General features: G+C 72.4%; 54 protein-coding genes and 1 pseudogene. 45 read left to right on the top strand and 10 right to left on the bottom strand.

What is annotated here, in order from left to right; translation table 11 throughout:
* Positions 1 to 1601: 1601 nt before the first annotated feature.
* Positions 1602 to 2318 carry a hypothetical protein gene (locus ACFYYT_RS32075; RefSeq protein ID WP_351822586.1) on the top strand — a complete coding sequence of 239 codons (717 nt, stop codon included), beginning with the start codon at positions 1602 to 1604 and terminating at the stop codon, positions 2316 to 2318.
* The gene (locus tag ACFYYT_RS32080; RefSeq protein WP_267092197.1) at positions 2315 to 2788 is read left to right on the top strand and encodes a MarR family transcriptional regulator; all 474 of its coding nucleotides are present in this window, start codon (positions 2315 to 2317) and stop codon (positions 2786 to 2788) included. The genes ACFYYT_RS32075 and ACFYYT_RS32080 overlap by 4 nt, the downstream gene beginning before the upstream one ends.
* A gap of 131 nt (positions 2789 to 2919) precedes the next feature.
* Here ACFYYT_RS32080 and tpg read toward each other — a convergent pair whose 3' ends face one another.
* The 4 genes from tpg to ACFYYT_RS32100 form a co-directional block, all read right to left on the bottom strand.
* A complete protein-coding gene (gene tpg / locus ACFYYT_RS32085; protein ID WP_351822589.1) occupies positions 2920 to 3474 on the bottom strand; it encodes a telomere-protecting terminal protein Tpg in 555 nt (184 codons plus the stop codon).
* 9 nt (positions 3475 to 3483) lie between these two features.
* Positions 3484 to 5709 (bottom strand): telomere-associated protein Tap, encoded by a 2226-nt coding sequence (gene tap / locus ACFYYT_RS32090; protein WP_351822753.1) that lies wholly within the window; start codon positions 5707 to 5709, stop codon positions 3484 to 3486.
* Positions 5710 to 5872: 163 nt separating this feature from the next.
* On the bottom strand, positions 5873 to 6778 hold the full coding sequence (locus ACFYYT_RS32095) for a ParB/RepB/Spo0J family partition protein (protein ID WP_351822592.1): 906 nt from the start codon (positions 6776 to 6778) through the stop codon (positions 5873 to 5875).
* The gene (locus tag ACFYYT_RS32100) at positions 6775 to 8037 is read right to left on the bottom strand and encodes a ParA family protein (RefSeq protein WP_351822595.1); all 1263 of its coding nucleotides are present in this window, start codon (positions 8035 to 8037) and stop codon (positions 6775 to 6777) included. The genes ACFYYT_RS32095 and ACFYYT_RS32100 overlap by 4 nt, the downstream gene beginning before the upstream one ends.
* A 79-nt stretch (positions 8038 to 8116) precedes the next feature.
* On the opposite strand from ACFYYT_RS32100, the gene ACFYYT_RS32105 reads away from it, so the two are divergent.
* Positions 8117 to 8239 carry a hypothetical protein gene (locus tag ACFYYT_RS32105; RefSeq protein ID WP_351822598.1) on the top strand — a complete coding sequence of 41 codons (123 nt, stop codon included), beginning with the start codon at positions 8117 to 8119 and terminating at the stop codon, positions 8237 to 8239.
* A 7-nt stretch (positions 8240 to 8246) separates the two neighbouring features.
* Here the strand turns inward: ACFYYT_RS32105 and ACFYYT_RS32110 are convergent, their stop codons facing one another.
* Positions 8247 to 8921, bottom strand: coding sequence for a ScbR family autoregulator-binding transcription factor (locus ACFYYT_RS32110; protein ID WP_351822601.1), 675 nt, complete (start codon positions 8919 to 8921; stop codon positions 8247 to 8249).
* Between the two features lie 320 nt (positions 8922 to 9241).
* Between ACFYYT_RS32110 and ACFYYT_RS32115 the strand changes: the two genes are divergently transcribed.
* From ACFYYT_RS32115 to ACFYYT_RS32145, 7 genes are all read left to right on the top strand, one after another.
* A complete protein-coding gene (locus tag ACFYYT_RS32115) occupies positions 9242 to 10495 on the top strand; it encodes a cation:proton antiporter (protein WP_351822604.1) in 1254 nt (417 codons plus the stop codon).
* Positions 10496 to 10915: 420 nt separating this feature from the next.
* Positions 10916 to 11506 (top strand): ScbR family autoregulator-binding transcription factor, encoded by a 591-nt coding sequence (locus ACFYYT_RS32120; RefSeq protein WP_351822607.1) that lies wholly within the window; start codon positions 10916 to 10918, stop codon positions 11504 to 11506.
* Between the two features lie 230 nt (positions 11507 to 11736).
* The gene (locus ACFYYT_RS32125; RefSeq protein WP_351822610.1) at positions 11737 to 12585 is read left to right on the top strand and encodes an AfsR/SARP family transcriptional regulator; all 849 of its coding nucleotides are present in this window, start codon (positions 11737 to 11739) and stop codon (positions 12583 to 12585) included.
* A gap of 90 nt (positions 12586 to 12675) precedes the next feature.
* A complete protein-coding gene (locus ACFYYT_RS32130; RefSeq protein WP_351822613.1) occupies positions 12676 to 13383 on the top strand; it encodes a ScbR family autoregulator-binding transcription factor in 708 nt (235 codons plus the stop codon).
* A 128-nt stretch (positions 13384 to 13511) separates the two neighbouring features.
* Positions 13512 to 14333 carry an AfsR/SARP family transcriptional regulator gene (locus ACFYYT_RS32135; protein WP_351822616.1) on the top strand — a complete coding sequence of 274 codons (822 nt, stop codon included), beginning with the start codon at positions 13512 to 13514 and terminating at the stop codon, positions 14331 to 14333.
* 50 nt (positions 14334 to 14383) lie between these two features.
* Complete coding sequence (locus ACFYYT_RS32140; protein WP_351822619.1) at positions 14384 to 15571, top strand: epoxide hydrolase family protein; 1188 nt, start codon at positions 14384 to 14386, stop codon at positions 15569 to 15571.
* A gap of 42 nt (positions 15572 to 15613) precedes the next feature.
* Positions 15614 to 16120, top strand: a complete 507-nt coding sequence (locus ACFYYT_RS32145) for a DinB family protein (protein WP_351822622.1) — start codon at positions 15614 to 15616, stop codon at positions 16118 to 16120.
* Between the two features lie 4 nt (positions 16121 to 16124).
* Here the strand turns inward: ACFYYT_RS32145 and ACFYYT_RS32150 are convergent, their stop codons facing one another.
* A complete protein-coding gene (locus tag ACFYYT_RS32150; protein WP_351822625.1) occupies positions 16125 to 16670 on the bottom strand; it encodes a flavoprotein in 546 nt (181 codons plus the stop codon).
* Between the two features lie 190 nt (positions 16671 to 16860).
* Between ACFYYT_RS32150 and ACFYYT_RS32155 the strand changes: the two genes are divergently transcribed.
* The 3 genes and pseudogenes from ACFYYT_RS32155 (at position 16861) to ACFYYT_RS32165 (ending at position 18737) form a co-directional block, all read left to right on the top strand.
* Complete coding sequence (locus tag ACFYYT_RS32155; protein WP_351822756.1) at positions 16861 to 17715, top strand: NAD(P)H-binding protein; 855 nt, start codon at positions 16861 to 16863, stop codon at positions 17713 to 17715.
* A 45-nt stretch (positions 17716 to 17760) separates the two neighbouring features.
* Positions 17761 to 18278, top strand: a pseudogene (locus ACFYYT_RS32160) (cupin domain-containing protein); the annotation flags it as partial.
* Positions 18252 to 18737, top strand: coding sequence for an AraC family transcriptional regulator (locus ACFYYT_RS32165; protein ID WP_351822759.1), 486 nt, complete (start codon positions 18252 to 18254; stop codon positions 18735 to 18737). The pseudogene ACFYYT_RS32160 and the gene ACFYYT_RS32165, both read left to right, overlap by 27 nt.
* A 6-nt stretch (positions 18738 to 18743) precedes the next feature.
* Here ACFYYT_RS32165 and ACFYYT_RS32170 read toward each other — a convergent pair whose 3' ends face one another.
* Both ACFYYT_RS32170 and ACFYYT_RS32175 read right to left on the bottom strand, forming a co-directional pair.
* The gene (locus ACFYYT_RS32170; protein WP_351822628.1) at positions 18744 to 19250 is read right to left on the bottom strand and encodes a GNAT family N-acetyltransferase; all 507 of its coding nucleotides are present in this window, start codon (positions 19248 to 19250) and stop codon (positions 18744 to 18746) included.
* A gap of 108 nt (positions 19251 to 19358) precedes the next feature.
* Positions 19359 to 20039 carry a ScbR family autoregulator-binding transcription factor gene (locus ACFYYT_RS32175; RefSeq protein ID WP_351822631.1) on the bottom strand — a complete coding sequence of 227 codons (681 nt, stop codon included), beginning with the start codon at positions 20037 to 20039 and terminating at the stop codon, positions 19359 to 19361.
* A 142-nt stretch (positions 20040 to 20181) separates the two neighbouring features.
* Here ACFYYT_RS32175 and ACFYYT_RS32180 point away from each other — a divergent pair, with 142 nt between their 5' ends.
* Positions 20182 to 21030 (top strand): SDR family oxidoreductase, encoded by an 849-nt coding sequence (locus ACFYYT_RS32180; protein WP_351822634.1) that lies wholly within the window; start codon positions 20182 to 20184, stop codon positions 21028 to 21030.
* 11 nt (positions 21031 to 21041) lie between these two features.
* Here the strand turns inward: ACFYYT_RS32180 and ACFYYT_RS32185 are convergent, their stop codons facing one another.
* Positions 21042 to 22040 carry a ScbA/BarX family gamma-butyrolactone biosynthesis protein gene (locus ACFYYT_RS32185; RefSeq protein ID WP_351822637.1) on the bottom strand — a complete coding sequence of 333 codons (999 nt, stop codon included), beginning with the start codon at positions 22038 to 22040 and terminating at the stop codon, positions 21042 to 21044.
* A 1170-nt stretch (positions 22041 to 23210) separates the two neighbouring features.
* Here ACFYYT_RS32185 and ACFYYT_RS32190 point away from each other — a divergent pair.
* The 4 genes from ACFYYT_RS32190 to ACFYYT_RS32205 all read left to right on the top strand — a co-directional run bounded on the left by ACFYYT_RS32190 (position 23211) and on the right by ACFYYT_RS32205 (position 26683).
* The gene (locus ACFYYT_RS32190; RefSeq protein WP_351822762.1) at positions 23211 to 24032 is read left to right on the top strand and encodes an AfsR/SARP family transcriptional regulator; all 822 of its coding nucleotides are present in this window, start codon (positions 23211 to 23213) and stop codon (positions 24030 to 24032) included.
* Positions 24033 to 24348: 316 nt separating this feature from the next.
* A complete protein-coding gene (locus ACFYYT_RS32195) occupies positions 24349 to 25170 on the top strand; it encodes an AfsR/SARP family transcriptional regulator (RefSeq protein WP_351822640.1) in 822 nt (273 codons plus the stop codon).
* Positions 25171 to 25342: 172 nt separating this feature from the next.
* On the top strand, positions 25343 to 25609 hold the full coding sequence (locus tag ACFYYT_RS32200; RefSeq protein WP_351822643.1) for a phosphopantetheine-binding protein: 267 nt from the start codon (positions 25343 to 25345) through the stop codon (positions 25607 to 25609).
* Between the two features lie 108 nt (positions 25610 to 25717).
* Positions 25718 to 26683 carry an SRPBCC family protein gene (locus ACFYYT_RS32205; protein ID WP_351822646.1) on the top strand — a complete coding sequence of 322 codons (966 nt, stop codon included), beginning with the start codon at positions 25718 to 25720 and terminating at the stop codon, positions 26681 to 26683.
* Between the two features lie 177 nt (positions 26684 to 26860).
* Here the strand turns inward: ACFYYT_RS32205 and ACFYYT_RS32210 are convergent, their stop codons facing one another.
* Positions 26861 to 27478 carry a ScbR family autoregulator-binding transcription factor gene (locus ACFYYT_RS32210; protein WP_351822649.1) on the bottom strand — a complete coding sequence of 206 codons (618 nt, stop codon included), beginning with the start codon at positions 27476 to 27478 and terminating at the stop codon, positions 26861 to 26863.
* Positions 27479 to 27705: 227 nt separating this feature from the next.
* On the opposite strand from ACFYYT_RS32210, the gene ACFYYT_RS32215 reads away from it, so the two are divergent.
* From ACFYYT_RS32215 to ACFYYT_RS32345, 27 genes are all read left to right on the top strand, one after another.
* A complete protein-coding gene (locus ACFYYT_RS32215) occupies positions 27706 to 28476 on the top strand; it encodes a response regulator transcription factor (RefSeq protein WP_351822652.1) in 771 nt (256 codons plus the stop codon).
* Between the two features lie 55 nt (positions 28477 to 28531).
* Entirely contained in the window at positions 28532 to 29410 is an 879-nt protein-coding gene (locus ACFYYT_RS32220; RefSeq protein ID WP_351822655.1) for a hypothetical protein, read from the top strand.
* 234 nt (positions 29411 to 29644) lie between these two features.
* On the top strand, positions 29645 to 31126 hold the full coding sequence (locus ACFYYT_RS32225; RefSeq protein ID WP_351822658.1) for an FAD-dependent monooxygenase: 1482 nt from the start codon (positions 29645 to 29647) through the stop codon (positions 31124 to 31126).
* Between the two features lie 102 nt (positions 31127 to 31228).
* Positions 31229 to 31876 (top strand): TetR/AcrR family transcriptional regulator C-terminal domain-containing protein, encoded by a 648-nt coding sequence (locus tag ACFYYT_RS32230; RefSeq protein ID WP_351822661.1) that lies wholly within the window; start codon positions 31229 to 31231, stop codon positions 31874 to 31876.
* Positions 31877 to 31919: 43 nt separating this feature from the next.
* Entirely contained in the window at positions 31920 to 32252 is a 333-nt protein-coding gene (locus tag ACFYYT_RS32235) for a TcmI family type II polyketide cyclase (protein ID WP_351822664.1), read from the top strand.
* A 37-nt stretch (positions 32253 to 32289) separates the two neighbouring features.
* On the top strand, positions 32290 to 33558 hold the full coding sequence (locus tag ACFYYT_RS32240; protein ID WP_351822667.1) for a beta-ketoacyl-[acyl-carrier-protein] synthase family protein: 1269 nt from the start codon (positions 32290 to 32292) through the stop codon (positions 33556 to 33558).
* Entirely contained in the window at positions 33555 to 34772 is a 1218-nt protein-coding gene (locus tag ACFYYT_RS32245; protein WP_351822670.1) for a ketosynthase chain-length factor, read from the top strand. The genes ACFYYT_RS32240 and ACFYYT_RS32245 overlap by 4 nt, the downstream gene beginning before the upstream one ends.
* A gap of 40 nt (positions 34773 to 34812) precedes the next feature.
* A complete protein-coding gene (locus ACFYYT_RS32250; protein ID WP_351822673.1) occupies positions 34813 to 35082 on the top strand; it encodes an acyl carrier protein in 270 nt (89 codons plus the stop codon).
* Between the two features lie 88 nt (positions 35083 to 35170).
* Positions 35171 to 35956, top strand: a complete 786-nt coding sequence (locus ACFYYT_RS32255) for an SDR family NAD(P)-dependent oxidoreductase (RefSeq protein WP_351822675.1) — start codon at positions 35171 to 35173, stop codon at positions 35954 to 35956.
* 124 nt (positions 35957 to 36080) lie between these two features.
* The gene (locus tag ACFYYT_RS32260) at positions 36081 to 37043 is read left to right on the top strand and encodes an aromatase/cyclase (RefSeq protein WP_351822678.1); all 963 of its coding nucleotides are present in this window, start codon (positions 36081 to 36083) and stop codon (positions 37041 to 37043) included.
* A 2-nt stretch (positions 37044 to 37045) separates the two neighbouring features.
* On the top strand, positions 37046 to 39370 hold the full coding sequence (locus tag ACFYYT_RS32265) for an SDR family oxidoreductase (protein ID WP_351822681.1): 2325 nt from the start codon (positions 37046 to 37048) through the stop codon (positions 39368 to 39370).
* A 176-nt stretch (positions 39371 to 39546) separates the two neighbouring features.
* The gene (locus ACFYYT_RS32270; RefSeq protein WP_351822683.1) at positions 39547 to 41016 is read left to right on the top strand and encodes an MFS transporter; all 1470 of its coding nucleotides are present in this window, start codon (positions 39547 to 39549) and stop codon (positions 41014 to 41016) included.
* Positions 41017 to 41075: 59 nt separating this feature from the next.
* Positions 41076 to 41453 carry an acyl carrier protein gene (locus ACFYYT_RS32275; protein ID WP_351822686.1) on the top strand — a complete coding sequence of 126 codons (378 nt, stop codon included), beginning with the start codon at positions 41076 to 41078 and terminating at the stop codon, positions 41451 to 41453.
* Positions 41450 to 42271 carry a 4'-phosphopantetheinyl transferase superfamily protein gene (locus ACFYYT_RS32280; protein WP_351822689.1) on the top strand — a complete coding sequence of 274 codons (822 nt, stop codon included), beginning with the start codon at positions 41450 to 41452 and terminating at the stop codon, positions 42269 to 42271. The genes ACFYYT_RS32275 and ACFYYT_RS32280 overlap by 4 nt, the downstream gene beginning before the upstream one ends.
* A 49-nt stretch (positions 42272 to 42320) precedes the next feature.
* Positions 42321 to 43271 carry an ACP S-malonyltransferase gene (locus ACFYYT_RS32285; protein ID WP_351822692.1) on the top strand — a complete coding sequence of 317 codons (951 nt, stop codon included), beginning with the start codon at positions 42321 to 42323 and terminating at the stop codon, positions 43269 to 43271.
* A 114-nt stretch (positions 43272 to 43385) separates the two neighbouring features.
* Positions 43386 to 43622 carry an acyl-CoA carboxylase subunit epsilon gene (locus ACFYYT_RS32290; RefSeq protein ID WP_351822695.1) on the top strand — a complete coding sequence of 79 codons (237 nt, stop codon included), beginning with the start codon at positions 43386 to 43388 and terminating at the stop codon, positions 43620 to 43622.
* Positions 43623 to 44423: 801 nt separating this feature from the next.
* Positions 44424 to 44921 (top strand): nuclear transport factor 2 family protein, encoded by a 498-nt coding sequence (locus tag ACFYYT_RS32295; protein ID WP_351822698.1) that lies wholly within the window; start codon positions 44424 to 44426, stop codon positions 44919 to 44921.
* Between the two features lie 7 nt (positions 44922 to 44928).
* A complete protein-coding gene (locus ACFYYT_RS32300) occupies positions 44929 to 45150 on the top strand; it encodes a hypothetical protein (protein WP_351822701.1) in 222 nt (73 codons plus the stop codon).
* A gap of 53 nt (positions 45151 to 45203) precedes the next feature.
* A complete protein-coding gene (locus ACFYYT_RS32305; RefSeq protein WP_351822704.1) occupies positions 45204 to 46142 on the top strand; it encodes an alpha/beta fold hydrolase in 939 nt (312 codons plus the stop codon).
* 146 nt (positions 46143 to 46288) lie between these two features.
* Positions 46289 to 46978: a phosphoribosylanthranilate isomerase gene (locus ACFYYT_RS32310; RefSeq protein ID WP_351822707.1), complete on the top strand. Its 690-nt coding sequence runs from the start codon at positions 46289 to 46291 to the stop codon at positions 46976 to 46978.
* 98 nt (positions 46979 to 47076) lie between these two features.
* Positions 47077 to 47745, top strand: coding sequence for a uracil phosphoribosyltransferase (gene upp / locus ACFYYT_RS32315; protein ID WP_351822710.1), 669 nt, complete (start codon positions 47077 to 47079; stop codon positions 47743 to 47745).
* On the top strand, positions 47742 to 48686 hold the full coding sequence (locus ACFYYT_RS32320) for an EamA family transporter (RefSeq protein WP_351822713.1): 945 nt from the start codon (positions 47742 to 47744) through the stop codon (positions 48684 to 48686). The genes upp and ACFYYT_RS32320 overlap by 4 nt, the downstream gene beginning before the upstream one ends.
* 159 nt (positions 48687 to 48845) lie before the next feature.
* Entirely contained in the window at positions 48846 to 49079 is a 234-nt protein-coding gene (locus ACFYYT_RS32325; RefSeq protein WP_351822716.1) for a tautomerase family protein, read from the top strand.
* 10 nt (positions 49080 to 49089) lie between these two features.
* Positions 49090 to 50034 carry a pseudouridine-5'-phosphate glycosidase gene (locus ACFYYT_RS32330; RefSeq protein WP_351822719.1) on the top strand — a complete coding sequence of 315 codons (945 nt, stop codon included), beginning with the start codon at positions 49090 to 49092 and terminating at the stop codon, positions 50032 to 50034.
* A 69-nt stretch (positions 50035 to 50103) separates the two neighbouring features.
* Entirely contained in the window at positions 50104 to 51174 is a 1071-nt protein-coding gene (locus tag ACFYYT_RS32335) for an alkene reductase (protein ID WP_351822722.1), read from the top strand.
* Between the two features lie 14 nt (positions 51175 to 51188).
* A complete protein-coding gene (locus tag ACFYYT_RS32340) occupies positions 51189 to 52130 on the top strand; it encodes a ribose-phosphate diphosphokinase (RefSeq protein WP_351822765.1) in 942 nt (313 codons plus the stop codon).
* A gap of 314 nt (positions 52131 to 52444) precedes the next feature.
* Complete coding sequence (locus tag ACFYYT_RS32345; protein ID WP_351822725.1) at positions 52445 to 56299, top strand: amino acid adenylation domain-containing protein; 3855 nt, start codon at positions 52445 to 52447, stop codon at positions 56297 to 56299.
* Positions 56300 to 56432: the final 133 nt, after the last annotated feature.

Genomic DNA, 56432 nt, shown 5'->3' on the forward strand with positions numbered 1-56432 from the left:
TCCGATCTCTGGGAAGGGAGCCCGCCTCGCTGCGCTCGGCGGGGGTCCGCTTCGCCGACCAGGGCCGAGCCTTCGGCTCGGGTGTCCTCCGCTTCGCTGCGGACGGAGCGCCTCGCTGCGCTCGGCGGAGGTCGGCTTCGCCGACCAGAGCCGAGCCTTCGGCTCGGGTGTCCGCCGCTTCGCTGCGGACGGGTCCCGCTTCGCGGGACCAGGGCCGGGCCTTTGGCCCGGGGCCCCAGGCGCTGCGCGCCTGGGAAGGGAGCCCGCCTCGCTGCGCTCGGCGGAGGTCCGCTTCGCGGACCAGAGCCAGCCCTTTGGGCTGGGTGTCCTCCGCTTCGCTTCGGATGGTCCTGCTTCGCAGGACCATGGCCGGCCTTCGGCCGGGGACCCCAAGCGCTGCGCGATTGGGGAGCGAGGCGGGTCCCTTCTCTGCCTCGCAGCGCTCGGGGTCCCAGGCCGAAAGATGGGATGTTCTCCGCTTCGCTCCGGTACGGTCCCCGCTTTGCGGAGACCCGGGCCCGGCCTTCGGCGGGGAACGTTAGTGGTGCGCGACCGGAGAGCTAGCCGACTTGCTGCGCTCGGTGGGTGGTTCGCTTCGCCGACTAGAGCCAGCGCTTCAGGCCGGTGGTCCTGAGCTTCGCTTCTGAGTAGAGAACTTTTCTTGCTGCAGTTGGGAGGGGGGTCCGCTTCGCGGACCGAACATGGGTTTTGGCGAGTGGTCTTTTGCTCTCTGGTGTAGAGACCACGCTCGGTTGTGTTCGGCCGGGTCTGGTCCGCGGGTCAAAGCCGGCCTTGGGATGGGGTCTTCCGCTTCGCTTCAGACCTCAGGTTCTTTGCTCGGTTGGCGTGGGGAGGCGGGTGTCTCGCTGGGTTCGAGGGGCGGCGCTTTGTGGATTAGGGGCGCGGCCTGAATGGACGAAGCCGAAGTAGAAGAGCTTGAGGTGTGGGGGGAGTTGGGGCTCATGGGTTTGTTTGTGGTTGAGGGGAGGGTCGGTGGGGGTTGAGGTGGGGTCGGGGGTGGGTTGGGGGATGGTGGAGGGTGTTAACGGCGTTAAGGGGAGTCGTGGGGGTGATTCAAAGTGAAGGGGGGATAGAGATAGGAATCAGTCAGATTCTGCGTGGTTATGGACAGGGTGTCCGGGCTGGGGTGTGTCGGGGTTGAAAGGTGGGAGGGGTCGTGGGAGGTCGAAGTTTGGGGGTTCGGGAAGGCGTTGGCTGAGCTGAGCGCGGCAGCTGACGGCCTATAGAAGGTACGGATATGCGTTGCCGCAGGTCAGGGGGGGTGCGGGGGGAAAGTTATGTCCCCTCAGGAGGGACATAACTCGGTCGATGTGTCGCTGCTAGGGGGACACATCGACGGCAAAACGTCAGTGGGGCTGACGCTTTTTGGGCTAAAACGTCGGGGCGGCTGACGTTTTAGCGGAGATACGTCCTTGAACTGGGGGAGGGGAGGGAGAGGTTGGGTGCGGGGGCCGAGGAGGGGCCGGAAGGCGCCGTGGCCGAGATGTGTCCCTGCTGGGGGGACACAAGACACGCCGAACGTCAACGAGCGTGACATTAGTGTCACCCTTGTTGACATACTCTCTCTGCAGATCAACGAAGTGGAGAGCATCCTCGTGTCATCAGAGCCACAGCGCCGCCGGCCGAGTCCGTCGCGCGCGCCGCGTCCTGATCTCCCGGTTGATGACGCAATCTCGGCCTGGAGTCAGCCGCTGGCTCCGGTCAAGGATCTGGACAGTCTCGCGAAGCGGTACCCCAGCCGGAAGCTCACCCTGGACGGCGAGCGCAAGCCGCTGGAGTTCTACGGGACGCAGAGTCAGCCAAATGCGTTTTCGATGGACAGCCTTGAGTTTTTTTTGGTGATCGCCCAGTACTTCAGGGAAGCCTTGCCCTTGAGGCTCATCCTGCTGCTGATTGCGTGCCAGCGGGCGGGGGGGCGGATTCCGCTTACTCAGGAGGAGATGGCTACGATCCTGGACGTCAGCCGGACAAAGACCTCGGAGGCACTGCACAGTGTCATGTCCCATGGGATCGTCTTCAAGGTGCGGCGGGGTGTGTACCAGTTCAACCCGCCTTACAGTTACCGGGTGGCGGAGTTCATCCCGGGCACGGAGACGGCGGGTGAGTTCGTGAAGGTGGAGCAGCACAGCACCATCTCGCAGATTCGCAGCGATACGAGCTTGCCCGACCTGGTGCGCTTCCCGTCGCTGGACCACATGCGGCAGGCAATCGAGGAACTGCGGGCCGAAAGGTCCAAGGAGCGCGCTGCGCGCCGGCTGAGCCGGGCACAGCGCAAGGAAGAAGGGACAGCTCAGTGAGCACCTTGCGATTCGCTGCGGTCAACGCCGACGGGCTTCTCTCCGACCTGGACCTGCCGCCGGCGGCGTACCGCGTGCTGCTGAAGCTGCGTTCGCTGAGTGAGCCCGGGGGGCGGATCCTCATCGATCAGGCCACCATCGGGGGGATGCTGGAGCTCAGCCGGCCGAGCGTCAACGCGGCGCTGCGGAGCCTGGAGCTCGCGAAGCTCGTGCGGAAGGTCAGGAACGGGGTCTACCAGATCAATCCGATGCTGGCCGGGTACAACTCCTTTGAGGACGCCGTCGCCGCGGTGAACGAGATGCCGGCCGAGGAGCGTCTGGACGCGCGGGGGTATGTCGCCAGCTACCACCAGGCGGTGGCGGAGTATCAGGACCAGCTCGCCGAGCAGCGGAAGAAGCGGGCCGCGCAGGCCGCCGCGAAGAAGGCTGCGGAGTCCAAGCGGCGGAGGACCTTGCACGCCGTTGGATGAGGGTGGATGAGCGGGTGGGGGAGGGGCCTGAGGAGGGCTTCTGAGGGGGGTTTGGGAGTGTGGGAGGGCCCCGGGGTATCCCGGGGCCCTTTTTATGTGGGGAGGGGCTGTGGGGGGCGTGTGGGGCTTCGTCAGAAGGCGAAGTCGACGTAGTCGATGTCGGTGAATTCGACCAGCAGGGTCGTGGCCCGGGCGCCGTTGTCCTTGAAGTACATCTCCTGGAGCGCCTCGGCCGTGATGTGCCGGAGCTGGGCCTCGGTGGCGCCGGACTCCTGGGCGGCGAAGAGGCGTTGTGCGTACTCCGGGGGGAGGTGCTGGGTGATGCGGCGCATGCGGCCGTCGTCGGTGGTGCCGGGGGCGGCGGTGAAGCCGAAGCGGGCGCGGGTCTCGATGACCAGTCCGGTGGTGCGGGCGGCCTGTTCGCGGGCGCGCTTGCGGACCAGGGGCTGCCAGCGGCGGCGTACCTGTGTCTCCAGGCGGGCTGCCAGTTCGGGCTTCGGCCGCTTGATCTGGTTCTTGACGTAGCGCTCCACCGTGCGTTGGGAGATGCCGAGGGTTCGTGCGGTCTCGGCGGTGGACTTGAGCTGCTTGACCAGGAAGCGCATCTGGGCGCCCGCCGATTTGGGGATCGGGCGGGTGAAGTGCGGTTCGTCGGCCTTGGTGAGGCTGTCGGAGATGTCGGTCATGGTGTGTGGTTACTCGCCGTCTGCGGCTGCGTCGTGGCCCTTGATGTGGCGGGCGGGGTTGAGGCCTTCGTCGAGCATGCCGACCGCCCAGAGGAGGGGCTGGGTGCCTTCGTGCTTGACCATGCCGGGGCTGACACCGAGGCGGAAGCCGCCGGGGAGGGGCTTGCCGTCCGGGGTGCGGGGGAGGAAGTCGAGGGGGCTCGGGCCGGGGGAGAGGTAGACCGCGCAGTCGGAGAGGACCGCGATGGGGTGGAGCCCGGCCGTGGTGGAGAGCTTGAGCATCTTGCGGTGCATGTTGACCCGGGCCGTGGAGATGACGGCCGCGCGGATGTCGGGGCGCCAGGTGGGGCGTTCGAGGGCGGGCCAGGGCTCGCCGGGGCGGTAGGCGGCGCCCTGGGGGCGTTCGCGGAGCTTGCCGATGCCGCCCTTGACGGTGGACTTGATCGCCGAGAGGACGGCGGTGGCGAGCGGGTCCTGTTGTTTGTGGGTGGCCATGGCCTGGAGGAACTCGGGCTCGGGGAGGCCGGGGGTGACGCCGAGGTCGGCCATGGTGGCCAGGTAGGCGTCCCGGAGGCGGGTGTACCAGGCGTCGAGGTAGGGGGCGTGGTCGGGGCGGAGCCAGGCCTCGGTGGGGCGGACCTCGTGGCCGAGCTCCTGGGCGTAGGCCAGGGTCGGGGTGGCGTACCAGGCGGGGCCGGTGGGGGGTTTGCCGTGGGGGGTGAAGGGGCTGGGGAGGCGGGGGTCGTGGGGTACGGAGGAGAGGTCGGCCAGCCAGCAGCCGGGGGTCTTCGGGTCGAAGCGGGGGTTATTGGCGGTGTGGGTGGCGGGGCCGATGCCGACGACGAGGCGGTTGGCGGCGGCGGCGAAGGCCATGTTCACGTCGATGCCGACCGCGTGGGTGGCGGCGCACTCCGCGTCCGTGAGGAGTTCCGGGTCGCGGATCCAGTCGTAGGCCTCCTCGTCGAGGACCTGGTCCGGGGTGCGCTGGTGGGAGCGGGGGTAGAGGGACGCGACCACCGGGTGCTCGTCGGGGGCCTCCGGGGGGGCCGGGTCGACGGGGCGGGTGAGGGAGCCGGGGACGGGGGCGGATTCCCAGGCGTTGGTCTGCGGGTTGCGCGCGGCGCGGGTGGGCGGGCGCAGGGCCGTCATCAGTTCCAGACCCGTGACGGCGGTGGAGCCGCGGGGGGTGAGGACGCGGGCGGCGTACGTGGTGAGCAGCTCGGCGAGTTCGGGGGCCGGGAGGTCCGGGGTGTCCTCGCCCCAGGCGCGGGCGTCGAGGGCGCCCCAGGGGAGGACGGCGAGCTGGACGCACTGGCGGCCGGTGGTGGGGGAGGCCGGGCGGTAGACGCGGGCCCAGGGGCCGAAGCCGCGGCGGGTCAGTTGCCACTTGGCCTTGGTGAGCTGCTTGATCACGGGGTGGTTGTCCGGGAGTCGCAGGGCGCGGCGGTCTTCGAGTACGAGGGGGAGGCCGAGGGCTTCGCAGGCGGCGGGGGTGAGGACGAGGAGGGGGTCGCCGTCCTTGCCGTTGCGGTGGAGGCGGGGGGCGCGGAGGTCGGCGTCGGGGCCGAGGGCCCAGGTGATGAGGGCGGGGAGGTCGGAGGTGGGGTGGGGGAGGAGGAGGCCGCCGGCGGCGTGGGCGTGGCCGGTGCCGTCCAGGACGGCCAGGGGGCCGTTGCCGGAGAGGGGGAGGGGGGACTTCTTGGATGGCTTGTGGGGGGAGGGGGAGGGGGAGGGCGTGGATGGGGGGGCGGTGGGCGTCGTGGGCGTGGTGGCTGGGGTGGGGGGGTGCGTGCGGGGCGGGTTAACGGCGTTAACGGTGGGCGCGGGGGTGGGGGCCTTAACGGCGTTAATGCTGGAGGCCTCCGCCGGGGGGGCGTTAACGGCGTTAACGGCGGGTGCCTCCAGGGTGGGGGCGTTAACGGCGTTAAGGGTGGGGGCGGTCTCTGGGGTGGGGGCGTTAACGGCGTTAACGTCCGGGGTGGGGTGGAGGGAGGCCAGGCCTTCCAGGAGGCGGGCGTAGGCCGCGCGCTTCGGGGGGCGGGGGGCGGTGCGGCCCGTCTCCCAGGAGGTGACCGTCTCGCGGCGTACGGAGAGGGCCTTGGCGACCTGGTCCTGGCTCAGCCCGCCGGCCTCGCGCAGGCGCCTGCGTTCGTCGGGGCTGGGCAGCGGGTCCTGGGTCGCGGCCTCTTCGAGCAGGGCGTCGACCGCTGCGAAGAGGGTGGTCTGCTCGTTCATCTCGCTCATGGGCACCTCCGGCGGCAGCCTACGTGAAACGCACTGTTGAACGCACATGGAACGCACGTCGGGCAGCGTTAACGGCGTTAACGGCGTTAACGCCGTTAACGGCACGCGGGGGCGTTGCCGGTGGTCCCGGTCAGCGCCCCCGGCGTGTGCGGTCTCAGATGCGGGTCATGAGGAGCTCGGTGACGGCCTTGAGGTCGTCCGGGGTGAGGTGGGCGGTCAGGGCGTCCGCGATGGTCTCCGGGGATTGGGTGGAGATCGTGATGCGGGGGGTGGGGGTGGGGGCGGGTTCCGCGTTAACGGCGTTAACGCCGTTAACGGTCGGGGGGGCCGGGCGGGTGCGTTGGCGGGGTGGGTTGGGCGTGCTCAGGCTCTCGTCGGCGGCCGCGGCCTGGGCCTCCTGGGGGAGGCGGCCGATGCGGCGGGCCGGCTCGACCTTCAGCTCGCCCGTCTCCACCTTCTCCTGGAGCGTGGGCGTGAGGTTGAGCAGGGTCAGCCGCTGGGAGACCCAGGCCGCCGTCTTGCCGATCCGCTTGGCGACCTGCGCCTGGGAGCCGTGGACGTCGACGAGTTCCTGGAGGGCGCGGGCCTGGTCCATGGGGGCCACGTCGACCCGGTGGACGTTGGCGATGAGCGCCGATTCGAGGATGTCCGCCGCCGACGCGGAGAGGGCGTCGTTGACGTGGATCTGGATGGTCTTCAGACCGGCGATGTGGGCGGCGGCGAGGCGCCGGTTCCCGTCGATGACCACGTACGGGGCCCGGCCCAGGCCGTCGGTGGCGCCTGGGTGTGCCTCCATGAAGGCCATCCGGGTCGCGACCGCGAGGGGCTGGAGCTGGCCGCGTACGGTCAGGGACTCGGCGAGCTCGTCGAGGTCCGTGAGGTCCTCGCGGAGGTTGAAGGGGTTGTGGGCGAGGGCCTCGATGGGCACCTCGGACGGGGGGACGACCCCGGAGGTCGGGGCGCCCGTGGCCTCGGCGATGGCGGCGCGGCGGGAGCTCACGCCGACGGGCTGGGCACGGGCGAAGGAAGCCGACACCCCGAGCTTGTCTGCCTTGCTCATGAGATCTCCCTTGCGAGGGCGCGCAGGGCCACGGCCTGGTCGCCCTTGGGTGCGTAGACGAAGAGCGGCTGCTTCACACGGACCGCTTCGCGCTGTTCCTTGAGGTCGGGGACGATCGCCACCACGCGGGGATCCTTTATGTCCATCCAGGCCTGGAGGGACGATGTGGCGATGTAGCCGCGGCGGCCGTCGTAGAGGTTCACGACGAGGCCGAGGTAGTCGATGTCGAGGCTGAGGTCGTCGCGCAGGTCGTTGATCTGGGAGGTGAGGAGGTCGTACGCGTCGGCGGAGGAGTCCTCGGCCTGTACGACGATCAGCGCCCCCGAGGCGCCCGGCTGTTCGGCGTCGCGGCGGCGGCCGTAGTAGATGGCGGCGTCCATGCTGAGGCCGAGGCTGGGCGGGCAGTCGATGAGGATGACGTCGTAGTCGGACTCGACGGGGGAGAGGGCGCGTTCCAGGGCGGCCTCGCGGGCGCGGACCGTGGAGAGGCGGACGTCGAGGAGGAAGGCGTCCGTGCAGGCGGGGAGGATGTGGAGGCGGTCGCCGAAGCGGTCGTCGGGGATGGTGACGATCAGGTCGGAGAGCGGTCCCTTGGCTTCGCCGGCCATGTGGCAGGTGAGGCTGTCGCCGCCGATGGGGAGCGGCTGCTGGCCCAGCTGCTTGGTGAGGTGGCCCTGCGGGTCGAAGTCGACCAGCAGGACGCGCATGCCGAGGCCCGGGAGGTCTTCGAGGTCCAGCGGGGTGACGGGCGGGTGGGGGTGCTCGCCCTCGTCGGCGGCCGGGTTGAGGCGGGCCAGTTGGCGGGCGATGCGCACCGGGTGGAGGGAGGACGGATCCTCCGCGAGGGCCTCGGCGGTGCCGGCGGTGATGGCGGTCTTGCCGACTCCGCCCTTCTGGTTGCACACGACGATGCGGCGGACCACGGAGGGCCGCTTGACGGTGGGGGCCGGGTTCAACTCCAGCCAGAGGCGGACCGCTTGCGCGAGGCCCTGGATGAGGGAGACACCGCGGTCCTTGGCGTCGGTGCGGAAGGACTCCCACTGGCCGGCCGGGAGCCACGTCGAGAAGGACTCGGCGCCGGAGGTGTCGACGGGGGAGGGCGCGGAGGCGAGGGCGCTCCATTGGGCGATGCCCTGGTGGACGGCGTCCTGGATGTCGACCCGCAGTTGGGCGGTGCGGATCTTCAGTTCCTGGCGGAGCCACGGGGGGAGCTTGGAGACGACCTTCTCTCGGTCGCTCTGGGAGGAGGGCGAAGTCATGAGGGGGACTTTACTAACGTTCCCGGGTGCTTGTGGGCGCCACGCTTGGGTTTTGCTAACGAAATGGCTTGGAGGGGTGGTGGGTGGGGCCGGGAAGCGGCGCTGGTGTGGGAAGGCGGTGCTGTGGCAGGGCGGTCTCGTGCACACCGTGGCGAGCACCCCCGTGGTCCGCCACGGCGTGCACGAGGCCGCCCTGTCGTGAGGACCCGTCAGCCGGTGGGGGTGACGGGGAGGGCGGTGTTCAGGCCGAGTTCGGTCCGGCAGGCGGCGGAGCCCGCGGGGTCGAAGAAGGGGGTGCGCCGCGCGGGCACGATGCCCGGGAGGAGGTAGTTCCACAGGTCCACGACCCGGGAGTGCAGGTCGCCGCGGCCGGTGCGGACGTGCGAGGTGACCTGGATGCCGGTGAACGAGCCGACGAGGAAGGTCGAGAGGTCGCGTACGTCGAGGGACGGCAGGAGGTCGCCGCGTTCCTGGGCCGGCGTCAGGCAGTGGACGCAGGTGTCGATCCAGGTGTTGTACGGGGACGGGTCCGGGTGCGTGAACGAGCCGAACTCGATGACCAGGCGGATCCCGGCGCGGACGCGGACGTTGGAGCGCAGCCCCGCCGCCATCCGGTGGGTGAGGTCGATGACCGTCTGGAGGCCCGGGTCCTCCTCGATGCCGCGGACGCCCTCGGAGACCTGGAACTGCTCGTCGATCAGGGTGCGGGCCAGGGATTCCTTGGACTGGAAGTGGAAGTACAGGGCGCCCTTGGTGACTCCGGCGTGCTTGACGACGTCGCTGAGGCTGGTGCCGCCGAAGCCGGCGTGGTCGAAGGCGATGGCCGCGCCGTCGAGGATCGCCTGTCGGGTGATCTCGGCCCGTTCTTGCCTGACCCTCGCCACGTGCGTTTCTCCCGTTCCGGTGCTGACCGTTGGTGGTGGGTGGGGGTGGTGGTGCGGGGGTCAATGTAGTGGGGGTCGGGGAAAGAAAACCAGTCGACCAGTAGGTTTATGGCAGGTTGGGGAGGTTGTATGGGTGGGTGTGGGGGGTTTGTGTTGTTACTTTTTGGTGGGGTGGGGTCTTAACGCCGTTAACGCCGTTAACGCCGTTAAGGGTTGGGGGAGCGTTAACGGCGTTAACGGCGTTAACGGTGGGGGCGGGACCTGCTGAAGTCGGGGCCGGGTCCGTTTCCGGGGGGTGGGGGCCGGGGCAGGGTGGGGCCGTGTCGGGTGGGGTGCTGGTCGCCTTGGCGGTGGTGGTGCTCGCGTGTGGCGCGGGCGGGGCGCTGGCGCGCGGGCTCCGACAGCCGGCGGTGGTCGGGGAGATCGCGGTGGGCATCCTGCTCGGACCCTCGCTGCTGGGGTGGGTGTGGCCGCAGGGGCAGCGGTGGCTCCTGCCGGGCGAGGTGCTGCCGTACCTGGGGGCGCTGGGGGACCTCGGGCTCGTCGCCTTCATGTTCCTGGTGGGGCTGGAGCTGGATCTCGGGCTGCTGCGGGGGCAGGGGCGCGCGGTGGTGGCGGTGAGTCAGGCGAGTGTGTGGGCGCCGCTGGGGCTCGGGGGGCTGCTGGCGCTCGGGCTGTACGGTCCCTTCGCGCCGGAGGGGGTGGGCCGGGGGGAGTTCGCGTTGTTCGTGGCGGTCGCGCTGAGTGTGACCGCCTTTCCCGTGCTGGCGCGGATCCTCACCGAACAGGGGCTGTACGGGACGCCGGTGGGCGCGCTGGCGATGGCGTGCGCGGCGGTGGTGGACGTGGTCGCCTGGTGCCTGCTGGCGGTGGTCGTCGCCGTGGCCGGGGGAGGTGGGGCGTGGGCCGGCCTGGGGCGGGCCGCGTCGGCCGGGGTGTTCCTGGCGGTGGTGTGGTGGGGCGTGCGGCCGGTGCTCGGCAGGGTGGTGGCGGGGCGGTGGTGGTCGGGGGGTGGGCGGGATGCCGGGCGGGACGGTGGGGTGTTGGTCGGGCTGTTCGGGGGGCTGTGTCTGGCGGCGTACGTCACCGATGGACTGGGGGTGCACGCGCTGTTCGGGGCCTTCGTCTTCGGGGCGGTGGTACCGCGGGGAGTGAAAGCGGTCGAGCGGGCGGCGGCGCGAATGCGGGACTTCGCGGTGCCGGTGTTGCTCCCGCTGTTCTTCGTGGGGAGCGGGCTGCGCACCGACGTGGGGGCGCTGGGTGCGGCCGGGGGCGGGGCCTGGCTGTGGGCGGGGGCGGTGCTGGTGGTGGCCGTCGTGGCGAAGGGGGGCGCGGCGACGGGGGCCGCGCTGGCGGTGGGGCGGAGCGGGCGGGACGCCGCTTTGGTGGGGGCGCTGATGAACTGCCGGGGGGTGACGGAGTTGGTCGTGCTGAACGTGGGGCTGGGGCTGGGGGTGATCGGCGTGGAGCTGTTCACGGTTCTGGTGCTGATGGCCCTGGTGACGACGGCTCTGACGGGGCCGGTGGTCGGGGCGCTGGCCGCGCGGGGGGTGCGGTGGCGGGGCGCCGGTTGATCTGATGGCCGCGCTCGCGGCGATGGGTGTGGCGGTGTCGGCCTCCTTCACCTACGGGCCCTGGGCTTGGCCGGGCGGCAAGGCCTTCACCTTCCTCCTCGCGCAGGGCCGCGGGGGTGGGTGCCGGTGGCCACTTGCACCGGAGGCTGGGGATGCGGTCGGCGGGTGGGGGTCCTGCTGGGGGTGTTCGGCTTGGGCGGTGCTCCGGGGCCGGCTGGTGTCGCGCCGGTTCGGTGTGGTGGGGCCGGGGGTGGCGGGACGGGGGCGGGCCCGCCTTCGGCGTCGGCGGCGGGCGTACTGGGTGGTTCGTACCGGTTGTTCGGGAGGTCTCCGGTGGAAGTCCGCCATTCCTCCGGTGGGGGCGCCGACCGTTGCGGCGATGATCCCGTACCCCTGTCCGGGGCGAACCACGGAGCCCCCATGGTCAAGCAGGAGCGTGCGCTACGTACGCGGGAATCTCTGGTGCGCGCGGCTGCGGAGGTGTTCGCCGAGGAGGGTTTCACCGTCGCCTCGGTCGCCGCGATCAGCGAGCGGGCCGGGGTCACCCCCGGCGCGCTGCACTTCCACTTCGACGGCAAGGACGCCCTGGCGCGGGCCGTCGAGGAGCGGGCCGCCGAGGTGGTGCGGGGGATCACCGGGGTGGGGGGAGATCCGCTGCGGGCGCTGGTCGGCTCCTCGTACGCGCTGGTGGCGTCCGTCGGCGACGAGGTGCTCGTGCGGGCCGGCTTCGTGCTGGGCGGCGACGTCGCGCACCGCAGCCCGGTGGACGTGCGGGCGCAGTGGCGGCGCTGGGCCGAGGAGGCGCTCGGCGCCGCGGCGCGTGACGGGCTGCTGGCCGAGGGGGTCTCGGTGCCGGACGCGGCGCGGCTGGTGGTGGCCGTGACGGTGGGGCTGGGGGCACTGGAGCCCGTCGGGCCCGAGGGGGAGGCCCCGCACGCACTCACCCGGATCTGGTCGGTGCTCCTTCCGGGGATCGCCCCGGGTGAGCAGGAAACAGACTGGATGGTTTGATTATTGGGCCCGCGTGGGTGTTATATGACCCCTGTTGCGAGGCGGCCGAAGGCTTCCGAACTGCCATGGATGCGTGTGGTGCGCATAAAAGGGCAGGTCAATGCGGTTTCTTTGGGTGGCGCCGAGATCTTCAAGGACCTCAAAACAGCATGTCCGGTTTGGTATTGACAAACCGTCCGGCCTGTTTTCTACTGACTCTTGCGACTCATCCAAGGACAGGGGAGTACGACGTGGACATCGATGTACTGGGCGCACTCGCCGTGCGGGAGAACGGGATCTCCATCACGCCCACCGCCCCCAAGCCCCGGCAGGTCCTGGCGCTCCTGGCCCTCCATGCCGACCAGGTCGTGCCGGTGTCGGCACTGATCGAGGAGCTGTGGGGAGCGGTACCGCCGCGCAGTGCCCGTACGACGCTGCAGACGTACGTGCTGCAGTTGCGGGCGCTGATCGCGACCGCGCTGGAGGGCGGTGACGCGGCGCGGACGGCCAAGGACGTGCTGGTCACGCTTCCCGGCGGCTACCTGCTCAACAGCGGCGGCGGGACCAGCGACGTCAAGGAGTTCGACCGGCTGGCGGCGCTGGGATACCGGGCCATGGACGCCGGGGACTTCCCCCACGCCGCGCAGCGGCTGCGCGAGGCGCTGGCGCTGTGGTCCGGGCCCGCGTTCGCCGACGTGCACGGCGGCGTGCAGCTGGACATGGAGACGCGTCGGCTGGAGGAGATCCGGCTGTGCGCGCTCGACCAGCGCATCGAGGCCGACCTGAAGCTGGGGCGGCACCGGGAGCTGCTGGCGGAGCTCACCGTACTGGTGAGCCGGTACCGCACCCACGAGAACCTGCACGGCCAGTTCATGATCGCCCTGCACCGGTCCGGGCGGCGCGGCGAGGCCCTGGACGTCTACCAGCGGCTGCGCGCCACGCTCGTACGGGACCTCGGGCTGGAACCGTCCGCCGCGCTGCGCCGGTTGCAGCGCTCGATCCTGATGGCCGGTCCGGAGAGCGTGGCGGCGGCCGGCAAGGCGGCGGTGACCGCGGTGACCGGGACGGGTCCGCGGGCGGACCGGCTCGTACGGGCCTGAGCCGGCGGGCCCGGCAGGTGCCGGGCGGTCGGCCGGGAGCGGTGCGCGGGTGCGGTCGGGGACGGAGCGGGGGCGGAAGGAGACGGAGCGGTGCAGGAGAGGTCGGAGCGGACCCGTAGGCGGTTGGTCTTCGCCGGGGCCGAGTTGTTCCACCGCAGCGGATACGCCAACGCCACGCTCGGCGAGATCGCGGGCGCGGCCGGGGTGACGAAGGGGGCGCTGTACTTCCACTTCGCCTCCAAGGACGAGCTCGCGGAGGCGGTGCAGCGGCGCGGCTGCGGCCTGCTGCGCGAGGCGGTGCGCGGGCTGAACGAGAGCGGGGCCTCGCCCTTGCAGGCGCTGATCGACGCCACGCACTGGCTGGCGCGGACGCTGCACGAGGAGCCGGCGATCCCGGCGAGTTTCCGGATCACCAAGGAGTGCGCCGGGCAGCAGTCGGCGCAGATGGACTTCCAGGAGGCGTGGCTCGCGACGGTCTCCGACCTGCTGCGGCTGGCGCGGGACACCGGGGAGCTGCCGCTCGACGCGATGGCCGGCGAGGCCGGGGACGGACAGTCGGCCGCCGAGCGGTGGGAGAGCGCCGAGGCCCTGGTGGCGGCGGCGGTCTGCGGGATCGAGGTGCTGTCGGGGACCGGGCTGTCGTACCGGGAACTGCGGCGCAAGGTGGCCGCCCTGTGGGGGCTGCTGCTGCCGAGCCTGGTGGGGCCGGTACGGGCGGGCGAGTACCGCACGGACGCCGGTGGCGCGGCCGCGACGGATGGTGCGCGCGGCTACGAGTTCCTCGGGAGCGGCGTGTAGGTCCGCGCTCCGCGCGGGATCGGGTCCGTCCGGGCGGCACCGGTGCGGGTCACAGTGTGCGAAGCGGGCTCCCGTGAGGGGCCCGCCGGTATCGGTGCGAATCGACGAACCACGAAGGGGGAGAGACCGTGAAGATCCAGGTTCTGGGTCCGCTGAGTGCCGAGGTCGACGGGGACTCGATCGTGCCGACGGCGGCCAAGCCGCGGCAGCTCCTCGCGCTCCTCGCGCTGCACCCCGGGCAGGTGATGCCGGTGCCCACCCTCATGGAGGAGATCTGGGGCCAGGACCTGCCCGCCAGTGCGCTGACCACCTTGCAGACGTACATCCTCCAGCTCCGCCGCAGGCTCGGCACCGCCATGGGGCCGGGCCGGCCGGGCGGTGCGAAGGAGGTGCTCACGACGCGGCACGGCGGGTACCTGCTCCAGGTGCCGCCGGAATCCGTCGACGTGAACGCGTACGGGAGCCTCATCGCCCGGGGGCAGAGCGCCTTCGAAGCGGGCGACGACCGGGCCTCGGCCGACCTGCTGCGCGAGGCGCTCGCGCTGTGGCGGGGGCCCGCGCTGGTCGACGTACGCGTCGGGCCGGTGCTGGAGATCGAGGTGCTGCGGCTGGAGGCGAGCCGGCTGGTGGCGGTGGAACGGCGCATCGACGTCGACCTGCGGCTCGGGCGGCACACCGAACTGCTCGCCGAGCTGACCGAGCTGACCGCCCGTCATCCGCAGCACGAGGGGCTGCACTCCCAGCTGATGGTGGCGCTGTACCGGTCCGGACGGCAGGCCACGGCCCTGGACGTGTTCCGGCGGCTGCGCGGCCGGCTGGTCGGGGAGCTGGGCGTCGAGCCGTCACCGCAACTGAGGCGGCTGCACCAGGCGATGCTCACGGTGGACCCGGCGCTGGACGTGCCGGCCGGCCCCAAGCGCGGTTCGACCTTCGACCTCTACGCTGCCTGATCCCCCCACCCGGGCCCTGCCGGGGCGGCCGGGGATGGCAGGGTGGGGGAATGGACGATCTTGGTGTGGAGCTGACGCCGTTCCGCCTCGACGTGGCGCGGGAGGACCTCGACGACCTCCATGGGCGGCTGCGCCGGGTGCGGTGGCCCGACGAGCTCGACGGGGTCGGGCGGGCCTACGGGATGCCGCTGGGCGAGATGCGGGAGCTCGTGCGCTACTGGCGCGAGGAGTACGACTGGCGGGCCGCCGAGGCCCGGCTGAACCGGTGGCCGCAGTTCACCACCGTCATCGACGGGGCCCGGGTGCACTTCGCGCACCTGCGCTCGCCCGAGCCGGACGCCACGCCGCTGCTGATGACGCACGGCTGGCCGGGGTCCTTCGTGGAGTTCCAGCAGGTCGCGGGCCCGCTGACGGATCCGCGCGCGCACGGCGGGGACCCCGCCGACGCCTTCCACCTGGTGCTGCCGAGCATCCCCGGCTTCGGCCTGTCCGGGCCGACGACCTCGACCGGCTGGGAGTTCAAGCGGGTCGCGCGGGCCTTCGGGGTGCTGATGGAGCGCCTGGGGTACGGGACGTACGGGGTCCAGGGCGGCGACTGGGGCGCGGCGGTCTCGCGGGAGCTGGGCCGGCTGCTGCCCGGGCGGGTCATCGGCGTGCACCTGAACCTGCTGCCCGGGGCGGGGGCCACCACCGAGCCCGGCGAGGCCGAACTGGCGGCGCTGAGCCCGGCCGAGCGGGAGCGGACGCTGGCCTCCTGGGAGCGGTACCGGGTGTGGGCGCGGGAACGGCAGGGCTACGCGGACATCCAGGCGACCCGGCCGCAGACCCTCGCGTACGGGCTGAACGACTCGCCCGCCGGGCTGCTGGCCTGGATCGGGGAGAAGTTCGCCGAGTGGGCGGACCCGCGGTGCCCGGTCGACCGGGACCAGCTGCTGACCAACGTGATGCTGTACTGGCTGACCGGCACCGCCGGTTCCGCGGCCCGCATCTACTACGAGCGCGCGCACGCCGACTACCACGGGCGGCCTCCCGAGGTGTCGACGACCCCGACCGCGCTGGCCGACTTCCCCCGGGACAACTTCATCCCGCTGCGGCACATCGCCGCGCGCACCGACTCCGTGGTGCGCTGGACCTCGTACGACCGGGGCGGGCACTTCCCGGCGATGGAGGTGCCGGAGCTGCTGGTGGGGGACGTCAGGGAGTTCTTCCGGGAGCTGCGCCGCCCGTCCGGGATGTGAAACGGCCGGTGCGGGCGGTGGCGTTGATGTGATCATCACGCGATGAAGAGCGAACAGCGCACCCCCGCCGTCCTGGACGGTGACGAGCACGCCACCCTCACCAGCCTCCTGCAGCGCCAGCGCGACACCCTGATGATGAAGTGCGCGGGCCTCACGGACGAGCAGTTGCGGCGCAGGGCCGTCACGCCGTCCGGGCTGAGCCTGCTCGGGCTGGTGCGGCACCTGGCCGAGGTCGAGCGCGGCTGGTTCCGCAACGTGGTGGGCGGCGAGGACGTCCGCGGCTACTTCCCGAAGAACGAGGCCGGGGAGTGGACGGAGTTCCATGTCGACGACGCGGACGTGGCCGGGTCGTTCCGGATCTGGCGGGACACCTGCGCGCGGTCGCGGGCCGTCGTGGACGCCGCCGGATCCCTCGACGTACGGGGCCGCTACGGGGAGCAGGCGTACTCCCTGCGGTACGTGCTGGCCCACATGATCGAGGAGTACGCCCGGCACAACGGGCACGCCGACCTGCTGCGCGAGGCGCTGGACGGGACCACGGGGGAGTAGCGGGTCAGGGCTGCGGGGTGACCGTGCGGTCCACGGCGTCCAGGGCGGCCTGCCAGGGGAAGTGCGGCGGGACGTCGACGCCGGGCGGGCCGGGGACGAAACCGCCCTCGCCGAAGAGGAGTTCGGCGCCGGCGGCGCGCAGTACGGTCAGCGACTGCTCGAACTGCGGGTGCGCGGCGAGGGCGGTGTTGGTGCACGGTACGGCGACGACCGGGGTGCCCTTGCCGAGGGCCTCGGCGGCGACGCCGACGACGAGGCGGTCGGTGAGACCGAGGGCCCAGGAGTTGACCGAGTTGAAGGTGGCCGGGGCGAAGAGCAGGGCGTCGGCGGGCGCCCACAGGTCCGGCTCCCCGGGCAGCTTGTACTGCCAGCGCACCGGGTTGCCGGTCAGGGCGGCGAGACCGTCGAGGCTCCCGGAGACCCACTGAGCCGCCGCCGGGGTCAGCCCGAGGCACACGTCCCAGCCGCGCGACTGGGCGTCCTCGATCACGTGGGCCACGTCGAAGACGGGCGGGGCGGCGGAGCAGAGCAGGTAGAGAGTCCTCGTCATACGGTCATGTGATCACATTTCGAGCGCCGGTTCAGCCTGACGTGATCTTGGTCGCGATGCGCGGGATGCCGCGCGGGCGCGGTTGGACGCTCGCGTATGGGGATGAGCTTCTCGGCGATGTCGCGTCTCGGCGGGCGGGGCTTGACTGGGTTCCATGACGAACAGCGAGAACGTGACCGGCAGCGAGAACATGACGAACAGCGAGAACGTGACCGGCAGCGAGAACCGGGCGGGCGACGAGATGAGCACCCTGGTCATCGGGGGGCGCGGCAAGACCGGGCGGCGCGTCGTGGAGCGGCTGCGCCGCCAGGGACGGCCGGTGCGGGTCGGATCGCGCGGCGGGGCGCCCGCCTTCGACTGGGACGAGCCCGCGGGGTGGGCAGCCGCGCTGGAGGGGGTGGACCGGGTGTACGTGACCTTCCAGCCCGACCTCTCCGTCCCCGGCGCCCCCGACCTGATCGGCGCCCTGGCCGAGGCGGCGGTGGCCGCGGGTGCCCGCAGGCTGGTGCTGCTGTCCGGACGCGGCGAGGAGGCCGCCGAAGTCTGCGAGGAGCGGCTGAAGGTGCCGGGCGCCGACTGGACCGTGATCCGCGCCAGCTGGTTCAACCAGAACTTCGACGAGTCCCTGTTCGTGGACTCCGTACGCGGCGGGGAGCTGGCCCTGCCGGTCGCGGACGCGGTCGAGCCCTTCGTGGACGCCGACGACATCGCCGACGTCGTGGTGGCCGCGCTCACCGACGAGCGGCACGTCGGCCGGACGTACGAGCTGTCCGGGCCGCGCCTGCTGGGCCTCCACGAGGTCGCCGCCGAGCTGTCGAAGGCGACCGGGCGCGAGATCGCGTACGTACCGGTGTCCCCGCAGGACTACCGGGCGGTGCTGCGCGAGAACGGTCTGCCGGAGGAGCTCGTGGAGCTGTTCACGGTGATCCTGGACGGCCGCAACGCGCACCTGGTCCCCGGGGTGCGGGAGGTGCTGGGGCGGGAGCCGAAGGACTTCGCCGACTACGCCCGTGAGGCGGCGGCGAGCGGCGTCTGGGACGTCTGAGGGGGCGTGCGGGGACGGCGCGGGAGGGAGGATGGGCTGATGGACATGCTCACCGGTCTGCTGGACGGACCCAAGGCGCGGGGCGCGTACTTGCTCAAGTCCGTCCTCAACCCGCCCTGGTCGCTGCGGGTCGAGGACCGGGCCCCGCTGTCGGTGATCGCGCTGGTGCGGGGCTCGGGCTGGCTGCTGCCGGACGGCGGGGAGCCGGCCCGGATCGGGCCGGGCGACGTGGCGGTCGTACGGGGGCCCGTGCCGTACGCGTTCGCCGACAGCCCGGACGCCCGGGGCCGTGGATCACGATCGGCCCGGACCAGCGGTGCAGTACGGAGGCGGGCGAGGACGTCACCGACTCCCTGTCACTGGGGGTGCGGACCTGGGGCGCCGACCACGAGGAGCCGGGGGCGTCGGTGGTGCTGAGCGGCACCTACCAGGCGCCGAGCGAGGTCGGGCGGCGGCTGCTGGGGACGCTGCCGACGGTGCTGGTCCGCCCGGCGGGGGCCGCCGACGCCACCCTGGTCGGGCTGCTGGCTTCGGAGATGGGCCGCGACGAGCCGGGGCAGGAGCTCGTACTGGACCGGCTGCTGGACCTGCTGCTGATCGGAGTCCTGCGGGCCTGGCTCGCCGCTCCGGGCCCGGGCGCCCCGGCCTGGCACCGGGCCCAGGGCGATCCCGTCGTCGGGGTGGCCCTGGGGCTGCTGCACGCGGACCCGGCGCACGGCTGGACCGTCGCGGAACTCGCCCGGCGGGCGGGGGTGTCGCGGGCCGCGCTGGCCCGCCGCTTCACGGAGCTCGTCGGGGAGCCGCCGGTTGCCTACCTGACGGGCTGGCGGCTGGCCCTCGCGGCCGACCTGCTGCGCGCAGGGGACGCCACGGTGGCGACGGTGGCCCGACGGGTCGGCTACGGGAGCGCGTTCGCGCTGTCGACGGCCTTCAAGCGGGTGCGCGGGGTCAGCCCGCAGGAGTTCCGCGCGGGCGTCCGCCCGCAGGACGCCGGGACGCCGGGCACGGTCGTGCTGGCCTGACCGTACTCAGGGTGCGGGGGTCGCCGCCGGGACGGGGGCCGGGGCGAGGTCGAGGACGCCGACGGGCTGGCCGCCGCTGAACTCGCCGGTGCGGCGGAAGCCGAGGGCCGCGTAGAAGGGCTCGGGGGTGCCCTCGCCGGTGTCCCAGCAGACGTACGCCCGCTCGGCGCCGCGCCCGCGGAGCTCGTCGAGGACGGCCCCGACGGCGAAGCGGCCGTAGCCCTTGCCCTGGTGGCCGGCCGCGATGTTCAGGCGCCACAGGCCGGAGCGGCGGTGCTCCGGGTCCTTCGAGGGATCCCAGACGATGTCGAGGAAGGCCATCACGAAGCCGACGACCTCGTCCCCGTCGACGATGGCCCGCGGCCAGGCGGTCTCGCCGTGGACGTAGGCCTCGGCGAGGGACTTCTGGACGGGGGAGACGAGGTGCTCCTGGCGCGGGTGCACCCGTACGGCACACACCGCGTCGAAGTTGTCCGGGGTGACCGGCACCAGGCGGAGTGAAGAACTGATCATGCGGACAGCATCTCAGTCGCCGGGCCCGGCCCTCAGGCCGGATTCCCTTCGCCCGATGACCCCTTGGAAAGAACAGTCCATGCGGTATATTTTCCGCCCGAGAGGGTGTCAGCCGGCCGCCCGCTCGATGTCGGCCTCCAGCACGTCCTGCGAGTGGGCGAAGGCCTCGTTGTAGACGTTCCGGCCACGGCTCTCCGAGATGTCCACGGAGGTCAGGACGGAGGACTGGACGATGCTCGGCAGCAGGTGGCGCATGAGCGCGGTGACCCGGGACACGAGGTCCTCGTAGTCGGTGAGGGCCTGGGACATCGACTGGATGCCGGCGTAGGTGCCGACGATGACGTCGGCGGTCTCCGCCGGATCGACCTGCGGGAGCAGTTCGCCCTGGCTCTGCGCCCTCTCCAGGCCCTCGCGCACGGGCACGGCCCAGGTGCGGAAGGGGCCGCTGCGGTCGAGGCCCTGGGCGAGCTGGTCCATCGTCAGCCGTACGCCCGCGCGGACCATGGGGTCCGTCTGCAGGCGATAGGTGTGCAGCATGACGATGTCCACGACCCCCTGCACCTTGATCGCGCGGTCGGGGATGACGAGGTTCTGGTTCTGCGCGTTGAGGACCCCGAAGGCGAGGTCCTCCTTCGACTGGAAGTGGAAGTAGAGGGCCCCCTTGGTCACCCCGGCCGAAGCGAGGATCTCGGAGATGGTGGCCGCCTGGTAGCCGCGTTCCTCGAAGACCTTGGCCGCTGCGGCGAGGATCGCCTGCCGTGTGCGGATGGCTCGGACTTGCTCAGCCACTGTGGCTCCTTTCCCTCAGGGATTCTCGGAGCGTCGGAAGCTCTGGTGCAAACCGCCCGTCCCGTACGTATCTTACAGCGGGTGACCCTTACGCCAACCCTGCATGTCGCACAAGGCACGCGGACGAACCGGAGGACGGACCATGATTCTCGTGACGGGGGCCAGCGGAACGGTAGGACGGGAGGTGCTGCGCCGCCTCGGTTCCGGCCCCGCGGTGCGGGCGATGACGCGCCAACCGGAACGCATCGCGTCCCTGGCCCCGACGGCCGAGACGGTCCAGGGCGACTACGACGATCCGGCCTCGCTCGCGCGCGCCGTGCGGGGCGTGGACGGGGTCTTCCTGGTCACCGGCCGGGTCGGCCGCGACGACGACGCGCGGTTGCTGCGGGCCGCCCGGGAGGCCGGGGTGCGGCACGTGGTGAAGCTCTCCGCGGCCGCGGTCGAGGACGAGCGGGCCGATGACCTCATCACCCGCTGGCAGCGGGAGAACGAGGAGGCCGTGCGCGGATCGGGGATGGAGTGGACGCTGCTGCGCCCGCGCTCCTTCATGTCCAACACCCTGTCCTGGGCGGGTTCGGTGCGCGCGGAGGGCGTGGTCCGGGGCCTGTACGGGACCTCGGCGAACGCCTGCGTCGATCCGGGCGACATCGCGGAGGTGGCTGTACGGGCGTTCACGGAGCCCGGGCACACCGGGCGCGCGCACACGCTGACCGGGCCCGAGGCGCTCACCGCGGTGGAGCAGACGGCCCAGCTCTCCGCCCTGTTGGGCCGTCCGCTGCGGTTCGAGGAATGGGAGCCGGAACAGGCCCGCGCGGCGTGGGGCGCGCGGTACCCGGCAGCCGTGGTGGAGGCGTTGCTGCGGAGCGCGGAGCGGCAGCGTGCCGGGGCCAAGGCAGGGGTGGGGGGCACGGTCCGGGAGGTGGTCGGCAGGCCGGCCCGGTCGTTCCGGCAGTGGGCCGCAGATCATCTAGCGGTCTTCGAGCAGGTCTGAAGCCGTTCTGGTCAGCCGATGTACGGAGCCGCCGTCACGAGGGAGCTGAAGACGAGGTTGCCGTCCTGGTGGCCCGTCACGGCCACCGTCTCCTCCCCGCCGGGTGCGCCGTCGTACTGGCGCTCGGCGGTGATGAGGCAGGGCACGTCGAGTTCGGCGTAGCGCTTGAAGTCGCCGGAGATGCTGAGCGGGAGCAGGGCGGAGCGGCCGAGCGCGGCGGCCGACGCCTGCCGGGCGGCCTCCAGCAGGGCCATGCCCGGTACGTGGTCCACGGGGTGGTCGAACAGGACGGGGTGGTTCGGGTCCACCCGCAGCTGCCAGCTGTCCGGCTCGGCGAGGGGGGAGAGGACGACGTCGATCGGCGACAGCCGGCCGACGCTCTGCGGTGCGACGGGAGCCGTCAGCGGCAGCGGCTTGTGGCTGGGCAGCAGGGTGTGCGGAGGGCGTATGCGCCGGTAGACGGCCGGGGTGGTGCAGGTGTAGGAGACGTGCCCCGTGGCCACGACGTGTCCGTCGCGGCGCACCACGGCGTCGTAGTTCAGGCCGCCCAGGTCACCGCCGCGCCGTCTGACCTCCGTGCAGGTGACGTCGATGTCGAGGGAGGCGGGGGTGCCGTGGACCCGGAGGTGTTCCGGGTCCACGGTGAGGCTGAGGTCCCACAGCAGGAAGTGGTGGCCGAAAGGCACCCCGAATTCGGCGTGTCCCAGCAGGCTGCCGATCTGGCGGACCGTCTCGACGCACATGAGCGGATCGTGATAGCCGCCGGCCACGGGGGAGTAGAAGCTGTGGCTCCGGGGCCACTGGGCGCTGACGGTGAATCGGGTGTGGTCGACGCGTTCCCAGTCCGTGAGCAGGACTTCGGCCACCGAGGCGCGGTGCACTAATTCCTTCGGGACGGTGGAGGTCAGCGAAGTGAAGCGCTGGTCACGTCGGTTGTGTGGTGGGGCGGACGTACGCCACGCCGGTTCGTAGACCGCTGTGCGCTCGACTTGAAACGTGCTCGCGCTCATTGTTCCCCCTAGACAGCGCTGGCCAGTTACAGGTGTGACTGCGAGAAAAATATATACCAACCGGTTTTTTATCCAGAGGGATCACAACCCCCGCTTCCGAAATATGCGGAGCGAAGCATTCCGGCCACGGGCCCTCCCCCTGCCGCCCCCGCCCCTCCCCCCGGGTGTGGCGTCGGATCTGCGCCACTCGCACTGAACCATCTCAAGAGGGGCGTGGGGGGTGCCCCCGTGGGTTGTCGGACGCCCGATGAACCCTTGATGGGGAACAATGGCCGATTCGCACCGGGGCAGTTCCTTTGCGTGCGGGGCGAGGGGCTGGGTGCGGCCGCCGGGTCCCGCTTCCCACGGGGCGCGGCGCACGGGGGGCGTCGGCGTGCGGCCTCCCGGAGTCCGGATGCGCGCGGCCGTGCACTCCACGGCGCTGCGCCCGGCCCGAGAGCCGTCGCGCGGGGGGCCGGTGGCCCCGGCGCGGGGGCGGGGCGGCGGCGGGCTGGGGCAGGGGCGGCGTTCGCCCTTCGCTCCCGCGAATACTCCGGCATATGCCACGCTCCGCCGCCGCCCCGTGCGCCGGCCCCGACGGCCGGTGAACCGGCCAACGGCGGCCGGGGCGGCCGGGCGCGGCCGCGCGCCGGCGCGGCATTGAGACCGGACCGGCGGCGGCCGGTGCGTGGCGCGAACGGTCGCCGGCGGCCCACCCGCGGGGGCGCCGTCCTCCGCAGGTTCCAGCGCCGTTCCAGTGGGACTCTGGCGGTGCTCCGCTCAATCCCGAGTGCGAATACCGGTGAGCAAACCGCTAAAGCGGTTTGTATTGATCGACTTCACCCCGCGTTCAGGGCTCCCAGCGGTTTGTGACGGCCTGCCGGGCGCCCTCCGTGAGGAGGGTGCGGAAGGGGCCGAGCCGACCAGATGGTCTGTTCTCGGCCGTCTTCTGTCTTCAAGATGACCTCTCCAGGCCAGTTCTTGGAGCTCTCCGGGGCCTCTGGAGGGGGTCGAATGGCCTGGTGGAGGGCGGGAAACGCCAGGTCGGAGCCATCTCCAGCGGATCGGCGGGGCTGGCCGGGGGCGAAAAACGGTACAGCCGGTTTGGTATTGACAAACCGGCTCGGCTGTTTTTTGCTCATTCCAGCGAAAGTCGAGAGCTCATCCATGGACGAAGCAGGGGAGTACGGCGTGGACATCGATGTACTGGGCGCACTGGCCGTACGGGAGAACGGGGTCTCCATCACGCCGACCGCGGCCAAGCCCCGTCAGGTGCTGGCCCTGCTCGCGCTCCATGCGGACCAGGTGGTCCCCGTCGCCGCGCTGATCGAGGAGCTGTGGGGGGAGAAGCCGCCGCGCAGTGCCCGGACGACGCTCCAGACCTACGTGCTCCAGCTGCGCGGGCTGATCGCCGCCGCGCTGGAGGGCGGCGACGGGACGCGGACCCCCAAGGACGTGCTCGTCACGCTGCCCGGCGGTTACATGCTCAGCAGCGCCGGCGGGACCAGTGACGTCCGCGAATTCGACCGGCTGGCCGGAATGGGCTACCGGGCCATGGACGCGGGCGACTTCCCGGGGGCCGCTCGGCTGCTGCGCGAGGCGCTCGCGCTCTGGTCCGGGCCGGCCTTCGCCGACGTGGACGGCGGCGTCCAGCTGGACATGGAGACGCGGCGGCTGGAGGAGACCCGGCTGTGCGCGCTCGACCAGCGCATCGAGGCCGACCTGCGGCTCGGCCGGCACCGCGAGCTGCTCGCGGAGCTGACCGTACTGGCCAGCCGCTACCGCATCCACGAGAACCTGCACGGACAGTTCATGCTCGCCCTGCACCGCTCCGGCCGCCGCGGCGAGGCCCTCAGCGTCTACCAGCGGCTGCGCGCCACGCTCGTGCGCGAGCTCGGCATCGAGCCGTCCTCCGCCCTGCGCAGCCTGCAGCGCTCCATCCTGATGAGCGGTCCCGAGAACCCGGCGGAATCCCCGGAGACCGCGCGGAAGCGGCTGGCCCGGGTGGGCTGACCGTACGGTCCTCCGAACGTTCAGCAAAAGATCATTCGCGGATCATTTCCGGAACCTTCCGTAAATCCGCGGAAACATATTTCGCACCCGGTAAGCGGAACACTGAAGAAGGATCTGATCTGCGGGTTGAACAGGGGTTCTGGCATCCAATCGGAAGCCTGAGTTTCGAATCCCCCGGCCGTTCGCCTGTTTCGGAGGTCTGCTCGACGTCGGCTAGAGAACGCGGTGACGGCGCCCGGCGCTGGCTTACCGTCATCGGGTCGAATACGGAAAACCGAGAGTATCTCGACGAAATACGGAGGGGAGACGGGAGACCGTGGAGATTCAGGTTCTGGGTCCGTTGAGCGCGGAGGTCAACGGGGCATCGATCGTTCCTACGGCGGGCAAACCGCGTCAGATCCTGGCGCTCCTCGCGCTCTACCCGGGCCGGGTGATGCCCGTACCGACCCTGATGGAGGAGATCTGGGGGACCAAGCTCCCGGAGAGCGCCCTCACCACCCTCCAGACGTACATCCTCCAGCTGCGCCGCAGACTCGGCACCGCGATGGGGCCGGGCGCCCCGGGTACGGCCAAGGACGTGCTCGCGACCCGGCACGGCGGGTACCTGCTCCAGATCCCGCAGGAGTCCGTGGACGTCCACGCGTACGAGGCCCTCGTGGCCGGCGGCCAGGCCGCCTTCGACCATGGCGACGACGAGCGCGCGGCGCTGCTGCTGCGCCGGGCCCTCGACCTGTGGCAGGGGCCGGCGCTGGTGGACGTCAAGGTCGGGCCGATCCTGGAGATCGAGGTGCTGCGGCTGGCGGAGAGCCGGCTGGTGACCACCGAGCGGCGCATCGACGTCGACCTGCGGCTGGGGCGGCACACCGAACTCCTCGCCGAGCTGACCGAGCTGATGGCCAGGAACCCGCAGCACGAGGGCCTGCACTCGCAGGCGATGGTCGCGCTGTACCGGTCGGGGCGGCAGGCGACCGCGCTCGACGTGTACCGCAGGCTCCGGGGCCGGCTGATCGGCGAACTGGGCGTCGAACCCTCGCAGCAGCTCCAGCGGCTGCACCAGGCGATGCTCCGGGTGGACCCGGCGCTCGACGTGGTCGCGGGCCCGCGCCGCAGTTCGACCTTCGACCTCTACGCGGCCTGAGGGACGGCGCCCGGGCCGGGCGCCAGGGCCCCGGGCGTCAGGGTCCCGGGCGGGCGCAGGACGGCTCCAGCGCGGCTGGCTTCCCGCGTGAGCGGCTCTCCAGCGGGCCCGGTCAGGCTCTTCGCGACCCGGTGTGCGTCGCCGCCCCGGCGGACGAGGAGAGAGGGAAGCCATGGACCGGCTGGAGCTCACCGACCTGACCCGCATCCTGCGGGTGTGGGGCGGCGAGGAGGAGTGCGTCGAACTGACGGAGGAAGTCCAGGACCTGTACTGGATGGAACTCGGCTACGACTCTCTCTCCGTCCTGCAGACCATCGGCTCCATCGAGCGCAAGTACGACATCCTCCTGGACGGCGACCTCCTCGAACTCGCCGACACCCCCAGGCTCTTCCTGCGGCTCGTCAACGGGGTTCTGGACAGCCGGGCCGCCGTCGTGTGACCTCGCGGCGGCCCCCGGAACGGGCCGCGTGCGCGATTCGAGCGACATTCCAAGGGGGCTCCGGCGGATACGGACAGACTCTGCGTCAAGCGTTGAGAGAGGTGTCTGATGTCTGTCGAGCGAGTACACCGGATGTCACACGCGGTCGACGCGGCCGCGCCCGCCGGAGTCCTGTACGCCCTGGTGGCCGACACCACGCCGTGGCCGCTGTTCCTGCCGGACACCGTGCACGTGGAGAGACTGGACTTCGACGGGGCCACGGACCGGTACTCCCAGTGGGCGGCCGTGGACGGGAGCCTCGGGCCGCAGCTGTGGCGGCGGACCCTGGACGCGCACCACCGGCGCATCGGCTTCCGCCGGGAGCGGCCCGCGGAGCCCGTCACCACGGCCGCTGGTGCCTGGACCGTGGAGGAGCTGGCCCCCGGCTGGTCGCGGCTGACCCTGGAGCAGGACATCACCGTCGCCGGGAACCGCAGCGCCGACGCCGAGCGGGTGCTGGAGTCCGCGCGCGCCGGTGCGAAGGCCGTGCTCGGCCGCTTCGGCGCGTTCGCCGAGCGCTGGCAGCGCCTCGACTCCCTGCGGGTGACCTTCGAGGAGTCCGTACGCGTCCAGGGGCCGGCCGAGCCGGTCCACGAGTTCCTCTACCGGGTCGGTTCCTGGCCCGGGCGGGTCGCGCACGTGGTGGGCGCCGACGTCACCGAGGAGCGTCCGGGCGTGCAGCGCGCCGGCCTGGTCAACCTCGCCGACGACGGCTCCGCGTACACCACGGAGGCGCTGCGGGTGTGTTTCCCGGCGGCCGGGCGGATCGTCTTCAAGACCACCAGGCCGCACCCCCTGCTGACCGCGCACGCCGGGGAGTGGTCCGTGGAGCCGGACGCCACGGGGGTCACCGTGGTGTGCCGGCACGACGCGCTGCTGGACGAACGCGCGGTGGAGCGGGTGATGGGCCCCGGTACGGACCTCGCGCGGGCGCGCCGGTACGTGCGGGAGGTGCTCGGCCGCGAGAGCCGGGCCACGCTGGAGCCCGCGCAGCAGTACGCGCGCGAGGCGGTCAGGAGCCTGCGGCCGGTGTGAGCCGGGCCGGTGCGAGCGGGCCGGGATGAGCGGGGCCGGGCGGGCGCGAGGGCGGCCGCGGTGGCGGCCGCCCCGGTCACCGTACGGAGCGATGGTTCAGGGCCCGTGGTCCGCCCTCCGGGTACGGGGGCGGGGCACGGGCCGTTCGGCGTGCCCGGCTCCGGGCCGGCGGCCGCCTCAGCCGCCGCGTCCGGCGCCCTCCAGTGCGCGCAGGGTGGCCGGGACCGCCAGGCAGGGCATGACGACCCGCCAGAACCCGGCCACGGTGCGGGGTGCGAGCCACTGCGGGTCGTCGCGGCCGAGCACCTCGAAGCCGAGCGTGGCGGCGACCACGGTCGTCGTCACGCTCTGGCGGTTGAGGCCGGGCAGCAGCGTGCCCTCCTCCTGCGCCTCCGCCAGCAGCATCTGGACGTAGAGGTGCCACTCCCTGGGCAGGGCGTAGGAAGACGGATAGGTCGGCTCACGGCCGAGCTGGAAGCCGGCGCGTGCCACGACGTCGGCGAGGAGCAGTCCGGCCAGGGCCTGGGAGCTGTCGGCGAGGGCCTGGAGGGCGGAGGTGCGCCGCTCGTAGACCTCCCGCGCGGCCGCGCGCAGGGCGCGTGCGCCCGCGGCCTCGACGGCCGCCGCGACGGCGGCCTTGTTCTCGAAGTGGAAGTGGAGCGCGCCCGGGCTGACGCCGGCTCCGACGCTGATCATGTTCAGCGTCGCCTCTCGGTATCCGCGCCGCCCGAACACCGTCGCGGCTGACTCGATCAGCGCGCGGCGGGTCCGGACGGCACGTTCTTGTTTGATCACGCATAGCTCCTGTATCAGTTTCCTTCCATTATTAAACCGTCCCGTTGGTATTGGAACGGTGCCCGGGTGGACCGCCGTGGCCTGTTTTACGGCGATTCTTGTGCCTCGCTGGCCGATTTGGCCCAGTTTTCGCGAACCTTGCTGAGTTTTGGGACCTTTGACAAACCGACGAAGCGGTTTGTATCTTCGTTGACGTTGACCCAACCGAGCTTGAGGGAGGGGGGCAGATGAACCAGCGGACCCTTGCCGTGCTGGAACCTCACACGGCCACCGCGGTGGCCGGCGCCGGGTTCCCGCCGGCCGAAGGCCTGAGAACACCGCACCACACGCCGGCCCAGTCCGCGCTGTGGCGCATCCTCATCGTGGAGAGCAACTCGGCCGACGCCGAGACGCTGGCGCGCGGTCTGCGCCGGCACGGGCACGAGGTCGACATCGTGGGCACCGGCAGCGAGGCGCTGCGCGCCTACGCCGACGCCGACCTGGTCCTCCTCGACCTGGAACTGCCCGACCTGGACGGGCTGGAGGTCTGCCGGGGCATCCGCGCGGCCCACGAGATCCCCGTGATCGCGGTCACCGCCCGGGGCAGCGAACTCGACCGGGTCCTCGGGCTGCAGGCGGGCGCGGACGACTACCTGGCCAAGCCCTACGGTTTCCGCGAGCTGATGGCGCGCATGGAGGCGGTCATGCGGCGCTCGCGGCCGACCCGGCCCGTCGCCGCCACCATCACGCGCGGGGCGCTGCGGATCGACTCCGGGACGCGCGAGGTGACCCTGGACGGCGTGCCCGTCGAGACCACCCGCAAGGAGTTCGACATGCTCTACCTCCTCGCGTCCCATCCCGACACCGTCATACCGCGCAAGATGCTGATGCAGCAGGTGTGGGGCGACTCCTGGTCCCGCCGGACCGTGGACACCCACGTCAGCACCTTGCGCAACAAGATCGGCGCCGGCTGGATCATCACGATCCGCGGCGTCGGATTCCGCTTCGGCCAGGGCTGAGCCCGGCCCGCGGGGGTCACGCAGGACACCGGCACCGAGCCGAGGGGGGAACGACATGACGGTGAGCGCGCTGTGCCACGGCGAGGGCTGCCGGGGCGGGAACGCGGGCGGACGTCCGCGGCGCCGTACGGCCGGGGGCGGCAGGCTGTGCCGGCCGTGCCGGGAGCACCTCGAAGCGGGCCTCGCCGAACTGGCGCACCTCTACGAGGAGTGCGGGCGCGTGCTCGGCGGCGCCTCCCCGGGCAGCCTGCGCGAACGCACCACCGGCGGCGCGCTGTCCGGGCTGCCCTTCAACGGGGCCGCGGCCGACGTCCGGGCCCGGATCGTCTCGGTACTCGGCTCCTGGAGCGGCCTGGTCGCGCAGCAGCGCGGGTTCGCACCGCCGCCGCGCACCGTCGCCGGCCTCACCGCCTTCCTGCTGCGCAACGCCGACTGGCTCGCCGCGCACCCGGCCGTCGGCGAGGCCAGCGAGGAGATCGCCCGGCTCGTCAGGGCCGGGCGCCGCGCGGCCTTTCCCGACCCCGCACGCACCATCCGCCTCGGCGGCTGCCCCGAGCCCGGCTGCCCCGGCGCCCTCGCCCTGCCCGTGCGCGCCGGGACGCGGGCCGCCGGGACGTCCGCTGCCGGGGCGCCGGCCGGGCCGGCGATCGTCTGCGACGCCGACCCGCGCCACCGCTGGACCAGCGAACAGTGGAGCCGGCTGAGCGAGGCGATGGACTCCGGCCGGACGCCCGGCGCCGCGGCCCCCGCACCGGCCACCGAACGCTGGCTGACCGCCGCCGACATCGCGCAGCTGTGGCACACGCCGACGGGCACCGTCTACCGGCTGGCGAGCGAGCAGCGGTGGCGCCGGCAGGGCCGCGCGGGCCGCACGTACTACCACGAGGGCGACGTCCGCGCCTGCTTCGAGCGCCGGGCCGCGGCCCGCACCTGACGGCCCCGCGCCGCACCGCCCCACCCAAGGTCACGCACTCCGTCCGGCAGCGCCGGGCGGAGTGCTCTGACGTGCCCTTGACACTTCCTTGGCCGTTCCCCGACGCAGCGGACCGGCCCTTGTGGAACCTGACCGAGTCCTGAATCCAGCACCATTGAACGGCCGCTCGCGTCCGAAGAACCTTGTAGTCAAGATCCGGTGCACTGTCTCCGGAGGCGAATTCAAGGAGACGTGATGGACGCCCCAGTGATCGTCGTCGGCGCGGGTCCCGCGGGCATGATGCTCGCGGGCGAACTCCGGCTCGCGGGAGTCCGCGTCATCGTCCTGGAGCGCCTGGAGCGCCGGACGGGCGAATCGCGCGGCCTCGGCTTCACCACGCGCACGCTGGAGACCTTCGACCAGCGCGGCATCCTGGAACGCTTCGGGGAGATCGAGCGCAGCACCCTGGGCCACTTCGGCGGCCTGCCCCTGGACTTCGGCATCCTCGACGGGGCCTGCCAGGCGGCCAAGACCGTGCCGCAGTCCGTCACCGAGGCGCACCTGGAGGACTGGGCCACCGGCCTGGGCGCCGACATCCGGCGCGGGCACGAGGTGCTCTCCGTGCACGACGACGGCGAGGGCGTCGACGTCGAGGTGCGCGGCCCCGGCGGCCCGCACACCCTGCGCACCGCCTGGCTGGTGGGCTGCGACGGCGGCCGCAGCACCGTGCGCAAGGCGGCCGGCTTCGACTTCCCCGGCTCGGCGGCCACCATGGAGATGTACCTCGCCGACATCAAGGGCATCGAGCTCAAGCCCCGCATGATCGGCGAGACCCTGCCCGGCGGCATGGTGATGGTGGGTCCGCTGCCCGGCGGCACCACCCGCATCGTGGTCTGCGAACGCGGCACCCCGCCGCGGCGGCGCGAGAGCCCGCCGGCCTTCGCGGAGGTCGCCGCCGCCTGGCAGCGGCTGACCGGCGAGGACATCTCGGCCGCCGAGCCGGTGTGGGTGAGCGCCTTCGGGGACGCCGCCCGGCAGGCCACCGAGTACCGGCGCGGCCGGGTGCTGCTGGCCGGGGACGCCGCCCACATCCACCTGCCGGCCGGCGGGCAGGGCATGAACACCGGCATCCAGGACGCGGTCAACCTCGGCTGGAAGCTGGCCTCCGTGGTGCGCGGCCGGACCCCGCTCGCCCTGCTCGACACCTACCACGGCGAACGGCACCCGGTCGGCCGGCGGCTGCTGATGAACACCCGGGCCCAGGGCCTGCTGTTCCTCAGCGGCGCGGAGGTCCAGCCGCTGCGCGACGCGCTGCGCGAGCTCATGGCGTACGAGGACGTGGCCCGCCACCTCGCCGCCATGGTGACCGGACTGGAGATCACCTACGACGTCGGCAAGGGCGGCCACCCGCTGCTCGGCCGCCGCATGCCGCACCTGGAGCTGGACGGCCCGGCCGGCCGCACCTCCAGCACCGAACTGCTGCGCCCCGCCCGCGGGGTGCTGCTGGACCTGGCGGACAACCCCCGGCTGCGCCAGCGCGCGGCCGCCTGGTCCGAGCGGGTCGACCTGGTGACGGCCCGGCCCCGGGAGACGGCCGCGGGCGGGGCCCCCGCCCCGTACGGACCGCCCGACACCACCGCCCTGCTGATCCGGCCCGACGGCTACGTGGCCTGGGCCGCGCCGGGCAGCCACCACGACCTGCCGATGGCGCTGGAGCGCTGGTTCGGCGCCCCCTGACGACCCCGTACGGCCCGCACGCCCCGTACCGCTGGACGGTCGGCACCACCGACGGCCGCCGCAGTGGCGGCCGGACGAGCACGTCACGAGGAGGAACCATCCATGGCAACGCCCACCGCAACGATCGAGCGCTCCGCCGCCGGACCGGCCGGCGAACGGCGGGAGATCGTCCGGGCCGCCCGCAGTGTCCTGGCCCGCGAGGGCTGGACGCGTTCCACGCCCGAGGCGACGGCCGCGGAGGCGGGTGTGTTGCCGGCCGCCGTGGCGCGGCACTTCCCCGACCAGGAGCAGCTGCTGCTGAGCGTGCTGCTGGACAGCTCGGCGTCGGTCGCGGCGGCCCTCGCGTCCGTCGCCGAGACGCACCTGGCGGAGATCACCGACCTGGAGCAGGACCTCATCGCCCTCGGCCGGGCCTGGCTGGCCCCGCTGGAGGCCTTCCGCGAGCACTTCGCGATCGTCCGGCACATCAGCGCCGAGGTGACCCGGCTGCCGGCCGAGGCCGTGGAGAAGTGGCAGGCCACCGGGCCGCGCCAGGCCCGCCGCGAACTCGCGCACCGGCTGCGCGGCCTCGCCGCCCGCGGGCTGCTGCACATCCCCGACGCGGACCAGGCGGCGGAACGTTTCATCCTGCTGGTCCCCTCCGGCGTCGTCCAGCGTTCCTTCCTCGGCGCCCTGCCGCTGCCCCGGGCCGAGGCGGACGCGCTGATCGCCGACGGAGTGGCGGACTTCATCCGCCTCTACCACCCCTGACCCCACCGCCCCTGACGCACCGACACCAGGAAAGAGACGTCGCATGCAGCACAGCAACCTGATCGTGGCCCGGATGAACGACATGTCGAGGGACCAAGTCGCCACGCTGTTCGCCGAGTTCGACAAGACCGACATGCCGGAGCGGATGGGGACCCTGCGCCGACGCCTGTTCATGTACAAGGGCCTGTACTTCCACCTCCAGGACTTCGCCGACGACGACGGCGGCAAGCGCATCCAGGAGTCCCGCAACGACCCGCGCTTCATGAAGATCAGCCACGACCTGCTGCCCTTCATCCAGCCGTACGACCCCGCCACCTGGCGCACCCCGGCCGACGCCATGGCCACCCGCTTCTACGACTGGTCGGCGTCGCAATGACGCCCGACCGGACCGATACGAGGGGAGGGCCGCGCCGGTGGCTCGCCGGGTAGTGATCACGGGGGTCGGAGTGCTGGCGCCGGGCGGCATCGGGACCCGCGAGTTCTGGAGCCTGCTGAGTTCGGGACGTACGGCGACGCGCGAGATCACCCACTTCGACGCCGCCGGCTTCCGCTCCCGGGTGGCCGCCGAGGCCGACTTCCTCCCCGAACTGCACGGACTGACCTCCCAGGAGGTCCGCCGCATGGACCGCGCCGCCCAGTTCGGCGTGGTCGCCGCCCACGAGGCCGTCGCCGACAGCGGCCTGGATCTGGCCGGGGCCGACCCCTACCGCACGGGGGTCAGCATCGGCACCGCCGTGGGCGCCATCGCCGGCCTGGACAAGGCCTACCGCGTGGCGAGCCACGACGGCGGGCTCGCCCTCGTCGACCACATGTACGCGCCGGGCCCGCTCTACGACCAGTTCGTGCCGAGCTCCTTCGCCGCCGAGGTGGCCTGGGCCGTCGGCGCGCAGGGCCCGTCCACCGTGGTCTCCACCGGATGCACCGCGGGGATCGACGCGGTCGCGCACGCCGTCGACCTGATCCGCGAGGGCAGCGCCGACGTCATGGTCGCCGGAGCCACCGACGCCCCGATCACCCCGCTGACCCTGGCGTGCTTCGACGCGATCAAGGCGACGACCGCCCTCAACGACGAACCGGAGACGGCCTCCCGGCCCTTCGACGCCTCCCGCAAGGGCTTCGTCCTCGGCGAGGGCGCCGCGGTGTTCGTCCTGGAGGAACTGTCGGCCGCCCGCCGCCGCGGCGCGCACGTCTACGCGGAGGTGGCCGGCTACGGATCGCGCTCCAGCGCCTTCCACATGACGGGGCTGCGTCCCGACGGCCGTGAGCTGGCCGAGGCCATCACGGTGGCGCTGGACGAGGCCCGGCTGAACCCCGCCGACATCGACTACGTCAACGCGCACGGTTCGGGGACCCGGCAGAACGACCGCCACGAGACGGCGGCCTACAAGCTGGCCCTCGGCGCGCACGCCTACACCACGCCCGTGAGCTCGGTGAAGTCGATGATCGGGCACTCGCTGGGATCCGTCGGCTCCATGGAGATCGCCGCGTCCCTCCTCGCGATGGAGCACCACCTGGTGCCGCCCACCGCGAACCTGCGCACTCCCGACCCCGAGTGCGACCTCGACTACGTCCCGCTCGTCGCGCGGGAACACCGCACCGATGCCGTCCTGACCGTCGGCAGCGGGTTCGGCGGGTTCCACAGCGCGATGGTGCTGGCCCGGCCCGACAGGAGGACCGCATGAGCGCGAGGACCCTGGTCACCGGCATCGGTGTGGCGGCCCCCAGCGGGCTCGGTGTGGAGGACTACTGGGCGGCGACCCGCGTCGGCAAGAACGCCATCGGGCCCGTCACCCGCTTCGACGCCTCCTCCTACCCCTCGCGCCTGGCGGGGGAGATCCACGGCTTCGACGCCGGGGAGCACCTGCCGGGCCGGCTCGTCCCGCAGACCGACCGGGTGACCCAGCTCGCCCTCGTCGCCGCCGACTGCGCCTTCGCCGACGCGGGCGTGGCCCCGGGCGAGATCGACCCGTACGACATGGGCGTGGTCACCGCGGCCGGTTCGGGGGGCTTCGAGTTCGGCGAGAACGAACTGCGCAAGCTCTGGAGCCTGGGCGCCAACCACGTCAGCGCGTACCAGTCCTTCGCCTGGTTCTACGCCGTCAACAGCGGGCAGATCTCGATCCGCAACGGGCTGCGCGGTCCCACCGGCGTCGTCATCAGCGACCAGGCGGGCGGCCTCGACGCCCTCGCCCACGCCCGCCGCCAGCTGCGCAGGGGCAGCCGGCTGATCGCCACCGGGGGCTTCGACGCCTCGATCTGCTCGCTGGGCTGGGCCTCGCACCTGCACGGCGGCCTGATGTCCACGAGCGACGAGCCCGAGCGCGCCTACCTGCCCTTCGACGAGGCCGCCGCCGGCTACGTACCGGGCGAGGGCGGGGCGCTGCTGATCCTGGAGCACGAGGACAGCGCCCGGGCCCGCGGGGCGCGCACCGTCTACGCCGAGTTCGCCGGCTACGGCTCCACGCTCGACCCCAAGCCCGGCAGCGGCCGCGAACCGGGGCTGCGCCGGGCCATCGAGACGGCGCTCGCGGACGCCGACTGCCACCCGGCCGAGGTCGACGTGGTCTTCGCGGACGCGGCGGCCACCCCGCGCCTGGACCGGGAGGAGGCCGAGGCGATCACCGCCGTCTTCGGACCGTACGGGGTGCCGGTCACCGCCCCCAAGACGATGACCGGACGGATCAACTCGGGCGCCGCCCCGATCGACGTGGTCGCGGCGGTCCTCGCCATGCGGGAGGGCCTGATCCCGCCGACCACCAACGTGGAGCTGTCCCCCGCGTACGACCTCGACCTGGTGACCCTGCGCCCGCGCACCGCCTCCGTGCGCACCGCGCTCGTCCTCGCCCGCGGCCACGGCGGCTTCAACTCCGCGGTCGTGGTCCGCTCCCTGGACTGACGTCCGACCGACCCACCCCGTACCGATGAAGGGACCCATTTTGTCCAAGCACGAGTTCACCTTCGACGACCTCAAGCGCATCCTCCTGGAGGGTGCCGGGGCCGACGAGGACGTCGACCTCGACGGCGACATCCTCGACAGCGAGTTCGAGATGCTGGGCTACGAGTCGCTCGCGCTGCTGGAGACCGGCGGCCGCATCGAGCGCGAGTTCGGCATCACGCTCGACGACGACGTCTTCACCGACAACCCGACCCCCCGTCTGCTGGTCACGGCCGTCAACGCGAGCCTGCGCTCCCTCGTCGACGCCTAGTCCGGGCCCCTTCGGCGGCGGGCGCCGCTCCGGCGCGGCGTCCGCCGCCCCCACACCGTTCACCTTTCTGGTTTTGGAGAAGAGACACATGTCGGATCAGGGCAAGCGGGTCGCCGTCGTCACCGGCGCCACCAGTGGCATCGGGCTGGCCGTGGCGCGGCTGCTCGCCGCACAGGACCACCGGGTCTTCATCGGCGCCCGTAACGCCGAGAACGTCGCCGCGACCGTCAAGCAGCTCCAGGACGAGGGCTTCGAGGTCGACGGGGCGGAGGTCGACGTCCGCTCGACCGACGAGGTGCGGGCCTGGATCACGGCCGCGGTGGACCGGTTCGACACCGTGGACGTGGTCGTGAACAACGCCGGGCGCTCGGGCGGCGGCGTCACCGCCGACATCGACGACGAGCTGTGGCACGACGTCATCGACACCAACCTCAACAGCGTCTTCCGCGTCACGCGCGAGGCGCTGACCACCGGCGGCCTGCGGGCCAAGGACCGCGGCCGGATCATCAACATCGCCTCCACGGCCGGCAAGCAGGGCGTGGTGCTGGGCGCCCCCTACTCCGCCTCCAAGCACGGCGTGGTCGGCTTCACCAAGGCGCTCGGCAACGAGCTGGCCCCGACCGGCATCACCGTGAACGCGGTGTGCCCCGGCTACGTCGAGACGCCGATGGCGCAGCGGGTGCGGCAGGGCTACGCGGCCGCCTACGGCGCCACCGAGGACGCGATCCTGGAGAAGTTCCAGGCGAAGATCCCGCTCGGCCGGTACTCGACGCCGGAGGAAGTCGCCGGTCTGGTGGGCTACCTGGCCTCGGACACCGCCGCCTCGATCACCTCGCAGGCGCTGAACGTCTGCGGCGGCCTCGGCAACTTCTGACCGGCCGCGGGCCGCCCGTCCGCAGGCCGTCCGCAGGCCGCCGGTCCGCCGGCCGCCGTCCACCGCCCGCCCGCCCGCGGTCCGCCGACGCGAACCGTCCCTCCGATTCCGAGGAGTCACCAGCATGACGCAGCCCGGCCTGCGCGAGGTGGAGCACGAGATCACGATCTCGGCCCCGGCCACCGCCGTCTACCGTCTGATCGCCGAGGTCGGGAACTGGCCCCGGATCTTCCCCCCGACGATCTACGTCGACCAGATACCGGAGGGTCCCGGCGAGGAGCGGATCCGGATATGGGCGACCGCGAACGGCGAGGCGAAGAGCTGGACCTCGCGCCGCACCCTGGACGCCGCGGCCCTGACGATCACCTTCCGCCAGGAGGTCCCCGCGCCCCCGGTCGCCGCGATGGGCGGCACCTGGATCATCGAGGAACTCGCCGCGGACGCCTCGCGGGTACGGCTGCTCCACGACTACCGGGCCATCGACGACGACCCGGCGTCCCTGGAATGGATCGACCGGGCCGTGGACCGCAACTCGCGCTCCGAACTCGCCGCGCTGAAGACGAACGTCGAGGCGGCGCACGCGGCGGAAGACCTGACGTTCTCCTTCGAGGACACCGTGCAGATCGACGGCTCCGCGAAGGACGTCTACGACTTCGTCAACGAGGCCGGCCGCTGGCCCGAGCGGCTCCCGCACGTGGCGACCGTACGCCTGAGCGAGGACACCCCCGGGCTCCAGGAGCTGGAGATGGACACCCGGGCCAAGGACGGCTCGGTGCACACCACCAAGTCGTACCGGGTGACCTTCCCGCACCACAAGATCGCGTACAAGCAGACCACCCTGCCGGCGCTGATGACCCTGCACACCGGCTACTGGACGTTCACCGAGAACGAGGACGGCGTCGCGGCCTCCTCGCAGCACACGGTCACCGTCAACCCCGCGAACATCGCCCGGATCCTCGGGGACGGGGCCACGGTCGAGGACGCCAAGCGGTACGTCCACACCGCGCTCAGCACCAACAGCACCGCCACCCTCAACCACGCCAAAGCGCATGCCGAAGGCATCGCACGGGCCGAGAACAAGGACTGATCATGTCTGGGGACTACACCGAAACCGAGGTGATCGTGGTCGGCGCGGGGCCCGTCGGTCTGCTGCTCGCCGGGGAACTGCGGCTGGCGGGCGCAGACGTGGTGGTCCTCGACAAACTCACCGCGCCGACCACCGAATCACGCGCCTCCACCCTGCACTCGCGCACCATGGAGATCCTCGACACCCGCGGCCTGCTCGACGGCCTGGGCGACATCCCGAACGACCCGGCCGGTCACTTCGGCGGGATCCCCTTCGGCCTGACCCTGCCCGGCCCCTACCCCGGCCAGTGGAAGGTCGCGCAGACCCGCCTGGAGGAAGTGCTCGGTCAGTGGGCCGCCGATCTGGGCGCCGACGTACGGCGCGGCCACGAGGTGACCGCGCTGACCGCGACCGCCGAGTCCGTCACCGTCGAGGCGCGCGGCCCGGACGGCACGCCCACCTCCCTGCGGGCCGCCTACGTCGTCGGCTGCGACGGCGAACACAGCGCCGTCCGCACGCTCGGCGGCTTCGACTTCCCCGGCACCGACTCCGAACGCGAACTGCTGCGCGCCGACGTCGCCGGCCTGGACATCCCGGCCCGCCGCTTCGAGCGGCTGGAGGGCGGACTGGCCGTCGCGGCCCGCCGGCCCGACGGGGTCACCCGGGTGATGGTGCACGAGTTCGGATCCCGGCCCCGGCGCGGAGCGCCCTCCTTCGAGGAGGTCGCCGACACCTGGAAGCGCATCACGGGCGAGGACATCGGAGGCGGGACCCCGCTGTGGGTGAACTCCTTCGGGGATGCCTCCCGGCAGGCCGGGCACTACCGCCGCGGCCGCCTCCTGCTCGCCGGCGACGCGGCGCACCAGCAGATGCCGATCGGCGGCCAGGCCCTCAACCTCGGGCTCCAGGACGCCTTCAACCTCGGCTGGAAGCTGGCCGCCGTCATCGCCGGGCGCGGCGGCGAGGAACTCCTCGACAGCTACCACGAGGAGCGCCACCCCGTCGGCCAGGCCGTGCAGAGCAACATCAGGACCCAGGCCCTGCTGCTGCTCGGCGGCCCCGAGGTCGACGCGGTGCGGGAGGTGTTCGCCGAACTCACCGGCCACGAGGACGTACGCGCCCACCTGGCCGGGATGATCTCCGGCCTCGACGTGCGCTACGCGCCCTCGGCGGACGACCCCGCCCCGCTGGGCCTGCGCCTGCCGCGCGCCGACGCCGTCGGCGAGGACGGCGGGACCACCACCTCCGAACTGCTGCGCACGGGCCGGGGCCTGCTGCTCCTGGCACCGGGCGACGAGGCCCGCCGGGAGGAACTGCGCGCCGCCGCGCTGCCCTGGAGCGACCGGGTGCGGGTGGCGACGGCCGCGGAAACGGCGGACGGGACCGGCGGGCCGGGCGGGGCGGCCGTACTGGTGCGCCCGGACGGCCACGTCGTCTGGGCGGACGGGGTCTCGGCCGAGGGCCCGGCCGCGGCACTGGAACGGTGGTTCGGGCCGGCGTCCGCCCGTACCCCGCGGCCGGCCGCCGTACGCGAGCCTGCGGTGGTGTCTGCGGTGGTGCCCGCCGCACGGGAGCGCAGGAGCGGCACGGAGCGCCTCGCGGGCCGGACCGCGCTGGTCACCGGGTCGAGCCGGGGCATGGGACGGGCGGCGGCGATCAGGCTGGCGGAGGAGGGCGCGCTCGTCGCGGTCCACTACACCAGCGACGAGGCGGCCGCCCGCGACGTCGTCGCCTCCGTCGAGCGCGACGGCGGCCGCGCCTTCGCCGTACGCGCCGAACTGGGCGTACCGGGGGACGTGGACGCCCTGTTCGGCGCCCTGGAGGCGGACCTCCTCGACCGCACCGGCAGCACCGACCTGCACATCCTGGTCAACAACGCCGGGGTGATGGGCGGGGTCGGCCCCGACGACATCACGCCGGAGCAGTTCGACCGGATCTTCGCGGTCAACGCGAAGGCGCCGTTCTTCCTGATCCAGCGGGCGCTGCGGAACATGCCCGACGGCGGCCGGATCGTCAACATCTCCTCCGGCCTCACCCGGTTCGCGAACCCCGACGAGATCGCGTACGCGATGAGCAAGGGGGCGCTCGAACAGCTCGCCCTGCACTTCGCGAAGGCGCTGGGCCCCCGGGGCATCACCATCAACTCGGTGGCGCCCGGCATCACGCGCAACGGCAGCCCCGTCTTCGACATCCCCGAGGCGGTGGAGCAGATGGCCTCGCTGTCCGCCTTCAACCGGGTGGGCGAACCGGAGGACGTGGCCGACGTGGTGGCGTTCCTCGCCACCGACGAGGCCCGCTGGATCACCGGCTCCTTCGTCGACGCCACGGGCGGCACGCTGCTCGGCTGAACCGGCCGCCCGCACCGGGACGCGTCCGCACCGGGACGCGCCCGTACCGCGACGCGTCCGCACCCAGACCCGCCGGCGCAACCCGCGCCGCGCCGGCGCCGGGGCGGGGTGCCGGGGATCCCTCCCCGGCGCCCCGCCCCCTTTTCCCTCCCCGTCCCCCCTGGTGGAACGCGAGCATGCAGCCCTCGACGAAAACCCCGACCGGCGGCGGGCCGGCGCACCGGCACCCGGTCCCCCGGGCCCTGGTGTCCGTACTCGCCGCGAACATGCTGGTCGACGCGTTGGAGGTGTCCGCGAACCTGATCGCCCTGCCCTCGGTCGGCGCCGGTCTCGGGCTGTCCGTCCCGCAGTCGCAGTGGATCGTCAGCGGCTTCGCCGCCGGATTCTGCGGACTGCTGCTGCTGGGCGGCCGCCTGGTCGAACACCTCGGCCGCCGCCGGGTGTTCCTGGCCGCCCTGCTCGTCTTCGCCGCCGCCTCGCTGGCCGGGGCGCTGGCAGACGGCGCCGCCCTGCTGACCGCCACCCGTGTGGTCAAGGGCTGCTGCGTCGCGCTGACCGCGCCCACCGGGCTGGCCATCATCACCTCCGCCGTCCCCGAAGGCCCCGCCCGCCGCCGGGCGGTGTCCCTCTACTCCTTCTTCGGCGCCGCCGGCTTCTGCACCGGGCTGCTGCTGGCCGGGCTGCTCACCCCGGCCGGCTGGCGCTGGACCCTGGCCTTCCCGGCCCCCGTCGCCCTGCTCCTGCTGGCCGCCGGGGCGCGGCTGGTCCCGCGCGACGTCCGCGACCCGGGCGCCGCCCGCGGCCCCGGACGGCACGCCGTGGCGGCCGCCCTCGCCCTGACCGGCGCGGTCCTGCTGCTCGTGTACGGGCTCGCGCACCTGGCGGGCCCCGGCCGCGACCCGGCCGGGGCGGCGGCCGCCCTCGCGGGGGCCGTGCCGCTCGGGGCGGTGTTCGTGGCGGCCGAACGGCGCGCGCCGCGGCCGCTGGTGCCCCCCGTACTGCTGCGGCACGCACCGCTGCTGCGCTCCGCGCTCGGCGCCGCCGCGCTCAACGGCTCGTACGTGGGCTTCCTGCTCGTCGCCACCCTGGACGTGCAGGGTTCGGGCCGGAGCCCCTGGCAGACCGCCCTCGTCTTCCTGCCGGCGGCGGCCCCGCTCGCGCTGAGCGCACTGCACTCGGCCCGGATCGCCGCCCGGCTGGGCCCGGCGCGGGCGGTCGCCGCCGGCGCCGTCCTCGCCCCGCTCGGCTACGCGCTCTACCCCCGGGCCCCGGACGCGGATCCGGGGTTCACGGCCCTGCTGCCCGCGACGGCCTGCGTCGGAGCCGCCTTCGTCCTCGCCTTCACCGCCCTGCACCTCCAGGCGACGGGCTCGGTCCCGGCCGGGCTCCAGGGCGCGGCCGGCGGGCTCTACCAGACCTTCGTCCAGGCGGGTGCGGCCCTGGTGGCGGCGCCCGTCGCCGCCCTCTGCACGGTGGGCCCGCGGCCGGCGCTCCTGCTGGTCACCGCCGTCGGGGCCGCCGGAGCCTGCGTCGCCCTCGGCGGCCTGATCCCGGCCGCCCGCCCCCGCCCCCGCCCCCGGGCCCGTGCCCGTGCCCGTCCTTCACCACCGGCTTCACCGTCCCCCTCATCACCGATCCGACCGTGAAAGCAACCGACCACGGGCGGACGGGGACCACCCCGTCCGCCCCGACCCCGGAAAGCGTCATGAACACACTTCACATGTCACAGACGTACGAGACAGACACCGGCCTGGTCCACATGACCCGGCCCGACATGGCCGTGCTGCACACCGCCGGGCTGCGCGAGCGCACCCGGATCCTGGAGCAGTACGTCCGCGAGGAGCTCGGCCGCATCCTCGGGATCGAGCCGCACATGGTCGACACCACGGGCCGCCCCATGGGCTGCCTGGGCATCGGATCCATCTCCGGGATCGAACTCCAGTACAGGATGGAGAACACGCTCGGCGTCGACGTGAACCTCCAGCGGCTGCTGCTCGCCAACAGCGCCCAGGAACTCATCGACTGCCTCGCCGGCCAGTTCGGCCCGGACGCCCACCTGCACGGCGCACCGGTGCCGGCATGACGACCACGACGCTCCTGCCGGCCACGCGCCCGGTAGTGAACCACCGGGACCTCGCGCGCCCCGACTTCACCCTCTCCGCCGACCGCGTCGACCTCTGGCTGATCCGCCGCCCCACGGGCGCGGACGCCGAGGCGCTCGCCATCGAGGAACTCGACGAGAAGGAGCGCAAGCGCACCGACTCCTTCATCCGCCAGTCCGACGGCATGCTCTACGCGGCCGCCCACGTGGCCGTACGCCGCCTCCTCGGGCGCTACACGGCCACCCGGCCCGAGGACGTGCGCTTCATGCGCGAGCCGTGCCCGGGCTGCGGCGAAGCACACGGCCGCCCCGCCCTGTCGCCCCCGCCGCCCCCGCTGCACTACTCCCTCTCGCACAGCGGGGGAGTGGCCATGGTGGGCGTCGGCACGGTGCCGCTCGGCGTGGACGTCGAGAAGCTCCCCGGTGCCGAAACGGTGGACATCTGCTCGAAGGCGCTCCACCCGCAGGAGCAGCTGGAGATAGCCGAAGCCGAGGCTGGCGAGGAGCGCAGGCAGCTCTTCGGCCAGATCTGGACGCGGAAGGAAGCATTCCTCAAGGGGCTGGGGACAGGGTTGAGCCGTTCCCCCGCGGAGGACTACCTCGGCACCGATCACGACCGTCACCCGCAGGGCTGGACCATGGTCGGCGTCCCCGCCGACGCCAGCCACGCGGCGGCCGTCGCCGTCGCCGGACCCTCCCCCGCGAAGGTCGACGTCAGGTGGGTACCGGACGCCTGGCTCTCCGTCGGCCACACCGTGTGCGCCGGTTCCGCCCCGGACCACACCCCGCTCGCCCGTTGAACCGACCGGTGGAAACGGCCGGCCTAACCGCAGAAAAGGACGTGACCGGATGAGCCGCACCGCCTTCCTCTTCCCGGGCCAGGGCTCCGAATGCGCCGGAATGGCCAGGGAGCTGCTCGCCCTGCGCCCCGACCTCGCCGACACCTACTACCGCACCGCCGACGACCTCCTCGGCATCCCCCTGGCCCGGATCTGCCGGGACGGGTCCCCCCGGGACTTCGAGGACCCGGCGGTGGCGCAGCCGGCCGTCTTCCTGACGAGCCTGGCCGTGCTGGAGGTACTGCGCGGCGAGGGCCTGGCGCCCGACGCCGTCGCCGGGCACAGCCTGGGGGAGTACGCGGCGCTGGTGGCGGCGGGCGTCCTGGAGTGGACCGAGGCGCTGTGGCTCGTCCGGCTGCGCAGCGAGCTCGTCGCGACCGTCGGGGACCGGGTCGGCAGCGCCACGGTGGCGGTGATCGGCCCGCGCCGTACGGACCTGATGCGGATGTGCGCCGAGGCCCGGGCGGCCACCGGCCAGGTCGTGGAGGTGGCCGGGGACAACGGGCCCCGGCAGACCGTGGTCTCCGGTCAGGCGGAGGCCGTGGAGCGGGTCGCGCGGGAGGCCGCCGTGACCGGTGCCCGGATCGCCTGGCTGCGGGCCGGCGGCCCCTTCCACTCCAGCCTGCTGGACGAGGCCGAGGCGGAGTTCACCGAGACGCTGATGGCCACGGAGTTCCGCGACCCGGCCGTCCCCCTGGTCTCCGGCGTCACCGGCGGCTGGGTGACGACGGCCGCCGAGGCCGTCGTCGCCCTGCGCGGCCAGCTCACCAGCCCGGTGCGCTGGACCCAGGCCGTCGGCGCGCTCGCCACCTCGGGCGCCGACCGGTTCGTGGAAGTGGGCCCCGGCCAGGTGCTCAGCGGACTTGTCCGGCACATCCTGCCGGGCGCCCGCGTCCACCCCACGCACACCGCCGAGCGGCTGGCCGAGGCCGTGGGGGCCCTCAGCACGACCCCGGTCTGACCCCGGTCTGACCCCGCTCCGGCCCCGGCCGGCCCCTGTACGCGGGACCGCCCGCGCACGCGAACCCGCCGCCGCGACCGCCGGCGCGGACCGTCCCGACCAGAGGAGCAGCCCGTGGAGACGCAAGCGCCGGACCAGCTCATCCGTGTGGTGAGGGGGCGCCCCGACACCGACGAACTCGCCGCGCTCACCGCCGTCGTGCTCGCCCGGGCCGCCGCCTTCGAGGGCGAGTACGGCGGTACGGCGGGCAGCGGTCCGGCCGTGGCCGGCTGGTGCCGGTCCGGAGGCCCGCGCGGCTTCCTCGGGCCGCGCACCTGGCGGGCACACCGCGCCGGGCCCCGGCCCGCCTGACGCGCCCGCCGGGTGCGGACGGAGCGACGTTCCCCAGGGTCTCCCGGGGCGCTTCGTCCGCTCCGCGGCTGCCCTGCGGCGGCCCCGGACGCCGCAGCGGGACGCCCTTCACCGCCGAGGGGTGTGGGTGAGCGGCTCGACCGACGGACGCGGCCGGCCGTGGCACCAGCCGGTCGTGACCCGGCGGCCTCGGCGTCCTCGGCGTTTCGGCATTCTGGTCAAGGTTCTTCGTCGGCGTCGCGCACTTCCTGCCGCGCGCCGCGTCGGAGCCCGGCCGCCGCGCCACCCTCCAGCCGGCGCCGGCCGTAACCCGTGGCCGGATGCCGGCCTGCACGCTCCCGTCCGCGCACGGCGAGCGGTTCCCGCGCGCGGGCGGCCGCGTCATGCTCGTCCGGGCCGTGGGCGACGTACCGGCCCACGAGGGCATCCGCCGGCTGCTGCCCTTCGGCCGGACCGGCGGACTCCCGCGCCGGGACGGCGTCTTGGCCCGCCTCCCCGCCGGGGATCCGGACGGCCCAGCCCCGCACACGGACACCGCGCTGCTCTCCTGGTCCACCGCCGAGCGTTCCCGCCACGACCTGAGCGCCGCACGCGTCCCGCACGCGTCCCGCTCGCGGACCCGCCCGGCCGCCGGTGGGCCGCCCCCGGGCAGCTCACCACCCTGCTCCGGCACCACCACGACCTCGACGTCCGGGCGCGCACCCTGCTGCCCCGCCCGACCACGGGAGCGGTACACCTCCGAGGGGACCGGCTGCCGGGTCGTCGCGCCACCCGCCCATGAAGTCCGCCCCTGGAGAGGCCATGCCTTCGCCCCACGACGACATCGCGGACCTGCGCGAGCAGATCCGGTTCCTTCGCGACCACGCCGAACTGCGCGAGCTGTTCGACCGCTACGTCACCGCCCTCGACTCCGGCGGGCCGCCGGGCCCGGACCGGGAGCGCTTCGCCGGTCTCTTCACCGAGGACGTCACCTTCGCCTTCCCGATCGGGGTCTGCACCGGCGTCGAGGCCTTCGCCGCCTTCCAGCGCGAGGCCCGCGAACGGTGGGCGCGCACGCACCACCTGAGCACCGGGCACAGCGTGGTCCTCGACGGGGACCGCGCCACGCTGCGCGCCCAGCAGCTCACCACCCACGTCCACCACGCGCCCGGCGAGCCGCCCGCCCACTTCGAGGTCGGTGGCTACTCCGAGGCCCGCGCCGTGCGCACCCCGGCAGGCTGGCGGCTGAGCCACATCGCCTTCCACGTCGTGTGGGACTCCGGCGTCCGCCTGCCCGAACTGGCCGGAGTCAGGCTGTGAGCGCCGGATGAACGCCGTGCAGATCGCCGGCTACTGGGTCCCCGCGCGCGAAACCCCGCGCGAACTCCCCCCGGAACCGCTGCGCGAGCCCGCGCCGCCGCACGCCGTACGGCGCCCCGCGCCGCACGCCGTGCGCCACCCGCTGCCGCCCCTGACCACGCTGCTGCGCCGCCGGGCCGCCTGGGCGCTCGCCGCCGCCCGGGTCCGCACGGCGCGCCCCCGCGGCTGACCCCCGACCCCCCTGCCCTCCCTGTCCCCGTCACCCTTCCCGGAGGCCCCCGCATGCCCGCTCCACCGCCGCCCGGCCCGCCCGGGATCCGGCCCGTCGTCCTCGACGCGGCCGGCGTTCCGCTGTCCGGGCTGCTCGCCCTGCCCGCCCAGCCGGTGCCCCGGGCCGTCGTGGTGGCCCTGCACGGGGCGGGGATGAGCGCCGGCTACTTCGACAGCCGGGCCCGCCCCGGGCTCTCGCTGCTCGAACTCGGCGCCGCCCTCGGCTACGCCGTGCTCGCCCTGGACCGGCCCGGCTACGGGGCCTCGGCGGCGGCGCTGCCCGAGGGGCAGGAGCTCGCCGGGCAGACCGAGATCCTGCTGGCCGCCCTGGACGGCTTCGCCCGGGACCACGAACTGGGCGCCGGATACTTCCTCGTGGCCCATTCGAACGGGGGCAGGCTCGCGCTGTCCGCCGCGGCCGACGCGGACTTCGCGCCAATCGGGCTGGACCTCAGCGGGCTCGGCCGGCGCTTCGCGGTGGAGCCCGGGCAGCTGCCCGGGGCGGCGGCGGACCTGAAGGGCCAGTGGCGCCGGCACTGGGGCGCGCTGCGGTTCTACCCGCCGGACGCCTTCCGGCTCGGCGCGGCCCTGGTCCGTCCGGTGCCCGCCCTGGAGGCCCGGGAGACCGTCCGCTGGCCGGACATGTACCCCCGTTTCGCGGCCCGGACCAGGGTCCCGGTCCGGTTCACCTTCGCCGAACAGGAGCTGTGGTGGAGGACCGACGGCGCGGCGCTGGAGGAACTCCTGAGTCCGCTGCCCCGGGGGTTCGCAGAGGCTGTCCGACTGCCCGATTCCGGTCATAACATCAGCCTGGGCTGGGCGGCTCGCACCTATCACCTCCGGGTTCTGGCCTTCCTGGAGGAGTGCCTGCTCGCCCGTGACGCCGCTGCGGTCCGCGTCGGCCGGCCGTCTGACAGAGACCTGAAGAAGGTTGACGCGGATCTGACATAAAGCCCGTTGACCAACAGATCGTCACCAACGAGGCTTTTCGTGAGCATCCCGAGACGTGTAACGAAAATCCGTCATGCCGGGACACGTCAACTCGTTCGGCCCGTACTCGCTTTGATTCAGCAGATACATCCCGAAAAGGAACACACATGAGTGACGTGAAGGACCTGGTGCAGGTCGCCGGAATCATCGACGCCGAGGAGGCCGCTCTGCTGGCCGAGGAGGGCGTCGACTGGTTCGGCTTCCCGCTCCGGCTCCCGTCGGGCAAGGACGACATCTCCGAGGCCGCGGCCACGGAGATCATCGCCGGCCTGAAGGCCCCCCAGGAGGGCGTCCTCATCAGCTACATGACGGATGCCGACGAGATCAGCGCCTTCACCACCCAGCTCGGTGTCAAGGCCGTCCAGCTCCACGGCGACGTGGAGCCGGAGCAGCTGCGCAAGCTCAAGGCGAACCGTCCCGACCTGTACGTGCTCAAGAGCCTGGTCGTGAAGGAGGACAACGCCGAGGAGCTGCTCAAGCTCGTCGACGACGTCGCCGACTCGGTGGACATGTTCATCACCGACACCTTCAACCCGGCCACCGGTGCCAAGGGCGCCACCGGCCTCACCCACGACTGGAACGTCAGCGCGGAGCTCGTGCGCCGCTCGCCGAAGCCCCTGATGATGGCCGGCGGCCTGAGCCCGGAGAACGTCGCCGACGCGATCCGCTTCGTCAAGCCCGCCGCCGTCGACGCCCACAGCCTCCTGGAGGGCACCGACCGCCGCAAGGACCGCGCCAAGGTCGCGAAGTTCGTGGCCGAGTCCCGCAAGGCCTTCGCCGAGATCGCGGCCTCCTGACCTCGGCACCCCACCACGCGGCTGCGGCCGCCCGGGGCCCTCTGGGCCCCGGGCCCGGCCACAGCCCGTCTCCACCGACCGACGAGAAGCAGGTTCAGATGGCGACCGGCCACCACAACGTCCACCCGCTGCCGCAGACCAACCAGCTCCGGGCCATGCACACGATCATCCGCGACCGCGAGGCCTCGCGTGCCGACTTCGTGTTCTACTCCCGGCGCATCATCCGACTCCTGCTCGAATCGGCGCTCGACCAGCTGCCGTTCGACAAGGTGAAGGTCGTCACGCCGGTCGGCGAGACGTTCGAGGGGCTGAAGTTCGCTCCGAAGCTGTGCGCCGTGCCCGTGATCCGGGCCGGTGACTCCATGGTGGACGAGCTGCGCGAGGTCGTGCCGAACATCCGCATCGGCAAGGTCCTCATCCAGCGGGACAAGACCACCAAGCTCCCGCACCTCTTCTACCAGAACCTGCCGTCCGACATAGCGGACCGGTACGTCCTGCTCCTGGAGCCGATGCTCGCCACCGGCGGCAGCGCCAACGCCGCGATCGAGGTCCTGCTCGACGCCGGCGTGCGCGAGGAGAACATCGTCTTCGTCAACTTCCTCGCCGCCCCCGAGGGCATCGCCGCGGTCCACCGCGAGCACCCGACGGTCAAGATCGTCACCTCCTCGGTCGAGGAGCGCCTCAACGAGCACGCGTTCATGATCCCGGGCATCGGCGACTTCGGCGACCGCTTCTTCGGCACGACGGACTCGGGCGCCGCGCGATGAAGGGCCCCCGCACCCTGGCGGACTCCGCGCTCACGGCGCTGGCGCCCGCGATCTGGGGTTCGACGTACCTGGTCACCACGGAGCTGCTGCCCGAGGGACGCCCCCTGCTGGCGGCCGTGCTCCGTGCCCTGCCCGCCGGTCTCATCCTGGTGATCCTCGGCCGCACCCTGCCGAAGGGCATGTGGTGGTGGCGGGCCCTGGTCCTGGGCGTCCTGAACATCGGCGCCTTCTTCTACCTGCTCTTCGTGGCCGCCTACCACCTGCCGGGCGGTGTCGCCGCGCTGGTGATGTCCATCCAGCCGATGATCGTGCTGCTGCTCGGCGCCGTGCTGCTGAAGGAGAAGATCAAGCGGATCCACCTGGCGGCCTGTGCGCTCGGCGCGGCCGGTGTGGCGCTGCTCGTCCTGCAGCCGAACGCCGGGCTGAACGCCACCGGTGTCATCGCCGGTCTGCTGGGCGCGCTCAGCATGGCCTCCGGCATCGTGCTGACCAAGCGCTGGGGACGCCCCGAAGGCGTCGGCCTGCTGCCCTTCACGGGCTGGCAGCTGACCGTCGGCGGTCTGGTGCTGCTCCCGATCGCACTGATCGGTGAGGGCCTGCCCGGCGAGATCACCGGCAAGAACATCTGGGGCTTCCTCTACCTCGGCATCATCGGGGCCCTGTTCGCCTACGCGATCTGGTTCCGCGGCGTGCAGCGCCTGCCCGCCCTGGCCGTCTCGTTCCTGAGCTTCGCCTCCCCGCTGGCGGCGACCCTGCTCGGCTACTTCGTCCTCGACCAGTCGCTCTCGCCGCTCCAGATCGTCGGAGCGCTGATCGTCGTGGCCGCGGTGTTCCTCGCCCAGCCACGGCCGGGCGCCAAGAAGGCCGCCGCCGCGGCGGCCGCGGAGCCGGCCCCCGGGCCGGCCTCCCCCAAGACCCCGCGGGAATCCGCCCCGGCGTAACGCGCCGGACTCCCGCCCGAGACTCCCCGCCGGGCCCCTTCCCCCCTGGGCACGGGCGGGGAGCGGTGGTGGCACACCGCGGCCTCCCCCGTCCGCGGTGTGCCGCCCACCCCCCCCACGACCACACGTACGCGCATTCCCCGTGAGAGGACCGAGGCCGTGCCCCACATACACGTCCGGCACTACCCGAGGAACTTCACGGACGAGCAGCTCAGGGCGATCGACGAGGCGGTCACCGCCGCCGTGACGAAGACCTTCGCCACCGGCGAGGAAACCGTCTCGATCTCCCTGGAGCCGGTCGACCCGGAGGACTGGGACACCCAGGTCCTCGCCGAGATAGCCGCGCGCCGGGACGAGCTGATCAAGGCACCCGGCTACTGGAACGAGAGTTGAGAGAGCCCCGATGAGCGCAAGCAGCGGCATCCCCGTCGTCTACACCGAGGAGGTCCGTGAGGCCCTCCACGAAGGCGCGGCCGTCGTCGCCCTGGAGAGCAACGTCATCACGCACGGCCTGCCCTACCCGGACAACGCGGCCACGGCCCGCAAGGTCCAGGACGCCGTACGGGCCGGCGGCGCGGTGCCCGCGACGATCTCCATCGAGGGCGGCGAGATCCGGGTCGGCATGAGCGACGCGGACATCGAGCGCTTCGCCTCGCTGCCGGGCATCCCCAAGGTGTCCAGCCGGGACCTGCCCGTCGTCCTCGCGCAGGGCGGGCTGGGCGCCACCACCGTGGCCACCTCCGTCGTCGCGGCCGAGCTCGCGGGGATCCCGTTCTTCTCGTCCGCCGGCATCGGCGGCGTGCACCGGGGCGCCCAGGAGACCTGGGACGTGTCCTCGGACCTCATCCAGTTCACCCGGTCCAAGGTCGCCGTCGTCTGCGCGGGCGCGAAGATGATCCTCGACCTCGGTCTGACGCTGGAGTACCTGGAGACGCAGTGCGTCCCCGTCGTCGCCTACCGCTCGGACGACTTCCCCGCCTTCTACTGCCGCACGAGCGGCCACAAGGCTCCGCACCGGCTGGACGACGAGCAGGTCATCGCCCGCGCCGTCGAGGCCCACTGGGCCCTCGGCAACAACAGCTCCTTCCTGATCACCACCCCGGTCAGGGAGGAGGACGCCATCGACTCCGCCGAGGTGGACACGGCCATCCGCGCCGCCGTCGCCGAGGCCACCCGCGACGGGGTGTCGGGCCAGGCCATCACCAAGTACCTGATGCGCGCCGTCGACGCGGCGACCGAAGGCCGTTCGGCCAAGGCCAACATGGCCGTCCTCGCCTCCTGCGCCGAGGCGGCCGGCCGCCTCGCCGTCGCGCACTCCCGCCACCTCGCCGAGATCGCGGGCCGCTGATCCGCCCCGCCCGCGGGCGTTTTCCGTTCCACCACCGCACCACGCGTTGACCTCAGTCTGGAGAGACACATGTCCGAGAAGCTGTTCGAGCCGGTCACCCTCGGGAAGCTGGCCCTGAGCAACCGAGTGGTCATGGCGCCCATGTCCCGCAACCGGGCGACCGCCGAGGGTCTGGCCACCGACCTGATGGCCACCTACTACGGCCAGCGGGCCGGGGCGGGCCTCATCATCACCGAGGGCGCCCAGCCCAGCGCCGTGGGCCAGGGCTTCGCCAACAGCCCGGGTCTGCACACCCAGGAGCAGGCCGAGTCCTGGAAGCCGGTCACCGAGGCCGTGCACGCCGCCGGCGGCAAGATCGTCGTGCAGCTCATGCACGCCGGCCGCATCGGCCACCCGGCGCTGTACCCGAGCGGCCACCAGTCGGTCGCCCCGTCCGCCATCGCCGCGGCCGGCCAGGCCTACGGCCCCGAGGGCCCGCTCGACTACCCGGTCCCGCACGCGCTGACGACCGAGGAGATCGCCGGTGTCGTCAAGGAGTTCGCGGACTCCGCCGAGCTCGCCATCGAGGCCGGCTTCGACGGCGTCGAGGTCCACGCGGGCAACGGCTTCCTGCTCCACCAGTTCCTGGCGGACAACAGCAACCAGCGCACCGACGAGTACGGCGGCTCGATCGAGAACCGCGTCCGCTTCGCGATCGAGGTGATCGAGGCGGTCTCCGAGCGCATCGGCGCCGACCGCGTCGGCGTGCGCATCTCGCCGTCGAACCCGTACAACGACATCGTCGAGAACGACACCCGCGCCCTCTACGAGGCCTTCGTCGCGGCCCTGCCGCCGGTGGCCTTCCTGCACATCCTGGAGGGCGGCAACCGCGATCACATCGCGGCCCTGCGCGCCCAGTGGACCGGCACCATCGTGCTGTGCCCGCACCCGGAGAACGGCGTCCCGGTCAACGCCGAGATCGCCACCGAGGCGCTGGAGACCGGCGTCGCCTGCGCCGTCGCCTTCGGCTCGGCCTTCCTCGCCAACCCGGACCTGCCGGAGCGCATCCGCACCGGCGCCGCGCTGGCCGAGGCCGACCAGAGCAAGTTCTACGGCGGTGACCACACCGGTTACACCGACTACCCGACGCTCGCCGCGTGAGCGAGACCGGGCAGATGCTGCTGTTCTCGGGGCGCGCGCATCCCGAGCTGGCAGAGGCGGTCGCCGCCGAGCTGGGCACGACGCTGGTCCCGACGAAGGCGATCGACTTCGCCAACGGCGAGATCTACATCCGCTACCACGCCTCCGTGCGCGGCGCGGACTGCTTCGTGGTCCAGAGCCACACGGCGCCGATCAACAAGTCCATCATGGAACAGCTGATCATGATCGACGCGCTGAAGCGGGCCTCGGCCCGCAGCATCACGGTCATCCTGCCGTTCTACGGATACGCGCGGCAGGACCGCAAGCACAGCGGCCGGGAACCCATCTCGGCCCGCCTGGTGGCGGACCTGCTCAAGACCGCCGGAGCGGACCGGATCCTCACGGTCGACCTGCACGCCGACCAGATCCAGGGCTTCTTCGACGGCCCCGTGGACCACCTCTTCGCCATGCCGGTCCTCGCGGACTACATCGGCTCCAAGGTGGACCGCGAGGACCTCACCGTGGTCTCGCCCGACGCGGGCCGCGTGCGCGTCGCCGACGGCTGGTGCGACCGGCTGGGCGCCCCGCTCGCGATCGTCCACAAGCGGCGGGACAAGGACGTGGCCCACCAGGTCACGGCCCACGAGGTGGTCGGCGACGTCCGGGACCGGGTGTGCGTCCTGGTCGACGACATGATCGACACCGGCGGCACGATCTGTGCCGCGGCCGACGCCCTGTTCGCCCAGGGGGCGAAGGACGTCATCGTGGCGGCCACGCACGGGGTGCTCTCCGGCCCCGCCGCGGACCGCCTGAAGAACTCGCGCGTCAGCGAGTTCGTCTTCACGGACACCCTGCCGGTGCCCGGGGCGCTCGGACTGGACAAGGTCACCGTCCTGTCGATCGCCCCGCTCATCGCCGGGGCCACCCGTGAAGTGTTCGAAAACGGATCAGTGACCCGGCTCCTCCAGAGCCGGTGATCGCCCGGACGGACGGGCCCGACGGGGGCCCGTCCGCCCGATGGGGGAGGCGGCCGCACGCACCGCACCGTTCCGGGTCGTTTCCCGGGAGGTGAGGCTCCTGACCTGCGCCCCTCGTTTCTCTGATTCTTATCGCCGGAACTCCTTCCGGCGCCCGACGCTCACCGCCGGCGCGGTGGCCGCCCCAGGGCGGACACCTCCCCCCAGGCGCACGGGTGAGCCGTCGCACACCGGGCCGACCGCTCGACCGCAGGCCCGGTCGCGGGGGCGTGCGCGCGCCCGCTGCTCGACAACGGAACGTAAGGAAGCGGGAAATGACACTTCAGGAGACCACCGTGCTCGAGCCCACCCTGCGCGGCACCACCACGTTGCCCGGCCTGCTCGCGGAGCGTGTCGCCGAGCATCCCGAGGCGACCGCAGTCGTCTACCGTGACGAGCGGCTGACCTACCGGGAGCTCGCCTCCCGCAGCTCCGCCCTGGCCGCCTACCTCAGACACCTGGGCGTGGCGGCGGACGACTGCGTCGGCCTCTTCGTCGAACCGTCGATCGATCTGATGGTCGGTGCCTGGGGCATCCTGACCGCCGGAGCCGCCTACCTGCCGCTGTCCCCGGAGTACCCCGAGGACCGCCTCCGGTACATGATCGAGAACAGCCAGGCCAAGATCATCCTGGCTCAGCAGCGCCTGGTGTCCCGGCTGCGCGAACTCGCGCCCGCGGACGTCACCGTCGTCACCCTGCGCGACTCCGACGCCTTCCTCCTGCCCGAGGGCCGGCAGGAGGCGCCCGTCCTCGACGGCGCCCGCCCCGACACCCTCGCGTACGTCATCTACACCTCGGGCAGCACGGGCAAGCCCAAGGGCGTGATGATCGAGCACCACAGCATCGTCAGCCAGCTCGGCTGGCTGCGCGAGACCTACGCGATCGACCGCAGCAAGACCATCCTGCAGAAGACCCCGATGAGCTTCGACGCCGCCCAGTGGGAGATCCTCTCCCCGGCCAACGGCGCCACCGTCGTCATGGGCGCCCCCGGCGTCTACGCCGACCCCGAGGGCCTCATCGAGACCATCGTCAAGTACGGCGTGACCACGCTCCAGTGCGTGCCCACCCTGCTCCAGGGCCTGCTGGACACCGAGAAGTTCGACCAGTGCGTCTCCCTCCAGCAGATCTTCAGCGGCGGCGAGGCGCTCTCGCGCCTGCTCGCCGTCCAGGTCACGCAGGAGATGCCGGGCCGCGCCCTGATCAACGTCTACGGGCCGACCGAGTGCACCATCAACTCGTCCTCGTTCGTGGTCGACCCGGCCGCCCTCGACGAGGCGCCGCAGTCCATCTCCATCGGCGCCCCGGTCCACGACACCCAGTACCACATCCTGGGCAAGGACGACCTCAAGCCCGTCGGCGTCGGCGAGATCGGCGAGCTGTACATCGGCGGCGGCCAGCTGGCCCGCGGCTACCTGCACCGCCCCGACCTGACCGCCGAGCGCTTCCTGGAGATCGAGCTCACCGAGGGCGCCGGCACCACCCGCCTGTACAAGACGGGCGACCTGGGCCAGTGGAACCCGGACGGCACCGTGCAGTTCGCCGGCCGTGCCGACAACCAGGTCAAGCTGCGCGGCTACCGCGTCGAGCTGGACGAGATATCCCTGGCGATCGAGAACCACGACTGGGTCCGCAACGCGGCGGTCATCGTCAAGAACGACGGCCGCACCGGCTTCCAGAACCTGATCGCCTGCGTCGAGCTGAGCGAGAAGGAAGCCGCCCTGATGGACCAGGGCAACCACGGCTCCCACCACGCCTCGAAGAAGAGCAAGCTCCAGGTCAAGGCGCAGCTGTCCAACCCGGGCCTGCGCGACGACTCCGAGCTGGCCGGCCGCTCCACCTTCGACCTGCCGGGCGCCCAGCCCACCCCCGAGCAGCGCAGCCGGGTCTTCGCCCGCAAGACGTACCGCTTCTACGAGGGCGGCGCGGTCACCCAGGGCGACCTGCTCGCGCTGCTCGGCGCGAAGGTCCCCTCGGCCTACTCGCGCAAGTCCGCCGACCTCGCCCCGGCCGAACTGGGCCAGATCCTGCGCTGGTTCGGCCAGTACGTCAGCGAGGAGCGGCTGCTGCCGAAGTACGGCTACGCCTCCCCGGGCGCGCTGTACGCGACGCAGATGTACTTCGAGCTGGAGGGCGTCGGCTCGCTGAAGCCCGGCTACTACTACTACCAGCCGGTCCGCCACCAGCTCGTCCTCATCAGCGAGCGGGCCGCCACCGGCAAGCCCACCGCCCGGATCCACTTCATGGGCAAGAAGGGCGGCATCGAGCCCGTCTACAAGAACAACATCCAGGAGGTCCTGGAGATCGAGACCGGCCACATCGTCGGCCTCTTCGAGCAGGTGCTGCCGGCCTACGGCCTGGACATCCGCGACCTGGCCTTCGAGCCGGCCGTCCGCGAGCTGCTGGACGTCCCCGAGGAGGACTTCTACCTCGGCACCTTCGAGCTGGTCCCGCACACGGGCCCGCGCGAGGACCACGCCGAGGTCTACGTCCAGACCCACGGCGGCAAGGTCGAGGGCCTGCCGCAGGGCCAGTACCGCTACGCGGACGGCGAGCTCACCCGCTTCTCGGACGACATCGTCCTCAAGAAGCAGGTCATCGCCATCAACCAGTCGGTGTACGAGGCCGCCAGCTTCGGCATCAGCGTGGTCAGCCGGGCGCCCGAGGAGTGGCTGCACTACATCACCCTCGGCAAGAAGCTCCAGCACCTGATGATGAACGGGCTCGGCCTGGGCTTCATGTCCTCCGGCTACAGCTCCAAGACCGGCAACCCGCTGCCCGCGTCGCGCCGGATCGACGCCGTCCTGAACGCGGCCGGGGTCGACAGCGGTCCGTCGTACTTCTTCGTCGGCGGCCGGGTCAGCGAGGAGCAGCTCGGCCACGAGGGCATGCGCGAGGACAGCGTCCACATGCGCGGTCCGGCGGAGCTGATCCGCGACGACCTCGTCAGCTTCCTGCCGGACTACATGATCCCGAACCGGGTCGTGGTGTTCGAGCGGCTGCCGCTGTCCGCCAACGGCAAGATCGACGCGAAGGCGCTCGCCGCCTCCGACCAGGTCAACGCCGAGCTCGTGGAGCGGCCCTTCGTCGCCCCGCGCACCGAGACCGAGAAGGAGATCGCGGAGGTGTGGGCCAAGTCCCTGCGCCGCGAGAGCGTCTCGGTCCAGGACGACTTCTTCGAGTCGGGCGGCAACTCGCTGATCGCCGTCGGCCTCATCCGCGAGCTCAACTCGCGCCTGGCCGTCTCCCTGCCGCTGCAGAGCGTCCTGGAGTCCCCGACGGTCGAGAAGCTCGCCCGCCGCCTGGAGCGCGAGGTCGCCCAGGAGTCCTCCCGCCTGGTGCGGCTGCACGCCGAGACCGGCAAGGACCGTCCGGTGCTGTGCTGGCCGGGCCTGGGCGGCTACCCGATGAACCTGCGCACGCTGGCCGGCGAGATCGGCCTCGGCCGCTCGTTCTACGGCATCCAGGCGCACGGGATCAACGAGGGCGAAGCCCCGTACGCGACCATCACGGAGATGGCCAAGGCCGACATCGAGGCCATCAAGGAGCTCCAGCCGAAGGGCCCCTACACCCTGTGGGGCTACTCCTTCGGTGCCCGCGTCGCCTTCGAGACCGCCTACCAGCTGGAGCAGGCGGGCGAGAAGGTCGACAACCTCTTCCTGATCGCCCCGGGCTCGCCGACCGTGCGCGCCGAGAACGGCAAGGTGTACGGCCGTGAGGCGTCCTTCGCCAACCGCGCCTACACGACGATCCTCTTCTCGGTGTTCACCGGCACCATTTCGGGTCCGGACCTGGACAAGTGCCTGGAATCGGCGACGGACGAGGAATCCTTCGCCGAATTCATCAGCGAGCTCAAGGGCATCGACATCGACCTGGCGAAGCGGATCATCTCGGTCGTGGGTCAGACCTACGAATTCGAGTACTCCTTCCGTGAGCTGTCCGAGCGCACGCTGAGCGCGCCGGTGACCATTTTCAAGGCCCGCGGCGACGACTACTCGTTCATCGAGAACAGCAGTGGTTACTCCGCCGAGCCGCCGACGGTCATCGACCTCGACGCCGACCACTACAGCCTGCTCCGTACCCCGGACATCGGCGAACTGGTCAAGCACATCCGGTACCTGCTCGGAGAGTAGTCGCGAGCCGGTCCACACCATGCGGCCGCCCCGCCGGAGAAATCCGGCGGGGCGGCCGTATTTTTGCGTTTCCGGACGTCCGTGACGGGGATCTGTGAAAAGCATTCCGAATGCTGACGCAAGTTGACGACGC

Origin of the sequence: Streptomyces sp. NPDC002032 (assembly GCF_042890765.1) — a bacterium.
GTDB lineage: Bacteria > Actinomycetota > Actinomycetes > Streptomycetales > Streptomycetaceae > Streptomyces.

Coding starts and splice junctions, on each gene's coding strand:
- tpg (WP_351822589.1), bottom strand. CDS start 3,474: ATGACCGACATCTCCGACAGCCTCACCAAGGCCGACGAACCGCACTTC.
- tap (WP_351822753.1), bottom strand. CDS start 5,709: ATGAACGAGCAGACCACCCTCTTCGCAGCGGTCGACGCCCTGCTCGAA.
- ACFYYT_RS32095 (WP_351822592.1), bottom strand. CDS start 6,778: ATGAGCAAGGCAGACAAGCTCGGGGTGTCGGCTTCCTTCGCCCGTGCC.
- ACFYYT_RS32100 (WP_351822595.1), bottom strand. CDS start 8,037: ATGACTTCGCCCTCCTCCCAGAGCGACCGAGAGAAGGTCGTCTCCAAG.
- ACFYYT_RS32120 (WP_351822607.1), top strand. CDS start 10,916: ATGGTCAAGCAGGAGCGTGCGCTACGTACGCGGGAATCTCTGGTGCGC.
- ACFYYT_RS32140 (WP_351822619.1), top strand. CDS start 14,384: ATGGACGATCTTGGTGTGGAGCTGACGCCGTTCCGCCTCGACGTGGCG.
- ACFYYT_RS32145 (WP_351822622.1), top strand. CDS start 15,614: ATGAAGAGCGAACAGCGCACCCCCGCCGTCCTGGACGGTGACGAGCAC.
- ACFYYT_RS32150 (WP_351822625.1), bottom strand. CDS start 16,670: ATGACGAGGACTCTCTACCTGCTCTGCTCCGCCGCCCCGCCCGTCTTC.
- ACFYYT_RS32155 (WP_351822756.1), top strand. CDS start 16,861: ATGACGAACAGCGAGAACGTGACCGGCAGCGAGAACCGGGCGGGCGAC.
- ACFYYT_RS32165 (WP_351822759.1), top strand. CDS start 18,252: ATGGGCCGCGACGAGCCGGGGCAGGAGCTCGTACTGGACCGGCTGCTG.
- ACFYYT_RS32170 (WP_351822628.1), bottom strand. CDS start 19,250: ATGATCAGTTCTTCACTCCGCCTGGTGCCGGTCACCCCGGACAACTTC.
- ACFYYT_RS32180 (WP_351822634.1), top strand. CDS start 20,182: ATGATTCTCGTGACGGGGGCCAGCGGAACGGTAGGACGGGAGGTGCTG.
- ACFYYT_RS32185 (WP_351822637.1), bottom strand. CDS start 22,040: ATGAGCGCGAGCACGTTTCAAGTCGAGCGCACAGCGGTCTACGAACCG.
- ACFYYT_RS32200 (WP_351822643.1), top strand. CDS start 25,343: ATGGACCGGCTGGAGCTCACCGACCTGACCCGCATCCTGCGGGTGTGG.
- ACFYYT_RS32205 (WP_351822646.1), top strand. CDS start 25,718: ATGTCTGTCGAGCGAGTACACCGGATGTCACACGCGGTCGACGCGGCC.
- ACFYYT_RS32215 (WP_351822652.1), top strand. CDS start 27,706: ATGAACCAGCGGACCCTTGCCGTGCTGGAACCTCACACGGCCACCGCG.
- ACFYYT_RS32220 (WP_351822655.1), top strand. CDS start 28,532: ATGACGGTGAGCGCGCTGTGCCACGGCGAGGGCTGCCGGGGCGGGAAC.
- ACFYYT_RS32225 (WP_351822658.1), top strand. CDS start 29,645: ATGGACGCCCCAGTGATCGTCGTCGGCGCGGGTCCCGCGGGCATGATG.
- ACFYYT_RS32230 (WP_351822661.1), top strand. CDS start 31,229: ATGGCAACGCCCACCGCAACGATCGAGCGCTCCGCCGCCGGACCGGCC.
- ACFYYT_RS32235 (WP_351822664.1), top strand. CDS start 31,920: ATGCAGCACAGCAACCTGATCGTGGCCCGGATGAACGACATGTCGAGG.
- ACFYYT_RS32245 (WP_351822670.1), top strand. CDS start 33,555: ATGAGCGCGAGGACCCTGGTCACCGGCATCGGTGTGGCGGCCCCCAGC.
- ACFYYT_RS32255 (WP_351822675.1), top strand. CDS start 35,171: ATGTCGGATCAGGGCAAGCGGGTCGCCGTCGTCACCGGCGCCACCAGT.
- ACFYYT_RS32260 (WP_351822678.1), top strand. CDS start 36,081: ATGACGCAGCCCGGCCTGCGCGAGGTGGAGCACGAGATCACGATCTCG.
- ACFYYT_RS32265 (WP_351822681.1), top strand. CDS start 37,046: ATGTCTGGGGACTACACCGAAACCGAGGTGATCGTGGTCGGCGCGGGG.
- ACFYYT_RS32270 (WP_351822683.1), top strand. CDS start 39,547: ATGCAGCCCTCGACGAAAACCCCGACCGGCGGCGGGCCGGCGCACCGG.
- ACFYYT_RS32275 (WP_351822686.1), top strand. CDS start 41,076: ATGAACACACTTCACATGTCACAGACGTACGAGACAGACACCGGCCTG.
- ACFYYT_RS32280 (WP_351822689.1), top strand. CDS start 41,450: ATGACGACCACGACGCTCCTGCCGGCCACGCGCCCGGTAGTGAACCAC.
- ACFYYT_RS32285 (WP_351822692.1), top strand. CDS start 42,321: ATGAGCCGCACCGCCTTCCTCTTCCCGGGCCAGGGCTCCGAATGCGCC.
- ACFYYT_RS32295 (WP_351822698.1), top strand. CDS start 44,424: ATGCCTTCGCCCCACGACGACATCGCGGACCTGCGCGAGCAGATCCGG.
- ACFYYT_RS32300 (WP_351822701.1), top strand. CDS start 44,929: ATGAACGCCGTGCAGATCGCCGGCTACTGGGTCCCCGCGCGCGAAACC.
- ACFYYT_RS32305 (WP_351822704.1), top strand. CDS start 45,204: ATGCCCGCTCCACCGCCGCCCGGCCCGCCCGGGATCCGGCCCGTCGTC.
- ACFYYT_RS32310 (WP_351822707.1), top strand. CDS start 46,289: ATGAGTGACGTGAAGGACCTGGTGCAGGTCGCCGGAATCATCGACGCC.
- upp (WP_351822710.1), top strand. CDS start 47,077: ATGGCGACCGGCCACCACAACGTCCACCCGCTGCCGCAGACCAACCAG.
- ACFYYT_RS32320 (WP_351822713.1), top strand. CDS start 47,742: ATGAAGGGCCCCCGCACCCTGGCGGACTCCGCGCTCACGGCGCTGGCG.
- ACFYYT_RS32330 (WP_351822719.1), top strand. CDS start 49,090: ATGAGCGCAAGCAGCGGCATCCCCGTCGTCTACACCGAGGAGGTCCGT.
- ACFYYT_RS32335 (WP_351822722.1), top strand. CDS start 50,104: ATGTCCGAGAAGCTGTTCGAGCCGGTCACCCTCGGGAAGCTGGCCCTG.
- ACFYYT_RS32340 (WP_351822765.1), top strand. CDS start 51,189: ATGCTGCTGTTCTCGGGGCGCGCGCATCCCGAGCTGGCAGAGGCGGTC.
- ACFYYT_RS32345 (WP_351822725.1), top strand. CDS start 52,445: ATGACACTTCAGGAGACCACCGTGCTCGAGCCCACCCTGCGCGGCACC.